Source organism: Alcaligenes phenolicus (assembly GCF_032063905.1).
Lineage (GTDB): Bacteria > Pseudomonadota > Gammaproteobacteria > Burkholderiales > Burkholderiaceae_B > Alcaligenes > Alcaligenes phenolicus.
The window spans coordinates 1-55674 of sequence record NZ_DAMBOE010000006.1 but is presented as its reverse complement, the minus strand read 5'-3'; the positions used below and the strand labels follow the sequence as shown (position 1 = coordinate 55674).

Annotated in this window: 60 protein-coding genes (1 of these 60 only partly in view); 33 read left to right on the top strand and 27 right to left on the bottom strand. The window is 56.9% G+C overall.

The features are described from left to right. From putA to clpS, 6 genes are all read right to left on the bottom strand, one after another. On the bottom strand, positions 1-669 hold the start of the coding sequence (putA, locus tag U2949_RS13085) for a trifunctional transcriptional regulator/proline dehydrogenase/L-glutamate gamma-semialdehyde dehydrogenase (protein ID WP_321288183.1). Its footprint begins 3105 nt before the window's first position; 669 of the gene's 3774 nt are visible here — the first part of the coding sequence; the start codon lies at positions 667-669; its stop codon lies off the left edge, out of view. Positions 670-780: 111 nt separating this feature from the next. Next, complete coding sequence (locus tag U2949_RS13080) at positions 781-1395, bottom strand: PqiC family protein (protein ID WP_009455706.1); 615 nt, start codon at positions 1393-1395, stop codon at positions 781-783. After that, entirely contained in the window at positions 1392-3044 is a 1653-nt protein-coding gene (locus U2949_RS13075; RefSeq protein WP_321288181.1) for a PqiB family protein, read from the bottom strand. The genes U2949_RS13080 and U2949_RS13075 overlap by 4 nt, the downstream gene beginning before the upstream one ends. Before the next feature lie 10 nt (positions 3045-3054). Next, entirely contained in the window at positions 3055-4254 is a 1200-nt protein-coding gene (locus tag U2949_RS13070) for a paraquat-inducible protein A (protein WP_051316212.1), read from the bottom strand. A gap of 93 nt (positions 4255-4347) precedes the next feature. Next, positions 4348-6669 (bottom strand): ATP-dependent Clp protease ATP-binding subunit ClpA, encoded by a 2322-nt coding sequence (gene clpA / locus U2949_RS13065; RefSeq protein ID WP_026482894.1) that lies wholly within the window; start codon positions 6667-6669, stop codon positions 4348-4350. Between the two features lie 93 nt (positions 6670-6762). Then, positions 6763-7086 (bottom strand): ATP-dependent Clp protease adapter ClpS, encoded by a 324-nt coding sequence (gene clpS / locus U2949_RS13060; protein WP_026482895.1) that lies wholly within the window; start codon positions 7084-7086, stop codon positions 6763-6765. 166 nt (positions 7087-7252) lie between these two features. Here clpS and U2949_RS13055 point away from each other — a divergent pair, with 166 nt between their 5' ends. Continuing rightward, positions 7253-7498, top strand: a complete 246-nt coding sequence (locus tag U2949_RS13055) for a cold-shock protein (RefSeq protein WP_003801483.1) — start codon at positions 7253-7255, stop codon at positions 7496-7498. A 46-nt stretch (positions 7499-7544) separates the two neighbouring features. After that, complete coding sequence (locus tag U2949_RS13050; protein WP_026482896.1) at positions 7545-8015, top strand: DUF192 domain-containing protein; 471 nt, start codon at positions 7545-7547, stop codon at positions 8013-8015. Here the strand turns inward: U2949_RS13050 and pcaF are convergent, their stop codons facing one another. Both pcaF and U2949_RS13040 read right to left on the bottom strand, forming a co-directional pair. Then, a complete protein-coding gene (pcaF, locus tag U2949_RS13045) occupies positions 8016-9221 on the bottom strand; it encodes a 3-oxoadipyl-CoA thiolase (protein ID WP_321288177.1) in 1206 nt (401 codons plus the stop codon). A 384-nt stretch (positions 9222-9605) separates the two neighbouring features. After that, positions 9606-10427: an acid phosphatase gene (locus tag U2949_RS13040; protein ID WP_321288175.1), complete on the bottom strand. Its 822-nt coding sequence runs from the start codon at positions 10425-10427 to the stop codon at positions 9606-9608. Positions 10428-10679: 252 nt separating this feature from the next. On the opposite strand from U2949_RS13040, the gene bfr reads away from it, so the two are divergent. After that, a complete protein-coding gene (gene bfr / locus U2949_RS13035; protein ID WP_026482898.1) occupies positions 10680-11144 on the top strand; it encodes a bacterioferritin in 465 nt (154 codons plus the stop codon). 139 nt (positions 11145-11283) lie between these two features. Here bfr and sodB read toward each other — a convergent pair whose 3' ends face one another. Beyond that, the gene (gene sodB / locus U2949_RS13030) at positions 11284-11862 is read right to left on the bottom strand and encodes a superoxide dismutase [Fe] (RefSeq protein WP_009455685.1); all 579 of its coding nucleotides are present in this window, start codon (positions 11860-11862) and stop codon (positions 11284-11286) included. 53 nt (positions 11863-11915) lie between these two features. Continuing rightward, positions 11916-13262, bottom strand: a complete 1347-nt coding sequence (gene xseA, locus U2949_RS13025) for an exodeoxyribonuclease VII large subunit (RefSeq protein ID WP_026482899.1) — start codon at positions 13260-13262, stop codon at positions 11916-11918. Positions 13263-13687: 425 nt separating this feature from the next. On the opposite strand from xseA, the gene U2949_RS13020 reads away from it, so the two are divergent. The 10 genes from U2949_RS13020 to U2949_RS12975 all read left to right on the top strand — a co-directional run bounded on the left by U2949_RS13020 (position 13688) and on the right by U2949_RS12975 (position 21302). After that, positions 13688-14293, top strand: coding sequence for a MotA/TolQ/ExbB proton channel family protein (locus U2949_RS13020; RefSeq protein WP_321288171.1), 606 nt, complete (start codon positions 13688-13690; stop codon positions 14291-14293). Next, complete coding sequence (locus U2949_RS13015; RefSeq protein WP_042487898.1) at positions 14293-14697, top strand: ExbD/TolR family protein; 405 nt, start codon at positions 14293-14295, stop codon at positions 14695-14697. The genes U2949_RS13020 and U2949_RS13015 overlap by 1 nt, the downstream gene beginning before the upstream one ends. Next, positions 14694-15773 carry a tetraacyldisaccharide 4'-kinase gene (lpxK, locus tag U2949_RS13010; protein WP_321288169.1) on the top strand — a complete coding sequence of 360 codons (1080 nt, stop codon included), beginning with the start codon at positions 14694-14696 and terminating at the stop codon, positions 15771-15773. The genes U2949_RS13015 and lpxK overlap by 4 nt, the downstream gene beginning before the upstream one ends. Continuing rightward, complete coding sequence (locus U2949_RS13005; RefSeq protein WP_026482903.1) at positions 15773-15958, top strand: Trm112 family protein; 186 nt, start codon at positions 15773-15775, stop codon at positions 15956-15958. The genes lpxK and U2949_RS13005 overlap by 1 nt, the downstream gene beginning before the upstream one ends. Before the next feature lies 1 nt (position 15959). Continuing rightward, positions 15960-16724, top strand: a complete 765-nt coding sequence (kdsB, locus tag U2949_RS13000; RefSeq protein ID WP_321288166.1) for a 3-deoxy-manno-octulosonate cytidylyltransferase — start codon at positions 15960-15962, stop codon at positions 16722-16724. A 102-nt stretch (positions 16725-16826) separates the two neighbouring features. Beyond that, complete coding sequence (gene adk / locus U2949_RS12995; protein ID WP_026482905.1) at positions 16827-17483, top strand: adenylate kinase; 657 nt, start codon at positions 16827-16829, stop codon at positions 17481-17483. Between the two features lie 63 nt (positions 17484-17546). After that, complete coding sequence (locus U2949_RS12990; protein ID WP_321288164.1) at positions 17547-18311, top strand: 3-hydroxyacyl-CoA dehydrogenase; 765 nt, start codon at positions 17547-17549, stop codon at positions 18309-18311. Between the two features lie 18 nt (positions 18312-18329). After that, positions 18330-19883, top strand: coding sequence for a murein biosynthesis integral membrane protein MurJ (gene murJ / locus U2949_RS12985; protein ID WP_060186009.1), 1554 nt, complete (start codon positions 18330-18332; stop codon positions 19881-19883). A 56-nt stretch (positions 19884-19939) separates the two neighbouring features. Beyond that, on the top strand, positions 19940-20203 hold the full coding sequence (gene rpsT / locus U2949_RS12980; RefSeq protein ID WP_009455654.1) for a 30S ribosomal protein S20: 264 nt from the start codon (positions 19940-19942) through the stop codon (positions 20201-20203). Positions 20204-20360: 157 nt separating this feature from the next. Continuing rightward, positions 20361-21302: a 2-hydroxyacid dehydrogenase gene (locus U2949_RS12975; RefSeq protein WP_321288162.1), complete on the top strand. Its 942-nt coding sequence runs from the start codon at positions 20361-20363 to the stop codon at positions 21300-21302. 55 nt (positions 21303-21357) lie between these two features. Here U2949_RS12975 and U2949_RS12970 read toward each other — a convergent pair whose 3' ends face one another. Then, positions 21358-21672: a DUF3579 domain-containing protein gene (locus tag U2949_RS12970; protein WP_009455652.1), complete on the bottom strand. Its 315-nt coding sequence runs from the start codon at positions 21670-21672 to the stop codon at positions 21358-21360. A 252-nt stretch (positions 21673-21924) separates the two neighbouring features. Here U2949_RS12970 and argF point away from each other — a divergent pair, with 252 nt between their 5' ends. Beyond that, positions 21925-22866: an ornithine carbamoyltransferase gene (gene argF / locus U2949_RS12965; RefSeq protein WP_021446751.1), complete on the top strand. Its 942-nt coding sequence runs from the start codon at positions 21925-21927 to the stop codon at positions 22864-22866. Positions 22867-23105: 239 nt separating this feature from the next. On the opposite strand, the gene U2949_RS12960 is transcribed toward argF, so the two are convergent. The 7 genes from U2949_RS12960 to U2949_RS12930 all read right to left on the bottom strand — a co-directional run bounded on the left by U2949_RS12960 (position 23106) and on the right by U2949_RS12930 (position 32075). After that, positions 23106-23813 (bottom strand): response regulator, encoded by a 708-nt coding sequence (locus U2949_RS12960; RefSeq protein ID WP_026482909.1) that lies wholly within the window; start codon positions 23811-23813, stop codon positions 23106-23108. Then, positions 23810-26479 (bottom strand): sensor histidine kinase, encoded by a 2670-nt coding sequence (locus U2949_RS12955; RefSeq protein WP_026482910.1) that lies wholly within the window; start codon positions 26477-26479, stop codon positions 23810-23812. The genes U2949_RS12960 and U2949_RS12955 overlap by 4 nt, the downstream gene beginning before the upstream one ends. Positions 26480-26524: 45 nt before the next feature. Next, entirely contained in the window at positions 26525-28609 is a 2085-nt protein-coding gene (gene kdpB / locus U2949_RS12950; protein ID WP_026482911.1) for a potassium-transporting ATPase subunit KdpB, read from the bottom strand. Between the two features lie 14 nt (positions 28610-28623). After that, positions 28624-29298: a potassium-transporting ATPase subunit KdpC gene (gene kdpC, locus U2949_RS12945; protein ID WP_321288157.1), complete on the bottom strand. Its 675-nt coding sequence runs from the start codon at positions 29296-29298 to the stop codon at positions 28624-28626. Positions 29299-29310: 12 nt separating this feature from the next. Then, entirely contained in the window at positions 29311-31014 is a 1704-nt protein-coding gene (gene kdpA, locus U2949_RS12940; RefSeq protein ID WP_321288155.1) for a potassium-transporting ATPase subunit KdpA, read from the bottom strand. 136 nt (positions 31015-31150) lie between these two features. Further along, positions 31151-31246 carry a K(+)-transporting ATPase subunit F gene (gene kdpF / locus U2949_RS12935; protein ID WP_022983188.1) on the bottom strand — a complete coding sequence of 32 codons (96 nt, stop codon included), beginning with the start codon at positions 31244-31246 and terminating at the stop codon, positions 31151-31153. Positions 31247-31322: 76 nt separating this feature from the next. Beyond that, entirely contained in the window at positions 31323-32075 is a 753-nt protein-coding gene (locus U2949_RS12930) for a type 1 glutamine amidotransferase (RefSeq protein ID WP_321288153.1), read from the bottom strand. Between the two features lie 206 nt (positions 32076-32281). Between U2949_RS12930 and U2949_RS12925 the strand changes: the two genes are divergently transcribed. The 6 genes from U2949_RS12925 to U2949_RS12900 all read left to right on the top strand — a co-directional run bounded on the left by U2949_RS12925 (position 32282) and on the right by U2949_RS12900 (position 38010). Continuing rightward, a complete protein-coding gene (locus U2949_RS12925) occupies positions 32282-33346 on the top strand; it encodes a LacI family DNA-binding transcriptional regulator (protein WP_257723186.1) in 1065 nt (354 codons plus the stop codon). 104 nt (positions 33347-33450) lie between these two features. Further along, entirely contained in the window at positions 33451-34458 is a 1008-nt protein-coding gene (locus U2949_RS12920; RefSeq protein WP_407654190.1) for an ABC transporter substrate-binding protein, read from the top strand. Positions 34459-34480: 22 nt separating this feature from the next. Next, entirely contained in the window at positions 34481-35287 is an 807-nt protein-coding gene (locus U2949_RS12915; protein WP_026482917.1) for an ABC transporter permease, read from the top strand. Positions 35288-35294: 7 nt separating this feature from the next. Then, complete coding sequence (locus U2949_RS12910) at positions 35295-36107, top strand: ABC transporter permease (protein WP_316990710.1); 813 nt, start codon at positions 35295-35297, stop codon at positions 36105-36107. Beyond that, positions 36097-37161 carry an ABC transporter ATP-binding protein gene (locus U2949_RS12905; RefSeq protein WP_115635076.1) on the top strand — a complete coding sequence of 355 codons (1065 nt, stop codon included), beginning with the start codon at positions 36097-36099 and terminating at the stop codon, positions 37159-37161. The genes U2949_RS12910 and U2949_RS12905 overlap by 11 nt, the downstream gene beginning before the upstream one ends. A gap of 15 nt (positions 37162-37176) precedes the next feature. After that, the gene (locus U2949_RS12900) at positions 37177-38010 is read left to right on the top strand and encodes a phosphodiesterase (RefSeq protein WP_257723190.1); all 834 of its coding nucleotides are present in this window, start codon (positions 37177-37179) and stop codon (positions 38008-38010) included. Between the two features lie 250 nt (positions 38011-38260). Here the strand turns inward: U2949_RS12900 and argG are convergent, their stop codons facing one another. Continuing rightward, positions 38261-39595 (bottom strand): argininosuccinate synthase, encoded by a 1335-nt coding sequence (argG, locus tag U2949_RS12895; protein ID WP_035268236.1) that lies wholly within the window; start codon positions 39593-39595, stop codon positions 38261-38263. A gap of 177 nt (positions 39596-39772) precedes the next feature. Here argG and U2949_RS12890 point away from each other — a divergent pair, with 177 nt between their 5' ends. The 4 genes from U2949_RS12890 (at position 39773) to U2949_RS12875 (ending at position 41846) form a co-directional block, all read left to right on the top strand. Beyond that, the gene (locus U2949_RS12890; protein WP_009455594.1) at positions 39773-40363 is read left to right on the top strand and encodes a peroxidase-related enzyme; all 591 of its coding nucleotides are present in this window, start codon (positions 39773-39775) and stop codon (positions 40361-40363) included. Positions 40364-40365: 2 nt separating this feature from the next. Then, on the top strand, positions 40366-40755 hold the full coding sequence (locus tag U2949_RS12885; protein WP_009455593.1) for a YbaN family protein: 390 nt from the start codon (positions 40366-40368) through the stop codon (positions 40753-40755). A gap of 45 nt (positions 40756-40800) precedes the next feature. After that, a complete protein-coding gene (locus U2949_RS12880) occupies positions 40801-41214 on the top strand; it encodes an NUDIX hydrolase (protein WP_026482923.1) in 414 nt (137 codons plus the stop codon). A gap of 158 nt (positions 41215-41372) precedes the next feature. Further along, positions 41373-41846: a hypothetical protein gene (locus U2949_RS12875; RefSeq protein WP_009455589.1), complete on the top strand. Its 474-nt coding sequence runs from the start codon at positions 41373-41375 to the stop codon at positions 41844-41846. Here U2949_RS12875 and metC read toward each other — a convergent pair. Beyond that, a complete protein-coding gene (gene metC / locus U2949_RS12870; protein ID WP_026482924.1) occupies positions 41826-43049 on the bottom strand; it encodes a cystathionine beta-lyase in 1224 nt (407 codons plus the stop codon). The two genes, U2949_RS12875 and metC, sit on opposite strands and share 21 nt — an antisense overlap. A gap of 146 nt (positions 43050-43195) precedes the next feature. On the opposite strand from metC, the gene U2949_RS12865 reads away from it, so the two are divergent. Then, the gene (locus tag U2949_RS12865) at positions 43196-43657 is read left to right on the top strand and encodes an Lrp/AsnC family transcriptional regulator (RefSeq protein ID WP_009455584.1); all 462 of its coding nucleotides are present in this window, start codon (positions 43196-43198) and stop codon (positions 43655-43657) included. Between the two features lie 18 nt (positions 43658-43675). Here U2949_RS12865 and U2949_RS12860 read toward each other — a convergent pair whose 3' ends face one another. Beyond that, positions 43676-44545, bottom strand: a complete 870-nt coding sequence (locus U2949_RS12860; RefSeq protein ID WP_321288140.1) for an MOSC domain-containing protein — start codon at positions 44543-44545, stop codon at positions 43676-43678. Between the two features lie 541 nt (positions 44546-45086). Between U2949_RS12860 and U2949_RS12855 the strand changes: the two genes are divergently transcribed. The 4 genes from U2949_RS12855 (at position 45087) to U2949_RS12840 (ending at position 48337) form a co-directional block, all read left to right on the top strand. Further along, the gene (locus U2949_RS12855; protein WP_009455580.1) at positions 45087-45353 is read left to right on the top strand and encodes a hypothetical protein; all 267 of its coding nucleotides are present in this window, start codon (positions 45087-45089) and stop codon (positions 45351-45353) included. 181 nt (positions 45354-45534) lie between these two features. Continuing rightward, on the top strand, positions 45535-46983 hold the full coding sequence (locus U2949_RS12850) for a GGDEF domain-containing protein (RefSeq protein ID WP_035274368.1): 1449 nt from the start codon (positions 45535-45537) through the stop codon (positions 46981-46983). Positions 46984-47296: 313 nt separating this feature from the next. Further along, on the top strand, positions 47297-47983 hold the full coding sequence (locus U2949_RS12845; RefSeq protein ID WP_009455576.1) for a 3'-5' exonuclease: 687 nt from the start codon (positions 47297-47299) through the stop codon (positions 47981-47983). Positions 47984-48070: 87 nt separating this feature from the next. After that, on the top strand, positions 48071-48337 hold the full coding sequence (locus U2949_RS12840; RefSeq protein ID WP_257723196.1) for a DUF3892 domain-containing protein: 267 nt from the start codon (positions 48071-48073) through the stop codon (positions 48335-48337). Positions 48338-48425: 88 nt separating this feature from the next. Here the strand turns inward: U2949_RS12840 and U2949_RS12835 are convergent, their stop codons facing one another. Further along, positions 48426-49577 carry an ABC transporter substrate-binding protein gene (locus U2949_RS12835; protein ID WP_026482930.1) on the bottom strand — a complete coding sequence of 384 codons (1152 nt, stop codon included), beginning with the start codon at positions 49575-49577 and terminating at the stop codon, positions 48426-48428. 209 nt (positions 49578-49786) lie between these two features. On the opposite strand from U2949_RS12835, the gene U2949_RS12830 reads away from it, so the two are divergent. Together U2949_RS12830 and U2949_RS12825 are read left to right on the top strand one after the other, a co-directional pair. Next, entirely contained in the window at positions 49787-50494 is a 708-nt protein-coding gene (locus U2949_RS12830; protein ID WP_026482931.1) for a tellurite resistance TerB family protein, read from the top strand. 108 nt (positions 50495-50602) lie between these two features. Further along, the gene (locus U2949_RS12825) at positions 50603-51418 is read left to right on the top strand and encodes an META and DUF4377 domain-containing protein (RefSeq protein ID WP_009459860.1); all 816 of its coding nucleotides are present in this window, start codon (positions 50603-50605) and stop codon (positions 51416-51418) included. Between the two features lie 344 nt (positions 51419-51762). Here U2949_RS12825 and U2949_RS12820 read toward each other — a convergent pair whose 3' ends face one another. Then, positions 51763-52107 carry a DMT family protein gene (locus U2949_RS12820; protein ID WP_021446759.1) on the bottom strand — a complete coding sequence of 115 codons (345 nt, stop codon included), beginning with the start codon at positions 52105-52107 and terminating at the stop codon, positions 51763-51765. Between the two features lie 118 nt (positions 52108-52225). Continuing rightward, the gene (locus U2949_RS12815; RefSeq protein ID WP_321288133.1) at positions 52226-52591 is read right to left on the bottom strand and encodes a YgiW/YdeI family stress tolerance OB fold protein; all 366 of its coding nucleotides are present in this window, start codon (positions 52589-52591) and stop codon (positions 52226-52228) included. A 280-nt stretch (positions 52592-52871) separates the two neighbouring features. On the opposite strand from U2949_RS12815, the gene U2949_RS12810 reads away from it, so the two are divergent. Next, positions 52872-53402 carry a P-loop NTPase family protein gene (locus U2949_RS12810; RefSeq protein WP_026482934.1) on the top strand — a complete coding sequence of 177 codons (531 nt, stop codon included), beginning with the start codon at positions 52872-52874 and terminating at the stop codon, positions 53400-53402. 45 nt (positions 53403-53447) lie between these two features. Here U2949_RS12810 and U2949_RS12805 read toward each other — a convergent pair whose 3' ends face one another. Genes U2949_RS12805 through U2949_RS12795 form a run of 3 tightly spaced genes read right to left on the bottom strand, consistent with a single transcriptional unit; the run spans position 53448 to position 54572 of the window. Next, the gene (locus tag U2949_RS12805; RefSeq protein ID WP_321288131.1) at positions 53448-53924 is read right to left on the bottom strand and encodes a DUF2514 family protein; all 477 of its coding nucleotides are present in this window, start codon (positions 53922-53924) and stop codon (positions 53448-53450) included. Then, positions 53903-54361 carry a lysozyme gene (locus tag U2949_RS12800; RefSeq protein ID WP_321288129.1) on the bottom strand — a complete coding sequence of 153 codons (459 nt, stop codon included), beginning with the start codon at positions 54359-54361 and terminating at the stop codon, positions 53903-53905. Before U2949_RS12800 ends, U2949_RS12805 begins: the two co-directional genes overlap by 22 nt. Next, positions 54345-54572 carry a hypothetical protein gene (locus U2949_RS12795; protein ID WP_321288127.1) on the bottom strand — a complete coding sequence of 76 codons (228 nt, stop codon included), beginning with the start codon at positions 54570-54572 and terminating at the stop codon, positions 54345-54347. The genes U2949_RS12800 and U2949_RS12795 overlap by 17 nt, the downstream gene beginning before the upstream one ends. 135 nt (positions 54573-54707) lie before the next feature. Here U2949_RS12795 and U2949_RS12790 point away from each other — a divergent pair. Then, the coding region (locus U2949_RS12790) for a tyrosine-type recombinase/integrase (protein ID WP_321288125.1) at positions 54708-55674 on the top strand (967 nt) is incomplete at its 3' end.

Genomic DNA, 55674 nt, shown 5'->3' with positions numbered 1-55674 from the left:
CAAGGCGGAGGACAAATTCTTTTCACTATTTACACTGACCAGGCGCCCCGTCAGCATCAAGCCCCAGGTGGCGGCATTCACAAACAGCGAGGGAGACTCGCCCATGTGTGCACGCCAGTCGCCGTGGCTGATCTTGTCGCGAATCAAGGCATCACGTGTTGCGCGGTCAGGGATACGCAGCAAGGCTTCGGCCAGACACATCAGGGCAACGCCTTCCTGGCTGGACAAGGAGAATTCCTGGATCAGGCCTTCTACGCCGCCGCCACGGCGCTTGGCGCGCAAGGCTTTAACCAGACGAGCGGCCAACTCCTGAGCACGCGCACTTTGAGAAGAGCGCGCTGCACTCAAGAGCAAAGGCAAACAGTCGGTTTCTGGACGGCGGTAGGCGGCGGTAATGGCAGCGCGCAACACACTTTGCGGTTGCACATCCTGCGCAAAGCCGTAAAACGGGATGGAAGGCATGAGTACACCTTCGTCAACGGCGTCGGAATCACTCCCGCTTAGCAGCGCCAATTCGCTAGGCAACACACCGCGCTCGATTCCTTCGATATAGGACAGCAAGGCCTGCTTATGCAGCCAATGCGGGGTGCACTGCAACTGATCCGCCGCACGCCGCAGGCGCTCGCGCAGTTCTATATCGACTTTAATCCCTAAGGTTGTGCTCGCCATGCTTCCTATCCCGGTTACGCTTTGTTGACTGCGATAAGCCGAAATAATACTGACGGTTAACCCAAATTCGTATTCAGGTTAACCCGCACAGGAAAAAGTTAACCCAAAGGGTTAACTGACGCAGAGCATGGCTTTGCTCAGGTTAACCGGGACAGGTTTACCTTGCATTTGTGCGGCCAGTGCGTCTGCCCAGCGCTGCTGCAATTGACGATGCGCCTGCACCAGCTCTGGCACGGAGGACGCTGGCTCGGAGTCCAGCCAGCGGCATTGCTGGACTTTCCCCTCAAAGCCAACTGGCGTCAGTGTCCAGCTCAACTCCAAGGTAGCGCGTTCACCATAGACAGATTCGAAGCGCTGTACCAGCACATCGATCTGCCACAGCGGTGTTTTCGGAGCAGCGCTGGCTAACTGGGGAACGCCCAGGCGATCCTGCAAACCAGACGCCAAAGCCAGGGACATTTCATCAGGTAAAGGTGAGGCCCACTGGCTATCGTTGAGCAGGTTGACTTGCCCGCCCGCGGTCTGCGTCAGCACAAAGGATCGACGATCCAATTGAGCAGGCACATCCATGCGTCGCAACTGAAAGCCCTTCCACACTTGCGTGGAAGGAGCCGCAGCCGCCGGAGCGGCATTGGACGCTTGCAAGGTGTAGTAAGTGGGCGTGGTCGAAGCGCAAGCGGTCAGCAAACCGGCGAACGCCACGGGAATCAGAAAACGAGACATCATGGCGCAGGCTCCGGCAGCACGTCAGGGGAACGACCTCGCAGGACCGCCGAGGGCTGGCTCTGCAAGGTATCGCTTAAATCACGCAGGGATCGCAGGGAGCGTTTCAGTTCGCTCAGGGTTTGATCCACAGAGGTATTGAAGGAAGAATCCGAATCCAGCATGGCGCCCAGTTTCTGAACAGCGGCATCCATGGACTTGAGAGCGCCATTGAGCTGCGGCACCGTCGTCTTGTCCAGTTGCTTGAGTACCTGACCCAGCTCCGTCAGCCCGCTTTGCAGATTCTTGCCGATCTGATCGAACGGGATAGCAGCAATCTTGGTAACGATATCGCTGACCTGCTCCTGCAAACGATCAAAATCCCCGGCGATCACAGGCACCACCAAAGGTTTGACGGTCTCGTCGAACTCGGCTTCAGGGGCCTTGTCGAAGAATTCCAAAGCAATGTACTGCTGGCCCGTAATCAGGCTGGCAGGACGCAATTGACCACGCAGACCACGCTCTACCATCGGTTTGAACAAGGCGCTCATTGGATCTTTCTCGTCCGGTCTAGCCTCCACCACCCGCTCGTACAGGCGACCAAAACGCTGCGGGTAGATACGTGCCTTCACCAAAGCAAAGAAGCGCTTGCGCTCAAAATCGAACTCCAGATCCACGTCGTAGACCTGCCCCAGCTCAAGGCCCCGGAACTCCACCTTGGAGCCTGGCACCAGGCCACGCACGGATTGATGGAAATGGAAGCGCAATTCAACCGCGGGACCATCCGGCTCTGCCATCGCGCGCTCTTGTGTGGGGAACAGCTCGTATTGCGCATCAGCCTCCGCAACATCCGTAGGCTCGCCTTCCATCTGATCAAAGGCTAGGCCGCCCGCCAAGGCGGATACCAAAGAATGCGTACGCACATTAAATCCGGTGGAATCCAGTGACATATTGACGCCGCTGACGTTCCAGAAGCGCGAGCCCTGCGTCACGAATTTGTCGTTAGGAGCATCTACAAACACCTGTACACGCACGCCATTGCCTTCTTCATTCAGCTCATAACTGCTGACTTGCCCAACCTGTATGCCCTTGTAGTACAAGGGCGAACCCAGATCCAGCGAGCCCAATTCGGGCGCAGTCAACACGTAACGCTTACCAGCACGGCCACTGGTTACTTCCGGCGGACTTTCCAGGCCCACAAAGTCCAGTTGCTCGCCTTTTTTATTCACTTCAAAAGGCGCGTCCACACCGATGTACACACCCGACAACAAGGTGCCCAGACCGGAAACCCCACTTAAACCCAAACGCGGGCGCACCACCCAGAACCGCGTGTCTTTTTGGGTAATGAACTCGGAGCCATCACGCTCCAGCTGCGCCGTGACCAAAACCCCTTTTCGATCCGGAGACACCTGAATGTCCGAAATCGTACCCACATCCACTTCGCGATAACGTAGCTTGGTTTGATCCACAGCCAAACCCTCGGCTGAATCAAAGCTGATCGTGATACGCGGTCCGGTCAACATCCAGTTTCGCAGCACCAAAGACGCCCCCACCAAGGCGGCGGCTATGGGCAAAATCCAGATCCAGGAGAATCGGGATCGCTTGGCAGGAATCAGTCTAGGCTGCGCGGGCTCGGTCTGACCGTCAGGCTGATTAGTTGTAGGATCGTGCACCTTGTTTCCTTCAGGAAGTCGCCTGTGAGGCAGGCGGAGACGGCGTAGTTTGCGGTTCTATTATGGGTTCTTCGTGGGTATCCTTGTCCCAGCCTTGGCGAGGGTCGTAGCTAAGCGCGGCCAGCATGGTCAAAACCACCACCATGCCAAAGCTCAAGGCCCCCGCCCCGGGAATAATCTGCGACAAGCCGGGGAAGTTGGCCAGGGCTGCCATCAGGACCACCACGAATACGTCCAGCATGGACCACTGCCCAATCAGCTCGACCATGTCGTAAATGCGATTGCGTTGACGCTGTACAGCATTGCCACGCCAACGACGCCCCAACAAAAGAATCATCAAAGCCAGCAGTTTGGTGATGGGGACCACAATACTGGCGATGAACACGATCAATGCCAAGTCCCAGGAACCCAGTTGCCAGAGTTCAATAACCCCACCCAGAATCGTATGCGCACTACTGCCTAAAATGCTTCGCAGCTCCATGACAGGTAGCACATTGGCGGGAATATAGAACACGCAGGCCGTCAACACCAGAGCGGCCACTCGTGTACGGCTATTGGGTTTGCGTTTATGAACAGTTGCACCACAACGGTCACAGTCCGGTTTCTGGCTGGACTGCACAAAGCCACAGTGGGTACAGGCACTCCAGGTTGGATGCTCTTTCAAGACCTGTCGGGTCGAAACCGGCACCAGATCGCGATCCTCTGCCCAGCGCCACAGACGCCCTGCCGTAATGCGGCTCAAGCCGGTCAGCAGGAAGGTCAAAGCAAAAAAGGCGTACAGACCTGGCGCAATCGTCAAATGCCCGATCCCGGCAAATTTCACCATGGCCACAATCAAGCCCAGGAACAGCACAGCCGTCATGGACCAATGCTCCAGATGGCTCAAAGCACGCAGGCCAATACCGAAATCGCCCGGCAAGGGCTTTTCTCGGGCAATCAGGCCCAAGGCCCAAAATTGGAAAATCAGTTGAAACAGCGGCAGCCAGAAACCCACCAGCCCCGCCATCACGGACAAGCCCCAATACCCTTGCTGCCAGATCAGCAACAGGGCTTTGGGAAACGTGGGCGACACTGTTTTACCCGCCATGCTCAGATAGACGACGGGAAACAGATTGGCAATCAGAAAAAGGATGAAAACCGCCAAGACCAGCGCTTGCCATTCACGTGGTGAAAAGCGGCTGTGGCGGTAAAGTTCAGTATCGCAACGCACACAACGAGCGAGCCCCGCTCCTTGAACGGGGACTCGCTCGTGTACGGTGTCACAGTGCGTACAGACGATTAAGGGGCGCGATGCCCTCACGGCTTAGTCGACTAATTCCGGCTCGGGACGCGAAGAGGCCTTGCTACCGGGCTCATCAGGTCCTGAAGAAGGATATTCCAGTACCACCTCGCCGTTCTCGTCCAGATCCACCTCGACCTGGCCACCATCGACCAGACGACCAAACAGCAGCTCGTCGGCCAGGGCACGGCGAATGGTGTCCTGAATAAGCCTGTGCATGGGGCGCGCACCCATGGCTGGGTCGAAGCCTTTGGCCGCCAGATGTTCGCGCAAGGCGTCCGAGAAGGACACTTCGACGCGCTTCTCGTGCAGCTGGTTTTCCAGCTGCATCAGGAACTTGTCCACCACGCGCAGGATAATGTCGCGCGACAAGGGCTTGAAACCAATGATCGCATCCAGACGGTTACGGAACTCTGGCGAGAAGTGACGCTTGATATCCTGCATTTCATCACCCGAGCGCTGGGGCTGGGTAAAGCCAATGCTGGTCTTGTTCAGCGCTTCGGCTCCGGCGTTCGTGGTCATGATCAGGATAACGTTGCGGAAATCGGCCTTGCGCCCGTTGTTATCCGTCAGCGTGCCGTGATCCATCACCTGCAGCAGGATGTTGTAGACGTCCGGGTGCGCTTTCTCGATTTCGTCCAGCAGCAGCACGCAGTGCGGCTGTTTGGTAACGGCTTCGGTCAGCAAACCACCCTGATCGAAACCGACGTAACCAGGAGGAGCACCGATCAGGCGCGACACGGTGTGACGCTCCATGTATTCGGACATGTCAAAGCGCAGCAGCTCTACGCCCAGCACAAAGGCCAACTGACGCGCCACTTCGGTTTTACCCACGCCGGTCGGGCCGGAGAACAGGAAGGAACCAATAGGCTTGTCAGGCAGACCCAGGCCAGAGCGCGCCATCTTGATGGCAGCCGCCAAGGCGTCAATGGCTACATCCTGACCAAACACCACCGATTTCAGATCGCGGGCCAGGGTTGCCAGCTTGTTGCGATCATCGCTGGAGACCGTCTGGGGCGGAATGCGTGCAATACGCGAAACCGTTGCCTGGATGTCGGCCTTGCCGATAACCTTTTTCTGCTTGGAACGCGGCAGCAAGCGCTGCGCTGCGCCGGCCTCGTCGATCACGTCGATGGCCTTGTCCGGCAAAAAGCGGTCGTTGATGTAACGGGCGGACAACTCCGCTGCCGCCGTCAGGGCCGCTGCCGAGTAACGTACACCGTGGTGCTCTTCGAAATTGGACTTCAAACCACGCAGAATCTGGATGGTCTGCTCCACTGTAGGCTCAGCCACATCGATTTTCTGAAAGCGACGCGACAAGGCGTGGTCTTTTTCGAAAATTCCGCGGTATTCCGAGTAGGTGGTTGCACCCAGACACTTGAGCTGACCGGAGGACAGCGCAGGCTTGAGCAGGTTGGACGCATCCAGCGTACCGCCCGAAGCCGAGCCGGCTCCGATCAGGGTATGGATTTCGTCGATAAACAAAATGGACTGTGCCGTTTCCTTGAGCTGCTTGAGCACCGCCTTCAGGCGTTGCTCGAAGTCGCCCCGATATTTGGTACCGGCCAGCAAGGCACCCATATCCAGCGCGTAAACACGCGCTTGACTAAGAATGTCCGGAACGTCACCACGCTGAATGCGCAGCGCCAAGCCTTCGGCAATCGCGGTTTTACCCACGCCCGCCTCTCCGACCAGCAAGGGGTTGTTCTTGCGGCGGCGGCACAGCACCTGGATCACACGCTCCACTTCCTTTTCACGGCCAATCAAGGGATCAATGCGACCCAGGCTGGCTTCGGTATTCAGGTCTGTAGCGTACAGATCCAGTGGGGACTTCTGGGCGTCCGATCGCGTGTCGGCCTCCGCAGCAGCGGCGGCCTTGGGTGGCTCGGGGGCAGCAGGTTCCGGATTGGCCTTGGTGATACCGTGCGAGAGGAAATTGACAACATCCAGGCGCGAGACACCTTGTTGCTGCAGGTAATACACCGCATGCGAGTCTTTTTCCCCGTACATCGCCACCAGCACATTGGCACCGGAAACTACATTTTTACCGGAGTTGCTGGACGATACGTGCATGATGGCACGCTGTATCACACGCTGAAAGCCCAGCGTGGGTTGGGTATCGACCTCGCCTTCACCAGGGAAAGTGGGCGTATTTTCGTTAATGAATTTACGCAGATTCTGGCGCAGTGCATCAATATCGGCAGCACATGCTTTCAACACTTCCAGCGTGGAGGCGTTATCGAGCAGGGACAACAGCAGATGCTCTACCGTGATGAATTCATGGCGCGCGGCACGAGCCTCGACAAAGGCCATGTGTAGACTGACTTCAAGTTCTTCGGAGATCATGCTTCCTCCTACACGGCAAGAGTAAAACTAGGGGTTAAAGCTATTCTATGACTAATTTGCCTGATCTGAACAATACGGTAAACCATTAAATGGTCAAGCATCAGGCACCGGCTCCATCACACACTGCAAAGGGTGCTGTCGCGACTGCGCCAGTTGTCGCACAATTTCCACCTTGGTGGCGGCAATGTCGCGTGGATACACACCACAGACCGCCCGACCCTCGTAATGTACTTTAAGCATAAGCTGTTCGGCCTGCTCCGGGGTCTTGGCAAATACCCGCTCCAGTATATTCACCACGAACTCCATGGGTGTGTAGTCATCGTTGAGCAAGATGACCTGATACATGGGTGGTGGGGCAAGCCGCGCGGATTGGCGCTCTACCGTTGTAGCGCCTTGCTTATCGATCTCAATGGCCATAATACAGAACTAGGTGCTTTCCATAGGTTGACTGGGGGGAACAAAATTCAGCATCATCCGACTGATCGTGTCAACTTCACAATAAAAAAGTGAGGTGCCGCGATCACAGGCCCAGGGAGGGGCCGAAAAAAGTATCAACCATACACTAAGTTGAGAGGCAGCAAGCATGTCGGAAACTACCACCACCGCAGGCACTGGAGACAATCAAAAACTATCCGGGACCGTTAAGTGGTTCAATGATGCCAAAGGCTTTGGGTTTATTACACCCGATAACGGCGGCGAAGATCTCTTCGCTCATTTTTCATCCATTCAGATGAACGGGTTCAAGACTTTGAAAGAAGGCCAGAAAGTTCTGTATGAAGTCGCCCAAGGCCCCAAAGGCAAGCAGGCACTTAATATTACTTCGCCTTAAGATCTCTTGCGCTCTCGATTCTAACAAAAGCAGGTTCGCAACACACATGCAGTATCGCACTACGACTACGGGGCCTGCGCGCCCTGTTTTTTTTGCCTGTCTTCTGGCAGCGCTTTGTATTAGCGCCCCGGTCCAGGCGGATGAGACTCTTCCCACCCTGACACTATCCCTGGGTTCAAAACAAATCCAGGCTGAAGTGGCCGATCGCGACGAGACTCGTGCACAAGGTTTGATGCATCGAGAAAGCCTGGCCCCCGATCACGGCATGTTATTCGTATTCGAGCAAAGCGGAATGCCTTGCTTCTGGATGAAGAATACGCCTCTGCCGCTGGATATCGCCTTCATTACTGAAGAAGGCACGATTACCAATATCGAGGCCATGCAACCCTTTGATCTTCAATCCCACTGCCCGGTGCGACCTGTGCGCTATGCCTTGGAGATGGAACAAGGCTGGTTCAAGCAAGCAGACAAAAAGGCCGGTGAGAAAATCACCGGCCTGCCTGCCCTGCAACCTTAGTTAGACGCGCTCAAGAATCAAAGCCACGCCCTGGCCGACACCAATACACATGGTGCACAGGGCGTAGCGTCCGCCTGTGCGATGCAATTGGTTGATAGCCGCAATCGCCAGACGCGCACCACTGGCACCCAGAGGGTGGCCCAGCGCAATCGCGCCCCCGTTCGGGTTCACGCGCGGATCATTGTCTGCCAGACCCAGCATGCGAGTCACCGCCAGACCTTGAGCGGCAAAGGCTTCGTTCAGCTCGATCACATCCATTTGATCCAGAGTCAGACCCGCCAAAGCCAGCACCTTCTGGCTGGCAGGTGCCGGGCCAATACCCATGATGCGTGGCTCCACACCGGCAAACGCCATGGCCACCACACGAGCACGCGGAGTCAGGCCTTGGGCTTCGACAGTTGCCTTGTTGGCAACCAGCAGCGCGCAAGCACCATCGTTCACACCCGAGGCATTGCCCGCGGTCACGGTGCCATCGGCTCGCACGACAGGCTTCAAGCGAGTCAGGGACTCCAGAGTCGTGGCACGTGGGTGCTCGTCCTTATCCACCACAATGGGATCGCCCTTGCGCTGGGGAATGATCACAGGGGTAATTTCTTCAGCCAGAATGCCGGCTTCCAGGGCAGCGGCAGCACGCAGCTGGCTATTCAGGGCAAACACGTCCTGGTCTTCGCGGGACACATTGAACTGCTGAGCCACGTTTTCAGCCGTTTCGGGCATGGAGTCCACGCCGTACTGCTCTTTCATGGCCTTGTTGATGAAACGCCAGCCAATGGTGGTGTCGTAAATATTGGCGCTGCGGGAGAACGCTGTTTCAGCCTTGCCCATGACGAAGGGGGCGCGGCTCATGCTTTCCACACCACCGGCCAGGATGAAAGAGGCATCGCCAGCGCGAATGGCACGAGCAGCCGAACCAATCGCGTCCAGGCCCGAACCGCACAGACGGTTCAAGGTCACGCCAGGCACATCCACGGGCAAACCGGCCAGCAGAGCGGACATCCGTGCCACGTTGCGGTTGTCTTCACCCGCCTGGTTGGCGCAGCCGTACATCACATCATCCAGCCTGCTCCAATCGACTTGGGGGTTGCGCTTCATCAGCGCGGCAATAGGCACCGCACCCAGGTCATCCGCCCTCACAGCGGACAGCGAACCGCCATAACGTCCGAAAGGCGTACGAATTGCGTCACAAATAAAGGCGTCCTGACTCATGAAATTCACCCTGATATCTTGAATAAAATCACGCGGGAGCACTATGAAGAGCGCTCGAAATCTACTGTTTTGATAGTAGCGCTTGAGTACAGCCGGGTTTTTTCTGGTGATTCAGCATGTCCGCACTGCGGTCAGTTTAGTGCGTCCAGCCCCGAACGATCCGGCGGTCTATGCGCCAAAGCTCCTGCTACAGTTACAAGCCGAATCCACAGCAGGAAAAAGCTTATTCAATTCTCATACCCGCAACGCCAGGTAATCAAGGCATTAAGAAAACAAGGCTCGCTCGGACAGGAAAGCAGACGGAAGCCCTCTTTCCTGCACTCAAACCAATATGAGGGCGCTCGTTTTTACAATCGCCAGCCGAACTGCCCACTCAAAGCAGCGCTAGAACTGTTCGGTGCAATTAAGGGCTTGATCACTTGGAGCAACTTTCGCTTGTGCCAACTCTAGTCGGGCGGCCAGGATGTCAGCCTGGAAGGCCTCCTCACTCTGCACACGAGCCACCGCGGCGGCGCCTATCACACGTCCCGCCTCCACATCACTCTGCCAATGTACATTGCAAATGACACGGCTTTGACCGAAAGACAGGCCACGCGCCAGCAACTCATTACTTCGTTCGGGGCTGATCTGCGCCAACACTAGTGCCCATGCCCAGCCAGCAGCCGCATGGCCCGAGGGATAGGAACCATCATTGCGCAAGAACTCCTCATCCGCTGGTGTGCATGTATCTTCATTATGAAGATCGAAAGGACGTACCCGCTGATACTTGTTTTTGGCTCCGTAAGTGGATAGACCCGCATCAGGCAACAAGCGACGCATCATCTGATAAATAACCGGCGTGCTCTCTTGATCGATTTGAACTCCCAGTGCGCACGAATAATTCTGAGCGGGCCGTGGAAATACCAAGTCTGCATCTTGTTTAGCCAGTGCCCAGCGAGCTGACCCTTTCAGCTCCCCGGCAGCCCGACGCGCTTCTTCATCCCGGGCAAAGGCCGCACTATCTGCAGCCGGCGGCGGATCGAGGAGCATCACACTATCCGGCAGTTCAGTTCGGTCCAAGTAACCAGCCACCCGCTGGACGGAAGAGTGACTTTCCTTGACTTCCAAATGTGTAGAAGACTGAGCGCTCAACTGACCCGCCGACAAAAGCAAGACACTGCCCACCAGGCCCAACAAGGCAGGACGAACACGCAAAGCAGCAGACATAGCAGACCTCGACTAAAGGAGCAAAAAGCCCCGGTTTCGGAAAACGCCAACGGCCGCGTGGAGCTCTTGACCCGGCTGAGACCGGTAAACACTGAAGCTGCACCCCGGCACGATTGGAAGACAATCCGCGATCTTGCCATTGCAGCCGCCAAACTGAATAGCGTGCTTGCCATTTGGTGCCACAGGTCAAGCACCCTCATGGCCTGCTCATGGCATACTTCCCCCGTTGACATCCTCTACAGGCTCATCACCATGCAAGGCAACCCCGAAGTCCTCGACTATCTGAATCAACTGTTGCGCGGCGAACTCGCAGCGCGCGACCAGTACTTTATCCATTCCCGCTTTTACGAGCATCTGGGTTTCACGCAGCTTTACGAGCGCATGAACCACGAGATGGAAGAAGAAACCCAGCACGCTGACGCCCTGATACGCCGCATCCTGATGCTCGACGGTATTCCCGACATGCGCCCCAATGCGTTTGAACCCGGCAAGGACGTGGTCGGCATGTTGCGCAAGGATCTGGAACTGGAATATGAAGTTCGCGCGGCTCTGCAAAAAGGCATGGCACTGGCAGAATCCGCCAGCGATTTCGTGACACGCGACATCATTCTGGCCCAGTTGCGCGACACGGAAGAAGACCATACCTACTGGCTGGAAAAGCAATTGGGCCTGATCGAAAAAGTGGGCCTGGAAAACTACCAGCAATCCCAGATGTAAGGTCTTCACCAGCAAGGCATGGCCGCACACGCCCTATGACTTGTTTTCATTGAAGCCATAAAAAAACCGCCAGCATGCGCATGGCGGTTTTTTTATTGCCGGGTAGCCCTCCAATGAGCGCTACCCTCAACGTGGACGATTAGCCCAGGTTCTTGGCGGCAAAGTCCCAGTTCACCAAGTTCCAGAAAATTTCCAGGTACTTGGGACGGGCATTGCGGTAGTCGATGTAGTAGGCGTGTTCCCACACATCACAGGTGATCAGGGCGACGTCGTCGGAAGTCAGCGTCGTGCCAGCGTTGCTGGTATTGACGATGTCCAGGGAACCGTCGGCCTTTTTGACCAACCAGGTCCAGCCCGAACCGAAGTTGCCAACGGCAGACTTGGTGAAGGCTTCTTTGAAGGCGTCAAAGCTGCCCCATTTGGCGTTGATGGCATCAGCCACTTTGCCGGTAGGAGCGCCGCCGCCGTTAGGGGACAGGCTGTTCCAGTAGAAAGTGTGGTTCCAAACCTGAGCAGCGTTGTTGAACACGCCACCGGAGGATTTCTTGACCACATCTTCCAGGGAAGCGTTTTCAAATTCGGTGCCAGCAACCAGATTGTTCAGGTTGGTGACGTAAGCCTGGTGATGCTTACCGTAGTGAAACTCCAAAGTTTCCTTGGAGATATGTGGCTCAAGGGCGTTGAGTTCGTATGGAAGAGCTGGAAGAGTGAATGCCATTTCAATTCCTTCTAAAAAAAACCGTGTTTGGTATCCAACAAGGACGACGCAGCCTAGAGCAGATCGTGCGTGCGCACCACATCCACCGACACATGACCGCGACTCAACTCGACATCGAGTCGTTCACCAATCTTTAAGTCTAACGCATTTTTTACAACTTTCCCCTCGCTATCCCTGACTATGGCATATCCACGATTGATGATAAGGCGCGGGGACAAGGCTTGCAGCGTTTGCTGGGCCGCAGCCAGGCGCTGGCGACGCAAAACCAGCGCATGATCCAGACCTTTTTCCAGCCGTTGGAAAAGCATATTCAGATTTTGCTGTCTTGACGTCAGCTGAGGAATGCTGCGCTCCAAACGCGCCCTCAAGGTAGTCAGGCGCAACGCAGCAGTATCGGGGACGCTGCGAGCCACACGTTGCAGTCTTTGGGTGAGATGATCCAGACGTTGTTGCTGCTGAGCCAGACGTTGATGTGGAGAGACCAGCTTGGCGACCGCCCGATCCAGACGCAGGGAGGCCCGATCCAGATGACGCTGCACACCGTGGCTCAGCGCGCCCATACGCGCAAACACCTGTTCCAGTAACTGATCGCGCCCCAGACAGGCCAGTTCGGCGGCGGCGGTTGGCGTGGGTGCGCGCAAGTCAGCTACAAAATCAGCAATGGTGAAGTCTGTCTCGTGCCCCACCCCACTAATAATAGGGATAGGACTGGACGCGATCAGACGCGCCAGACCTTCGTCGTTAAAAGCCCAGAGATCCTCCAGACTACCGCCCCCGCGTACCAGCAAGAGCGTATCGACCTCGGCCCGCTCAATCGCCGTTTCCAAAGCTTGCCGCAATCGCGGCGGTGCTTCTGCTCCTTGAACCGGAGCAGGATAAATAATGATGCGCACGTGCGGAGCACGACGCTCCATCGCTGTCAGGACATCCCGCAAGGCCGCGGCTGCCAGGGAAGTGATAATACCTATGCTGCGCGGCAAGGTGGCGATGGGGCGTTTGCGCTCAGGATCGAACAAACCTTCGCTTTGCAACTGCCCTTTCAGCCGCAAAAAGGCTTCGTGCAAATCCCCCAGCCCGGCGCGGCGCATGCCTTCCACCTGAACCTGGAAGTCCCCGCGTGCCTCGTACAAGGTAACCGAGCAACGAAACTCGAAGCGCTCGCCCGCACGCGGCACGAATCCCACGGCCTGGGCACGCCCCCGAAACATCACGGCACGAACGGCCGCCTTGTCATCCTTGATGGAAAAGTACCAATGCCCGGAAGCGGCCTGGGTAAAGTTGGACACTTCACCGCTAACCCAAACGACGGGCATGTGCTCGTCCAGCAACTGGCTGACACGGCGGTTCAACTGTGCCACGGTCCATACCGCAGGTGCTCTAGATTCTTGATAATGCATCATATTCTTTGTTTTTGACTCGCCCCGAACTAGTTTTCCACCGCTCCGTATCCACAACTGTCATGCTTTTGTCAAATAGACGCCAAGACAATGGCTTCCGTTGAACACCTGATACAGCACTTTACCGAAACCGGATAAGCCATTGAAATTAAAGACTATTTATAAAAACACCAAGATGGTCGAAAATTAGCCAGAGAACCTCTAAACCACCGCCCGAGCCACTATGGGATGTTTTATACACAGAATTATCCACAGTTTTTGTGGATAGTTTTAGCACTACACCTATTACTTCAAATACATCAGGGGTTTGGCCGTGCTTTGTGGGAAAAGACCGTAAAGTGTACCGCGCTCGCGCCGGAACATTCCCGCAATGCGGACAGGGGCTCTACAATAAGCGCTGATTTATTTCGTGACCGGATAATAGACTCGTGCTTACTTTGATCCATGCCGCTGGCTGGCCTGTCTGGTTCCTGCTGGCCTGCTCCATTCTTGCCCTGGGTTTAATCCTGGAGCGCCTTCTGGCCCTGCGCAGCAAACGAATTCTACCGACTGGACTGGCACGCCAGATCAGCGAGCTGACAGCCCAGAACCGCATCCAGGACGACTCCCTGCCCCGCCTGTACGACAACTCCCCCCTGGGTCGAGTATTAGCCACCGTACTGAAAAATCGTCATCTGGCTTCCGCCTTGCGTGAGTCCGCGGTCGAGGTGGAAGGCAAGGACATCAGCTACCAATTGAACAAGTACATTCCGGCACTGGGCACCATTGCCGTTATCGCCCCTTTGCTGGGCCTGTTTGGTACGGTTATTGGCATGATCGACATTTTTGCCGCCTACGACCCCGCCGGTGGTGACCCCAGCCTGATTGCCCGTGGCATTTCCGTGGCCCTGTACAACACCGCCCTGGGGATTCTGATTGCTGTCCCGGCCATGATCTTTCACCGCTACTTTCGCAGCCGTGCCGACTATCTGCTTCACCGTCTGGAAACGGAAGCGGGTGCGCTGGATCGTCTGCTGGCTCAGAGGGCTGTCTGATGCGCTTTCGCCGAGCCCAAGACCAGGACACGCTGGAACTGAATCTGGTGCCCTTGATTGATGTCTTGCTGGTGGTGCTGATTTTTCTGGCTGCCAGCAGCACCTTCGTGCGCTATCGCCAGCTGGATGTTTCCTTGCCCCAGGCTCAGGCCCAGGCCGCCCAGACCACTGAACTGCTACTGGCTATCAGCCAGGATGGGCGCTATGCCCTGAACGGCATGTGGCTGGACGCCAGCAGTGGTTCTCCCCTGAGCCAAGCCCTGTCGACCGAAAAAACCGACGAGAACAGCAGCCTGCTGATTCTGGCTGATGCCCAGGCGCCCCACTTTGCAGTGGTCCAGGCCATGGAAGCCGCCCGTCAGGTTGGCATCCATCGAATTCACTTTGCGACCCAGGCCCCATGAGTGTGCGCGTCCGCCTGACTGATTGGCTGCACCAGCAGTGGCAGAAAAAAGGCTGGTTCAGTCTTGTGATGCGCCCTCTTTCCGCGCTGGCGGCAATCTTCGTACAACGCAAGCAGCAACGCTACGAGCAAGATCCCGGTGCATCCTACCGCAGCCCGGTGCCGGTGATTGTGGTGGGCAATATCATCGTCGGTGGCGCAGGCAAGACTCCCGTCGTCCTGGCGCTGACCGAGCATTTGCGTGCTTTGGGTTGGACGCCCGGTATTGTCAGCCGTGGTTATGGTGTGGAGATCGGCCCCAACCCGCGTGTGGGCCAGGGACAATTGGCCGCCGAACAGTTTGGCGATGAACCCGCTCTGATTGCCGCCCAAACCCAGGCCCCCATCGCCGTCCACCCTCGTCGTGCCCTGGCTGCCCAGGCTTTGCTCAAGGATTTCCCGGCCGTCGACCTGATTATTTCAGATGATGGCCTTCAACACCTGGCCTTGCAGCGTGATATGGAAGTCGTGGTGCAGGATGCACGTGGCGTAGGAAACGGCCTGCTGCTACCGGCCGGCCCACTGCGTGAAGGCCCCGAACGCCTGCGTACGGTGGACTGGCTGATCAGCCAGGTGGTGGCCGACCAGGCACCTCCTTCCACCCCTCAACCCGCCGAGCCTGGCCGCGCCCTGAGCATGAGCCTGCGTCCTTATCAACTGGAACATCTGAGTTCAGGCCGCCGCCTGAGCTGGTCGGACTGGTATCAGGAATACGGCCAGCAAGAACTGCAGGCGCTGGCCGCCATTGGCCAGCCTGCCCGTTTTTTCACGATGCTGCGCGCTTGTGGTCTGCATCTGAGTCAGACTTTCCCCCTGCCCGACCATGCCGCCTTGCAAGCCCAGGACTTTCAGGCCCTGCATGACGGGCTGGTACTCATTACCCGTAAAGACGCCGTAAAATGCCAGCACCTGAACGACTCACGACTGTGGGTTGTCGATGTCCAACCCGAGTTCTCACGCCCGGACTGGATTGCTGAACTGGACAGCCTGTTGCGCAAGCGGCGCTTAACCCCACCCTCTTTATCCGGAGTTCAATAATGGAAACTCGCCTACTCGAAGTGCTGGTCTGCCCTTTGTGCAAAGGCCCACTGCGCCACGACCGCGAACAGCAAGAATTGGTCTGCAAGGCCGACAAACTGGCCTTCCCCATTGTGGACGGCATCCCCACCATGCTGATCAACGAAGCGCGTCAACTGGATGCGCAGGAACCCGCCAGCAACTGATATGACTTTTTCCGTCATCATCCCTGCGCGCCTGGGTTCCACCCGTCTGCCCAACAAACCGCTGGCTGACATTGCCGGCCAACCCATGATCGTGCGCTGTGCCCAGCAAGCGGCACGGAGTGGAGCGCGTCAGGTTTGGGTGGCGACGGACTCGCCTCAAGTGCTTGAAGCCGTCCAGGCAAACGGCTTCAACGCCCTGTTGACCGACGCCGAGCACCCGACCGGCACGGATCGCCTGGCCCAGGCTGCCCGCTTGCTGGAGCTGTCCGAGGACGAGATCGTCGTCAATGTGCAAGGGGACGAACCTCTGATCCAGCCCGAGCATATCAATGCCGCCGCCGAACTGCTGGCTCGTAGCGAACAGGCGGATATTGCCACGCTGGCCGCTCCCATCAAGAACGCAGAGACGCTGTTCAATCCCAATGCCGTGAAAGTGGTGTGCGACCTGCAAGGCCGCGCCCTGTACTTTTCCCGCGCCCCCATGCCCTGGGCCCGCGACGCGTTGGCTGGTGGCGAACGGGTACTGGCCGACGGGCTTCCCGCATTGCACCATATTGGCCTTTACGCCTACCGAAATCGCTTCCTGCAGCAGTACGCCCAGCTGCCGCGCGGGCCGCTGGAGCACTTCGAATCTCTGGAGCAGCTGCGAGCCATGGAAAACGGCTTCCAGATTATGGTTCACCGCCTTCAGGAGATTCCTGCAGCCGGGGTAGACACCGAACAAGACCTGGAAAGAGTACGCGCTCACTTCGCAAATCGGTTATAAAAGATCTTTTTTCTGCTCTATCCGAATAAAAAATGCGCTAAATATGCTGCAACGCATCATACTGAAGCGAGAATCGGATCGACGCATTTCCTGGAGGAATTCATGCGACTCATACTGCTCGGGCCCCCTGGTGCCGGCAAAGGCACTCAAGCTGCTTTCATTACCGAGAAATTTGGTATTCCACAAATTTCCACGGGCGATATGTTGCGTGCCGCTGTCAAAGCCCAATCCCCGCTGGGTGTAGAAGCCAAAAAAATCATGGACGCCGGTGGCCTGGTCTCCGATGACATCATCATCGGCCTGGTTCGCGACCGTCTGAAAGAAGCAGACTGTGAGCCCGGCTACCTGTTCGACGGTTTCCCACGCACGATTCCCCAGGCCGATGCCTTGAAGGATGCCCAGGTCAAACTGGACTTCGTGATCGAAATCGACGTACCGGAAGAGAGCATCATCGAACGCATGAGCGGCCGCCGTATCCACGCAGCCAGCGGTCGTAGCTACCACGTCACCTTCAATCCACCCAAAACCCCCGGTGTGGACGACGTAACAGGCGAACCCTTGCTCCAGCGCGACGATGACCGCGAGGAAACCGTCCGCCACCGCTTGTCTGTCTATCGCGAGCAGACCCGCCCTCTGGTCGATTACTACTCGCAATGGTCAGCCACCGGCGACCCGCAAGCTCCGGCCTATCGCAAGATTTCCGGCGTGGGCAGCGTCGATGAGATCCGCCAGCGCATTGTGGACGCCCTGGCAAGCTAAGTAAGTCAAGATTCAGCCGGCCCCAAAAGGGCCGGTTGTTTATTATTCAAGGGAGACAAGCTCATGCAAATCAATAACAAGACTTTTATTGTCACGGGCGGCGCATCGGGTCTGGGCGCAGGCACCGTACGTATGCTGGTTGAAAATGGCGCCCGCGTGGTGATCGCCGATATTCAGGACGAGGCCGGCGAGGCTCTGGCCAAGGAGCTGGGCCAACACTATCAGCGCTGTGATGTTACTTCCGAGCAAGATGCCCAGGCCATCGTGGATCTGGCTTGCCAGGACAGCGCCCGCCCCCTGTTCGGACTGATCAACTGTGCCGGCGTGGCTCCTGCCTCGCGCACGGTAGGACGCAATGGCCCGCACACGCTGGACCTGTTCCAGAAAACCGTCATGATCAACCTGGTCGGCACCTTCAACATGTGTCGTCTGGCCGCCGCTGCCATGAGCAGCAATACCCCCGAAGCTTCGGGCGAGCGTGGCGTGCTGATCAATACGGCTTCGGTCGCTGCCTACGACGGTCAGATTGGCCAAGCGGCATACGGTGCGTCCAAAGCCGGTGTGGTGGGTTTGACCCTGCCTCTGGCCCGCGATCTGGCGCAGACCGGCATCCGTGTCATGACGATTGCCCCCGGCATCTTCGGCACCCCCATGATGTTTGCCATGCCTCAGGAAGTGCAGGACTCCCTGGCGGCCAGCATCCCTTTCCCATCGCGCCTGGGTCGCCCTGAAGATTTCTCCCAACTGGTGCAGAGCATCATCAATAATGAAATGCTCAATGGCGAAACCATCCGTCTGGATGGCGCTATCCGTATGGCACCAAAATAACTTTCTGTATCGGCTCCAATGGGTTTGTTTCGCTCGGCGGCCACGATTAGTGGCCTGACGCTGCTGTCTCGTATCACCGGACTGGCACGCGATATTCTGATTGCCCGCGCCTTTGGGGCGGGCCCGCTCACCGACGCTTTCTGGGTGGCCTTTCGCATTCCCAACCTGCTGCGACGGCTGTTTGCAGAAGGAGCGTTTTCGCAAGCATTTGTGCCCATCCTGGGGCAGGTGCGCAAGGAACACGAGCAGGACAAGGTTCAGCAATTGCTGGACCGCGTCGCCCTGCTGCTGACCTTTGCTGTCATGCTGGTCACTGCCATTGGCATTGTTGCGGCCCCCTGGGTCGTCAGTGCCATGGCCAGCGGCCTGACTGCACCGGAGCGACAAACCGAATTTGGTGCCGCCATCACCATGACGCGCATGATGTTCCCCTACATCATCTGCATGTCGCTGGTGGCTTTTGCCTCTGCGGTACTCAACACCTGGAGCCGCTTTGCGGTTCCGGCCTTCACGCCCATCCTGCTGAATCTGTCCATGATCGGCGCCAGCCTGTTCCTGGCCCAGCACATGGAAACCCCCATTTACGCCCTGGCTGTTGGGGTGATGGTCGGTGGTCTTGCCCAATTGCTGGTGCAATGGGGCGCATTGGCCCGTTTGGGCCTATTGCCACGATTCTCGCTACGACTGGGGGAAGCGCGCCGCGACCCCATCGTGCAACGCATTCTCAAACAGATGCTGCCCGCCATTCTGGGCGTTTCTGTTGCGCAGATTTCCCTGCTGATCAATACCAATATCGCCACCTGGCTGCAGTCCGGCAGCGTGACCTGGCTGTCCTTTGCCGACCGTCTGATGGAATTTCCCACTGCCCTGCTGGGTGTGGCACTGGGCACGGTCTTGCTGCCCAAGCTGTCGGCTGCCCATGCAGGCAAGGACGACAAGAACTACAGCGGCTTGCTGGACTGGGGCCTGCGCCTGGTCCTGCTGCTGGGCCTGCCTGCTGCCCTGGGCATGGCCTTGCTGTCCGACGGCCTGGTCGCCACCCTGTTTCACTACGGTGCGTTTGCAGCCGCTGATGTTGCCCAGACCAAATTGGCAGTCGGTGCCTATTCGGTTGGCCTGGTGGGCCTGCTGGCCATCAAGATTCTGGCCCCCGGCTTTTACGCCCGCCAGGATATCCGCACCCCCGTACGCATCGCCATTGCCGTCCTGATCATTACCCAGCTCTTTAACCTGGTACTGGTGCCGACCTTTGCCCATGCCGGGCTGGCCTTGTCGATTGGCCTGGGTGCCACCGTCAATGCGCTGACCTTGCTGGTCATGCTGCGAAAGCGCGGGATTTACCAGCCTAATCATGACTGGTTACGTTTTTTCCTGAAGATTATTCCCGCCCTGGCTGCTCTGGCCGCCGTCCTCTTGCTCGCTGACCGTTATATCGACTGGATCAGCCTGGGAGCCACGCCCCTGCTGCGTGTGCTGTATCTGGGCGGCGTGTTGCTTGCCAGCGGCATTTCCTATTTCGGCATGTTGTTTATCGTAGGCATTCGCCCCTCTTACTTTACAAAGCGGGCTTAGTATCCTAGAATAATTGTCTTTGCCGATTAAACTTTAAAACTTAGGCTTTATTAAAAATGGCTAATTCCGCACAAGCACGCAAGCGCGCCCGCCAAGCAGTGGCTCGCAACAAACACAACGCCAGCATCCGTTCCATGCTGCGTACCGCTATCAAGCGCGTTCGCCAGGCTATCGAAGCCGGTGACAAAACCGCTGCTAACGAAGTATTCCGCAAAGCGACCAGCATCATTGATCGCGTTGCCGACAAGAACATCATTCACAAGAACAAGGCTGCCCGCCACAAGAGCCGCCTGTCTGCTGCTATCAAGGCCCTGGCCTGATTGCTGAAGATTTTTAATGGTTTAATCGGCTCTGGCCTAAAAACCAGTTAGAAAGGGGGTGCTTAGCACCCCTTTTTTATTAGCCACAAAACCATTGCCTGAACATGCAGGCCAATCATGCTAAGTTATGGATTTGCTTTTTCATTAGCGAGTCCCCATGACACGTCCCATCGTGCTGCAACTGGCATCTTTGGCCCAGCACCCTTCTTTTGACGAAATCGACCGTCATTTCGAGCGCATTGTCCTCCAGGACCTGAACCAGCTCTCTGCCCAGCAGATCGAACGCGTACAGGTACTCCTGACCAGCGCTGTCACTGCTACCCCCGCATCCTTGATGGACCGCCTGCCCGCTTTGAAAGCGATTTGCAGCGTAGGGGTAGGCTACGACTCCATCGACGTACAGGCCGCCAAACAGCGCGGCATACAGGTCAGCACCACTCCGGATGTTCTGAACGATTGCGTGGCTGATATGGCCTGGGCCTTGATGCTGGATGCGGCTCGCCGTGTGACGGAATCGGATCGCTACGTGCGTGCAGGCCTGTGGGACAGACCCAATGGTTTCGGGCTGGGGGCACGGGTCAGCGGCAAGAAGCTGGGCATTGTGGGCCTGGGACGCATTGGCCAGACCATTGCCCGCCGCGCCAGTGGCTTTGATATGGAACTGCGCTATCACAACCGCCGTCCACGTCACGATGTGCCCTGGCACTACGAGCCTTCCCTGATCGAACTGGCCCATTGGGCAGACATCATGGTAATCGCGGCCGTCGGTGGCGACGAAACACGAGGGCTGATCAATATAGACGTGCTGAACGCCTTGGGTCCCAAAGGGATTCTGGTCAATATCGCCCGTGGCAGCGTAGTGGATGAAAGCGCACTGATTGCCGCTCTGCAGGAAGGACGGCTGGGCTCTGCCGGGCTGGATGTATTCGAAAATGAACCCCAGGTGCCCCAGGCCTTGCGCGATCTGAATCAGGTCGTTCTGGCACCGCACACGGCCAGTGCCACGCACGAGACACGCGAAGCCATGCTCTCGCTGACGCTGGAAAATGTATTGCAGTATCACAAGACCGGCAAAGTGCTCACGCCGCTTACCGTATAAAAAACAAGTCGCCTACCGTTTTAGCGGTGGCGACTTATTGAATGCGCTGTCTGAATCAGGAATCGACAGGGTCCATATTGTCGGGATCAATGCCGCTGGTTTTTAAATTATTATCATCGGCAAAGCCACAGACGAATTTCCAGGCCAAAGGTTCAAGCTCTCGCAGGCGCGCATCCACCACCACACATCGCACGCCGTCAATCAATCGCGGCACCACATAGGGCGAATAAGTCAGATGACCACCCATCGCCCCAGCGGGACGAAACTGGGACATTACACCGGCCAAGCGTTCTGCCCAATCACTGGGACGAAAGCGCTGATCCTGCCGGGTCACACCATGGATTACAAGTTGCTTCACTGGCTCTGTCATAACAATTAATCGCTAATCGTGCAGTTCAGGTATGCTGCACCTTTTCCTTTCTCGCCACGCATTGTATCCGATCGCGGCCACGCAAAGCCCGGGATTCAATAAATTAGCCGCTTGACAATTTATTGCTAATCATTACTTTGCCCTCTCGCTTTATTCCAAAACCAAACGGTTTCCCCTTCCCCGCCACAGGCCGGCTTTGCTCTTAATAGCCGGACAGGTTAAGATGGCTTTCTTTATCCGCAGGATTTTTTTATGGATGCCATCGTGCAAGCAGGACCGCTTCGGCACTTTCTGCAATTTCGCGACTTTTCTCACGACGAAATTTTATATGTGCTGGAACGCGCACGCCTGATCAAAGACAAGTTCAAACGCTATCAGCCGCACCACACATTGCACGACCGCACCCTGGCGATGGTTTTTGAAAAAGCCAGCACCCGTACCCGTGTTTCGTTTGAAGCCGGTATGTATCAGCTGGGCGGCTCGGTCATTCACCTGACCACCACCGACTCGCAGCTGGGCCGCTCCGAACCTATCGAAGATACCGCCCGCGTGGTTTCGCGCATGGTCGATATCGTCATGATTCGTACCTTCGAGCAAACCCGTCTGGAGCGCTTTGCCTCCCACTCGCGGGTGCCGGTCATCAATGGCCTGACCAACGAATTCCACCCTTGCCAGATTCTGGCCGACATCTTCACCTTTATCGAACACCGTGGCGATATCAAGGGCAAGACCGTGGCCTGGATTGGTGACGCCAACAATATGGCCTACACCTGGCTGCAAGCGGCGGAAATCCTGGGCTTCACCCTGCATGTGTCGGCCCCTAACGGCTACCACCTGGAGTCGGATCGCACCGGCAACCCGGATTCCAGCATTCTGCGCGAATTCGACGACCCACTGGAAGCCTGCAAGGGCGCGCACCTGGTCACCACCGACGTGTGGACCAGCATGGGTTACGAAGACGAAAACGAAGAGCGTCGCAAAGCCTTTGCTGACTGGTGTGTGGATCAGGAAATGATGGATGTGGCCGACCCAGAAGCCATCTTCATGCACTGCCTGCCCGCTCACCGTGGCGAGGAAGTAACCGGCGAAGTCATTGACGGCCCACAAAGCGTGGTCTGGGACGAAGCCGAGAACCGCTTGCACGTACAGAAAGCATTGATGGAGTTCCTGATTCTGGGGCGTCTGGAAGCCTGAGTGCTTCTACCCGGAGCAGATTTTGCTCAATGACATAAAAAGGGGATACGTCGTATCCCCTTTTTAATACCGGATCGCTTCACATGCCTATCCAAATGTGATTCACATAATCCCTTTGAATATACGTTCCAAACTGGCGTACTGCTGATCCTTTAACCGCCAAACTCAAGTCCTCAAAGCGTCAGGCAATGCGATAAGCAATCTCAAGCAACACCGCCCACATCAACACCAGATTCGCTTTACTCCTGGATTTCCAAACCCGCCAAACGATAGCCAACCTGCAACTCAGTCAGCAGATACTTGGGTTGTGCCGCATCCTCTTCCAGCTTTTGGCGCAGCTGCATCATGTACACCCGCAGATAATGAGGCCGATCGGAATACGCCGCTCCCCAGGTTTCATGCAGCAAATGTTGGTGCGTCAGCACCTTGCCATGCCCCCGAATCAAGGCCGTCAGCAAACGAAACTCGATCGGTGTCAAATGCACCGCCTCCCCGTCCCGCGTGACCTCATGGGAGGCCAGATCCACCTGCACGTTCCCGAAGCGAACCCGCGAAGAAGCCGCCTGAACATTCGGAACCAGCTGAGAGCGCCGTAACAAGGCCCGGATCCGGGCCAGCAGCTCCGGTACGCCAAAGGGCTTGACCAGATAATCGTCCGCCCCGGCATTCAAGGCTGCTACTTTTTCTTCCTCTCGCTCACGCGCCGACAGCACCAGAATGGGCGAATACACCCAGCTGCGCAGATCACGAATCAAGTCCTTGCCATCCCCGTCGGGCAGGCCCAAATCCACAATCATCAAATCAGGGCGACGGGTTGCCGCATCCATGCGCGCCTGCGCCAGCGTGCTGGCCTCGATCACGGACATGCCTTCCTGCTCCAAGGCAATTCGCACAAAACGACGAATATTGGATTCGTCCTCCACGATCAGTATCTGGGCTTTGTTCATGTCAGTAGCTCGTCACCATCCATACGGGGAGCCGCTTTCCAGGGCAGGCGAATCTCGAAGATCACGCCATGGGGCATACGCGGCTTGGCGCTGATCGTACCACCATGTGCGGCAATAATCGTGCGGCACAGGCCCAGCCCCAAGCCCACACCTGCCACAGAGGACTCTTTCTGCCCCCGGGTAAACGTATCGAACAAGCGCTCGGGATCACCGGGCGGCAAGCCTGGCCCGTCATCGCTGATCATTAAATACATGGACTGACCAGAACACAGGCCGCGCAGGGAAATCGTACTGGTGACGGGCGTATATTTGGCGGCGTTATCCAGCAGATTCGTCACCACTCGCTCCAGCAAGACACCATCCACCTCGACCAAAGGCAGGTCGGCCGCAAACTCGGTCACGACCTTGCGAGGCTGCAAAGCCGCTGAGCAACGGGCAACGGCAATCCCCACAATCTCGCCCAGGGCATGCCATTCCTTATGCAACTTCACCCCTTCGCTTTGCATACGCGCCAGATCCAGCAGGTTGGATACCTGGCGCCGTAATTCGTCCGATTCAATACGGATCGATCGGGCAATATCCGTGCGCTCGGTTTCGCTCAAGCCTTTGGGCTGCTCCAGCGTTTCTGCCAGGCCTCGAATCACGGTCAAGGGAGTGCGTAAATCGTGCGAGACAGCGGACAACAAGGTATTGCGCATTTTCTCCCCCTCCATGCGCAACACCGTATCCTGGGCGATTTCCACATAATGAATCCGCTCCAGAGCTTGGGCCAAGATAAAGCAACAAGCATCCAGCAAGCGCCGTCCATCCGGTGTCCTCAAGGAAGCGGCTCCGCCGGACTGCACCACCAAGACCCCACGCGGGGCCATGGGGCCTTTCAAGGGCAGATACAGGGCACTGGCACCGCTCAGGGTTTCAGTGCCATTACCGGCGGCTTCCATATGGTCAAACACCCACTGCGCCACCGATAGCTCCACAAAGCCTGTATGACGAGTCGTCACCAACTGGTTTTGCTGATCCGGCACCACCAGCACCACCTGCATCTCGAACAAAGGTTCCAGCGTATCGCGGCAGACCGCCAGGACTTGTTCCAGGGCCAAGGCTCCGGCCAAGTCCCGGCTGACACGAGTCAATGCCGCAGCACGGCGTTCACCATCACGGGCAGCCCTGGCTTCGGCCTGCAGCTTGGCAGCCAGTTGGCCAATAATCAGCGCCACTCCCAGCATGACGCCGAAGGTAAAGACATATTGGGTATCCGTTACCGAGAAGGAATAGCGCGGCTCGACAAAAAAGAAGTCGAAAAACGCCACTGATAGCAAAGAAGCCCATACCCCCGCCAGTCGTCCCAAACGCAGGGCAATAAAGACCACAGTGATCAGGAACAGCATGATCACGTTGGAGAGCTCGAAAAAGGGCAAGAGCTTCTCGGCCAGCAAGGTGGTCACAACACAAATAATGGACGCAAGCGACAAGGCCTTGCCCTGCGCCATGGGCTGTTCCAGTTCCAACGGTCGTATAGGCCGCTGTACCGTATCCATACGCAGCAGCAACAAACCGATTTCGGGATTGCTGCGTGCCAGGCGCTCGGACAGGCTGCTGCGCCAGGGCCCGATAGACCGCGCTGAGGAGTTTCCTAAAATCAGCTTGGTCGCATTGCGCTGACGGGCATAAGCCAGAATCGTATGCGCCACATCCTGCCCGGCAATATTGGCAAACTCGGCTCCGGCATGCTGAGCACTGGCCGCCAAGCGCACCAGTGCTTCCTGCGCCTTGATCTGCCCGCTTTCCTGCGGCGTATCCACATGCAGCACAATCCAGGGCGTCTGCAATTGCTGGGCCAAACGCGCCCCCTCCCGAATCAGAGCTTCCTGGGCGCTATCGGCACTGACGCATACCATCAGTAACTCACGTGTCGGCCAAACTGTCCGTATCGCATGGGAGATCCGATACACATGCACGTCCGCATTGACCCGATCCGCCACCCGGCGCAAAGCCAACTCACGCAGAGCAATCAGATTGCCGCGACGAAAGAAGTTCTGACGCGCATGGGCCACCGAGTCGGCCAGATACACCTTGCCCGCACTCAGACGAGACAAGAGATCATCCGGCGGCAGATCCACCAGCAAGACATCGGCCGCCCGATCAAAAATCCGGTCTGGCACCGTCTCCCGGACCCGTACCCCAATAATGCCGCCCACCACCTCATTCAGGCTGTCCAGATGCTGCACATTGAGCGCGGTATACACGTCAATGCCCGCATCCAGCAATTCCTCCACATCCTGCCAGCGCTTGGCGTGTCGACTGCCTTCAATATTGGAGTGCGCCAGCTCGTCCACCAGCAGCAGCTGATAACCCGAGGCCAAGGCGGCATCCAGATCAAACTCCGTCACCACCCGCCCCTGACGTTGATACTCCTTGCGGGGCAGCACGGGCAAACCGTCAATCAGAGCCTGGGTTTCCTGGCGACCATGGGTTTCCACAATCCCGATAGCCACGGACACGCCCTCGGACTGGCGTTGATGCGCCTCCTTGAGCATGGCGTAGGTTTTCCCTACGCCCGCACAAGCGCCGAAGAAAATCTTGAGCTGCCCGCGACGAGGCTGGTGCGGATCCTCGCCAATCACCTGCAGCAGCTCATCCGGGTCCGGCCTATCCTCAAGTGACATGAATCTGCGCACTCCATCCAGAAAATTGCTATTGATCTTACGCTCTTATCCAAAAAACGGCGTCAGCAGCAGATCAATCAGCTTGATGCCTATGAAAGGTGCGATCACCCCCCCCAAGCCGTAAATCAGCAAGTTGCGTTTCAGCAAACGGCTGGCCGGTTCGGCCCGATACTTCACGCCCCGCAAGGCCAAGGGAATCAGGGCAATGATGATCAAGGCATTGAAAATGACTGCCGACAGGATGGCGCTAGCCGGACTATGCAGCTGCATCACATTCAAGGCACCCAAAGCAGGATACGTGACCACAAAAGCCGCAGGAATAATCGCAAAGTACTTGGCCAGATCATTGGCGATACTGAAGGTGGTCAGGGCACCGCGTGTCATGATCATCTGCTTGCCCACTTCCACCACACGCAGGAGCTTGGTGGGGTTACTGTCCAGATCCACCATATTGCCGGCTTCTTTGGCCGCCTGGGTGCCGCTGTTCATGGCCACGGCCACATCGGCCTGCGCCAGAGCAGGCGCATCATTCGTGCCGTCGCCAGTCATGGCAACCAGGCGTCCTTCATCCTGATAGCGCCGAATCAATTGCAGCTTGTCCTCGGGCGTGGCTTCGGCCAGATAATCATCCACCCCGGCTTCGGCCGCAATGGCAGCGGCGGTCAGCTTGTTGTCCCCGGTAATCATGACAGTCTTGATGCCCATGGCGCGCAACTCGGCAAAGCGCTCCTTGATACCGCCTTTGACGATATCCTTGAGCTCCACCACGCCCAGCACCTTATTACCTTCAGTGACGACCAGCGGTGTGCTGCCCCGGCGGGCGACCTCATTGACCAAGGTGTCCAGTTCGCGAGGAAATACGCCACCCAGGGACTCGATATGGGAGCGCATGGTATTTGCCGCCCCTTTTCGAATCTGACGACCATCGATATCAATGCCGCTCATGCGTGTATGGGCGCTAAAGGCAATGGTCTGCGCACCTTGCAATTCACGACCACGCAAATTGAAAAGCTGCTTGGCCAGCACCACAATGGAGCGTCCTTCGGGGGTCTCGTCCGCCAACGATGCCAATTGGGCCGCGTCTGCCAAGGCTTGCTCCGATACCTGCGGCGCGGGCAAAAAGGCCGAGGCCTCCCGATTACCCAGCGTAATGGTGCCTGTCTTGTCCAGCAGCAGAACATCCACGTCTCCCGCCGCCTCGATAGCGCGGCCCGAGCTGGCCAGCACATTGGCTTTCATCATGCGGCTCATCCCGGCGACACCTACCGCCGACAGCAAGGCACCGATGGTAGTCGGAATCAGACACACCAACAGAGCAATCAAGGCGGTAATCGTAACGGGCGAACCTTGGCCGGTCAGCACCGTCGCAAAGCTGGAGAAAGGCAGCAAGGTCACGCACACCAGCAGAAAGATCAGCGTCAGGGCAACCAGCAAGATATTCAAGGCAATCTCGTTTGGCGTCTTGCCACGCTTGGCGCCCTCCACCATCGCAATCATGCGATCCAGAAAAGCCTCACCCGGTTTGGCGGTGACCCGCATCACGATCCAGTCGGACAGAACACGGGTTCCCCCCGTAACGGAACAAAAGTCGCCCCCCGATTCCCGGATAACCGGCGCCGATTCACCCGTAATGGCGGACTCGTCTACCGACGCTGCCCCCTGCAGAACTTCGCCATCAGCCGGAATAATCTGGCCCGCCTCAACCAGCACATAGGCACCGGGCAGCAGTTCGTCGCTGGGGACAGGCCAGGCGCGGCTATCACGGGCGGGGTCTTTCAGAACCTTGGCCATGACCCGCTTGCGCGTAGAACGCAGCGCATCAGCCTGAGCTTTACCACGGCCTTCTGCCACGGCTTCGGCCGCATTGGCAAACAGGACTGTAAACCACAACCAGGCTGCAATAGACCAGATAAATCCAGCGGGGGCCTCACCCTGCCCCATCAAGGCCTGAACGCCCAGCAAGCTGGTGACGATACTGCCCAGATACACCACACACATCACCGGGTTCTTGAACTGCACCCGAGGCGACAATTTCTTGAAGGCTTCCTTGCACACCGTGCCCCAGGGTACGGCCTGAAATGCCGTCGAACGCTCGGCCTCTTGCGGGGCTTTCAGATCAGTAATAGACATAATGACACCTGCTCCTAACGCACTGCGGGCTGGGCACGCTTGGCCATGTCCAGCGCCAGATTAAGCTCCAAGACCTGCACGCGTGGCTCGCCCAGCACACCTAATTGACGAGCACTGGTATAGCGATCAATCAGGGCCTGGACCTGAGCCAGCGGCATACCGCGCACTTTGGCGATACGGGCGGCCTGCAAACGGGCGTTGGCCACCGAAATATGCGGGTCCAAACCCGATGCCGACGCTGTGACAGCATCTACAGGCACAGGAGCATCCTCTGCCAAACCGTTCATCAGGCGATATGCCTTGCTGCGTTCTGCCACAGCCTCCAGCAAACTTTTGCTTAGTACCCCCTGATTGCTGGCCCCACTGGCCGCCGCGTTATAGGGCTGCGCAATGCTCTTGGAAGGGTCAGCCGGATCGGCTCCCAACGTCGCGCTGGGACGCCCATGGAAATACTCGGGCTGACTGAAGTACTGACCAATCTGGCGCGAACCCACGAGTTGCCCGTCCCGCTGAATCAGGCTGCCCTTTGCCTGCTGCGGGAACAAGGCGGTGCCAATAAAGGTCGTGGCCAACGGGTAGGCAATGCCCGTCAACAGCATAAAAAACACGGCAGACAGCAGCACGGGACGCAACAAGCTTTTCATCGTCGGTGCCGCCGGTGTCGAAACTATAAATTGATGGGTAGACATGACAGTCAATCCTCAAAAAGTAATGCCATCGAGCATCAACAGGTGCTCCACAATCGGGCCCAGCGCCAGTGCAGGCAGGAAAGTCAGCCCGCCCACCACCAGGACCACGAAAATCAACAGGCCGGTGAACAAGGGGGTGGCCGTCGACAAGGTGCCTGGACCCGCAGGAACTGCTTTCTTGGCAGCCAGCGCACCGGCCAAAGCCAGCAAGGGCAACAAGGTCAGATAACGCCCAACCAGCATCGCCAGCCCTATCGTTATATTGAAGAAAGGTGTGTTCGCGTTGAAACCTGCAAAGGCGGAGCCGTTATTGGCCGTACCCGAGGTATAGGCGTACAGCACTTCGCTGAAACCATGCGGCCCCATATTGGACAGACTGTCCATGGTGGATGGCAGCACGCTGGCCAAGGCCGTAAAGCCCAGAATGCTGAAAGCATGCGCCAGCATGGCCAGCATCACGTACTTCATCTCCCGCGCCTCGATCTTCTTGCCCAGAAACTCCGGGCTGCGCCCTATCATCATGCCCACCAGAAACACCGTCAGAATGGCGTAGCTGACCAGGCTGATAAAGCCCACGCCTATCCCGCCAAACACGTTGTTCAGCATCATTTGGGCAATCGGCACCAGGCCACCCAAAGGCGTCAGCGAGGAGTGCATGGCATCGACCGAGCCGGTAGTCGCAGCCGTAGTCACGGTGGCAAACAAGCTGCTTTGCGCCACACCGAAGCGCAGTTCCTTGCCTTCCAGATTGCCACCGCCCATCGTGCTGCTTTGGGTCTGGTCCACACCCAGGGAAGTCAGCAAAGGATTGCCTGCCTGTTCAGCGCTATAAATCAGGGACAGAAAACCGATGAACATCACCAGGAAGGCCGCAAAGAAAGCCCAACCCTGGCGACGACGAGCCAGCATGGAGCCAAAGGCGTAAGTCAGGGCCGAGGGCACCAGCAACATGCTGAGCATATGCACGGTATTAGTCAGCGGCGTAGGGTTTTCAAATGGATGAGCCGCGTTCATACCAAAGAAGCCGCCCCCATTAGTCCCCACATGCTTGATGCTTTCAAGGCTGGCTACTGGCCCCAGAATTATCTGCTGCTTGAGCCCTTCCAGCGTATTGACCACGACATCCGAGCTCAGTGTCTGTGGCATACCCTGCCAGATATACAGCAAGGCCAGCAGGAAGCTGCACGGCAAGAGCAAGCGATACAAGGAGCGGGTGAAATCCACCCAGTAGTTGCCAATATCCGCCGAGCTTTTACGGCTTAAGCCACGGATGAAACCTCCTGCCGCTGCCAGACCCGTTGTGGCACTGATCATCATCAGAAAGGTGATGGCCGCCATTTGGGAAAAATTGGACAGACTGGATTCACCCGAGTACGCCTGCCAATTGGTATTGGTCGTAAAAGACACAGCGGTATTGAAGGCCAGGTCAGGCGTTTGCGCGGCGCGCTGCAGGCTGTCGCCGGGAATCCAGCCCTGCACCCGCAAAAGAATATATCCCAGAAGCAACATGGCGGCATTGCTCAACAAGAGCGCCAGACCATATCGCTTCCAGGACATTTTCTCTTCAGGATTCACGCCCAGCAGCCGATACGTGCCACGTTCGATCAGGCTGTGATTGGGGCTACTGAAAAAATGGGCAATCCATTTACCCACCACCACTAACAAGACCGTAGAGACGGCCAGAATAACTAGAAACTGCATCAGATCGTCCAGCATGACAGCTCCTCTTACAGCTTCTCAAGACCAAGAACCAATCCGGTCGCCATCGCAAAGAACGCGAACAGCACCGCTAAAAATAGAAAATCACTCATATGCACACCTGTTCCCACAATGAACACTTGCTGGCCTGAACTTAGAATTTTTCGGCCTTGAGCAAGGCATAGAACAAATAGATAAACAGCCCCAGAGAAATCCCTCCTGCCAGAACCGTAAAAAAGGACGCACTCATCCCGAACTCCTGATCAATGCTGACTTGCAGCAGACAGAGAAAGTCTAGGAGTGGCGGCATAAATTCAGAACAGTGTTTACTGGCCCGCGTATAAAGACGGCATATGGATTTGGGCCAGGGCGACACCGGCACGCTCCAGCAACTGATCTGTCCAGCGTTGATAAGTCTGTCTGGCAATAAGGTGCAAAGTGCTCAGGTGCTGATCCAGGCCCAACAAGATATGTTCTGCATCCTGGGCTGCCGGACCGTATACCTGCTCCAACTCGCAGCGGCCGTAATCACACCACTGACGGATGCTGTCGGCAGTCACTTCCAGGTGGCCTTGAAAGGCCCAATGCGGGCCCAGGCAGAAACCTTTATTCAGACAATGAGGGCCGTATAAAGTCCGGCTTGCCCCCGAGGGAATCTGGAAGGTGTCGTAATGCCAGTTGAACAGCATGGCACGCCTGGGCAGGCCCATGACACGCCGGGCGTAGGGACTGCTCCAGACCTGGCCCCAGCCTATGTTCGGATACGGATTGCGCTGCACGCGGGCTCCCAGGGAGCGCGCCAGCAGTTGCGCCCCGAAACAATGGCCCAGAACCGGGACATGACGCTGAACCGCATCCTGCAACAATGCATGCTCCTGCTCTATCCAGGGCAAAAGATCATTGACACTGCGATCACTGCCCAGCACCACCACCCCGCTGTAATCACGAGCCGACACGGGCGCCCGGCCATCCAGCGGCGACATGCACAAGTGATAGGGCAGACCGTGGCTCTCCAGATGATCCAGCAGCACCCCCGGCCCTTGCGTGACCTCGTGCTGCAAAACAAGAATGGGTTTCATGAGATGAAAGCCTGACCGCGCAGGCCTGTTGTTCAGGAGAACTCACTGTAGAACTGGTCGTATCAAGACCAGGATCTGTTTGCGATCAGGCTCGTATAAGTGGCATCAAGGTGGTTCCTGCAGCACACAAAAAAACCAAGACCGTCATTTGCCTGACATATGCCTTTGCTCAAATGTAATCGTTTTCATTTTGACGGCTGGGTATCATGGCCAACGTAGGAATACTGGATGTCGCCAGAGCAGCACAGGTGTCGGTTGCGACGGTATCGCGCGTGCTCAATGAGCCGGAAAAGGTGGGTGAAAAAACCCGCCTGCGCGTGCAAGCCGCGATCGACGCACTGGCCTATGAGCCCAATGCCTCGGCACGCAGTCTGCGCAGCCAGCGCAGCCGAGTCATCGGCGTGGTCTTGCCGACCTTGCTCAACCCCGTCTTTGCCGAGTGCCTGAAGGGCATCGCCGATACCGCAGCCCGCGGCGGCTATGCCATCCTGCCCTTCTTTACCGACTACCACCTGGAACGTGAATCCCAGGCAGTGGCCTTGCTCCTGGCCAGCAATGTGGAAGGCATTGTGCTGGTGGTCTCCAACCCGGCTCACTCTCCTGCTTTAGTTCGGCTGAGCAAGACACGCTGTCCCTACGTACTGGCGTACAACCTGCATCCCGAGCATCCTTGCGTCACCGTCAACGGCGAGCAGGCCATGATTGAATTGATCGGCCACTTGGCAAGGCAAGGCCATCGCCGCATTGCCATGGTAAGCGGTCATCTGCACGTTTCTGATCGCGCCCAGCAACGCAGCCGTGGCTATCTGAAAGGAATGGACAAGGCTGGCCTGGTGCCCATGCCACTGCTGGAAGTGCCTTTCATGGATCAAGGAGAGCAAGGGCAAGCACCGTCTTCTGAAGACGTGCATCTTGCCAGCGTCGCCCGACTCTTGCGCCAACCAGAACGCCCCACAGCCATGATTGGTTCCAACGATCTGATTGCCATTCGCTGTCTGCGCACGGCGCAGCAGATTGGCCTGCAGGTTCCCAACGATATAAGCGTGATCGGCTTTGACGGCATCGCCCTGGGCGCTGAACTGTTTCCACGCCCGGCCACCATCGCACAGCCCAATGAAGAAATTGGTCGCCAGTGCATCAACCTGCTGCTGGAGGCGGTAGCCCAGCAGAAAACAGTTCCCGCGCAGGCCTCGGTTCTGCTGCCCTACACCTTCAACCCGGGCGAGTCCTGCGCCCCTGCCCCTTGTTCACCACGGGCGCATCCAGGATGAAGCCCCTTTCCTCTGCGGGACCCGCTCCCGCCCCCCTGCGTTCAAGCCAATCCCGGCTTTTGCCTGACACCACTTATTGACTGGAGTGATCGACCATGAAACATATGCTGAGCACATTGGCTTGCCGCCTGGCACTGCCCCTGGCCCTGATGACAGTGGGAAGCGCGGCTGCCGCGCAAACCGCCATTTGCTACAACTGTCCACCTGAATGGGCCGACTGGGCGAGCCAGATCGAGGCCATCAAGGCGCACACCGGCATTACCGTCCCACCCGATAACAAGAACTCCGGCCAGTCCCTGGCCCAGCTGGTTGCCGAGTCCGCCAATCCGGTCGCCGATGTGACCTATCTGGGCATCACCTTTGCCATTCAGGCCCAGAAAGAAGGCGTGACCCAGGCCTACAAACCCCAGGGCTGGGAGCAGATTCCCGAAGGCTTGAAAGACCCGCAAGGCCATTGGTTTGCAATCCACTCCGGCACCATGGGCATCATGGTAAACAAGTCGGCCCTGGGCAATGTGCCTGTGCCTGCCTCCTGGAACGACCTGCTCAAGCCCGAATACAAAGGCCTGGTCGGGTATCTGGACCCCTCTTCCGCCTTTGTGGGTTATGTGGGTGCCGTTGCCATCAACGAAGCCCTGGGCGGCAATATGGACAACTTTGATCCCGCCATCAACTGGTTCAAGGCCCTGCAAAAGAACAATCCCATCGTTCCCAAGCAAACCGCCTACGCCCGCCTGATTTCCGGCGAAATTCCTATCTTGCTGGACTATGACTTCAGCGCCTACCGCGCTCAGTACAAGGATGGCGAGGACGTCGCTTTCGTGATCCCCCAGGAAGGCACGATTGTGGTGCCGTATGTGATGTCCCTGGTCAACAAGGCTCCACACACCGAACAGGGACGCAAGGTGCTGGATTTTGTGCTGTCCGAGCAAGGGCAGTCCATCTGGGCCAATGCTTTCCTGCGCCCGGTTCGCAGCAGCGCCGTCAGCAAGGAAGCCCAGTCGCGCTTCCTGCCGGACAGCGAATACGCGCGTGCCAAGGCCATTGACTATGACCGCATGGCACAGGGTCAGAAACCCTTTGCCGAGCGTTATCTGGCAGAGGTCCGCTAAGCGGTCCATGTGGAGTTAGCCTATGCAACGTAAATACCTGCTGCCCTTGTGCTCGGCCCCTGCCGTCGCTTTCTTTGCCGCATTCTGGCTCTTGCCCGCGGTACAGCTTCTGGCCCTGCCCGCACAAGAAGGCATGCACACCTACTGGGTCGTGCTGACATCAGGGCGGTACTTGCAGGCCTTGCTGCAAACGCTGCTCCTGTCCGCCATCGTGACCTTGGCCACCTTGGTGCTGGGTGCCATGGTCGGCATCGTGATGGCTCGCTATCGCGTGCCGGCCAAGCGCCTGCTGCTCTCCCTGATGACGCTGCCCCTGTCCTTTCCTGGCGTCATCGTGGGCTTTTTCATTATCTTGCTGGGCGGTCGGCAAGGGCTGCTGGCCCAGATCGGCCAGGATCTGGGACTGGGGCGAGTGACCTTTGCCTACGGCCTGCTGGGTTTGTTTCTGGCCTATCTGTACTTTTCCCTGCCCCGCGCCATTGCTACTTACACCGCAGCCGCCGAATCCATAGACCGCAATCTGGAGGAAGCCGCGCGCTCCTGTGGAGCCACACGCTGGGACATTGCCAGAGATGTCTGGATACCGGAACTGGCCCCCACGTCCCTGTCTTGTGGTGCCATTGTTTTTGCCACCTCCATGGGCGCTTTCGGTACGGCGTTCACCCTGTCCAGCCGCTACGAAGTGCTGCCTATCACGATTTATAACGAATTTACCAACTATGCGAATTTCACCCTGGCGGCCAGCTTGTCCATTTCCCTGGGGCTGCTGACATGGTTTACCTTGTGGCTGGCCCGGCGTCTGGTCCGCGATCCCTCGGTCGTTATTTGAGGGCACCATGAAACTGAAAACGGCTTCAAATCCCCATCGCCCTGCCCCCTTGCTTCTGGCTGTCACCGGACTGACCGTCCTATTCCTGCTCGGCCCCATTCTGGTTTCCGTGCTGGCCGGGCTGGTCAACAATTATCGTATCGGACTGAAAAGTGGTCTGACCCTGAAATGGGTGGAGCAAGTCTGGGCCAACTATGGCGGCACAGTCTGGCTATCCCTGCAGCTGGCGCTGCTTTGTGTTCTGGCTGTCATTGTGCTGGGCGTCCCCTGTGCCTATGCCCTGGCACGCAGCCGCTCCCGTCTGGCGCGCAGCTTTGAAGAACTGTTGACCTTGCCAGTGGCGGTACCCGGCATGGCCTCGGCCCTGGCCCTGCTGCTGGCCTATGGCTCCTTGCAAGGCTTTCGTCAAAGCTTCTGGTTCATTCTGGTGGGCCACATTGTGTTCACCCTGCCCTTTATGGTGCGTACGACCACAGCAGCTCTGCAAAAACGCAGCCTGATCGACCTTGAAGAAGCGGCCCGCTCGCTGGGAGCCAGCTTTACGCAAATCTTTTTCGGCATCCTGCTGCCGGCCATCCTGCCTGCGATTGTGGCTGGCAGCCTGATGGTCTTCACCTTGTCGCTGGGCGAGTTCAACCTGACCTGGATGCTGCATACGCCACTGACCCGCACCTTGCCCGTGGGGCTGGCCGATAGCTATGCGTCCATGCGTATCGAGGTGGGCTCGGCCTATACGCTGATTTTCATGCTCGTCATCTTGCCCGTGCTGTGGGGGCTGCAGACCTTGGCGCGCTTGCTGGAGAAACACTATGGAAAATAAACACGTACCGGTGCGTATCGAACACTGCGCCAAAACCTATGCCGATGGCACACGGGGTTTACATCCCAGCACCCTGGACATCGCCCCCGGTGAAGTCATGGCTTTGCTGGGGCCCTCGGGCTGCGGCAAGACCACCTTGCTGCGACTGATCGCCGGCCTGGAAATGCCCGATGCCGGCAGCCGCATTCTGTTCGACGGCCAGGACGTCACTCATCTGCCGATTGAAAAGCGTGAGGTCGGCATGGTGTTTCAACATTACGCCCTGTTCCCGAACATGACAGTGGAAGCCAATATCGGCTATGGCCCGAAGATCAAGGGAATGGATCTGGCCGCACGCCAAAAACTGGTGGGTGAGCTGGTCGATCTGATGCGCTTGAATGGTCTGGAAAAACGCCAGCCCTCCGCCTTGTCGGGTGGGCAACGACAACGAGTTGCCATCGCACGTGCCATTGCCAATCAACCCCGCGTTCTGCTGCTGGACGAGCCGCTGGCCGCCCTGGATGCCAAGCTGAAAGTCTCCTTGCGCGACGAGCTGGCCGAGCTACTGCGACGCCTGCGTATCACGGCCATTCATGTGACCCACGATCAGCAGGAAGCGTTTGCCATTGCCGACCGTCTGGCCGTCATGCACGAAGGCCGCATCATTCAGATTGGCGATGGCGAAAGCCTGTACCGCCATCCGGCCCACCCTTTTGTCGCTACCTTCCTCGGGCGGGTCAACGTCCTGCAACGCAGCGAACAAAGCCTGCTCAATAACGAAATCCGTCTGGCAGACCTGAGCCTGACTTGCCCCGAGACCTTGCGCGGGGCGCAGGAGTTGCTGGTTCGCCCGGAAGACATCAGCGTTTGCATGGATACACCCAGCGGCTGGGCACGTGCCAAAGTGCGACAACGCAGTTTTATGGGAGGACGAGTGCAACTGACCCTGGACGTGGACGGACAAGCCCCTCTGACTGCCGAGGTAGACCGTGATCACGGAGCCGTCCTTGGCAGTACAGTGGGAATTCACATCAACCCCGGCAAGCTGATGCCCGGTACCGTGCCACTCTCTTAACGCAAGCGTATAACGATGCTGAAAACATTACTGATTCAAATGACGGACCCGCATATTCGGGAAGAAGGTCGGCTGGCTTATGGCCGTCTGAATACCGCACCCTATCTGCAGGACGCCATCGACCACGCTCTAGCCCTGCCACAGAAACCGGATGCCCTGGTGTTGACGGGCGATCTGACCGACTTTGGTCGACCACAGGAATATGCGCACTTGCGCCGCTTGCTGGCACCGCTGGGCCCCATCCCGGTGTATTTGTTGCCGGGCAACCATGATGACCGCCAGCAACTGCGCGAGAGCTTTCCCGAACATACCTATCTGGGTAAGGCCGGGCCCGTTTGCTACAGCGTGGATATTGGAGAGCTAAGACTGCTGGCCCTGGACAGTGCGGTATCGGGAGCCAGCGCGGGCAGTCTGGATCAGGAGCAGTTGGACTGGTTAAGTACCGAGTTGGCCCAACAGCCTGAGCGCCCCACCGTCATTGCCCTGCACCACCCTCCTTTCAACACCTTGATCGGTCACATGGACAAGATAGGCCTGCTGCAAGGAGCGGAACAACTGGAAGCGATTGTGCGCCGGCACAGCAATATCGAACGTGTGATCAGCGGGCATTTGCATCGCAATATCCAGATCCGTTTTGGCGGCACCATTGCCAGCACCGCCCCATCGGTGGCGCATCAAGTCTGTCTGGATCTGGCTGAAAATGCGGCATCGGCCTGGACACTGGAACCACCCGGCTATGCCGTTCATGCGCTGGACGGCCTTGGCCAGATCGTGACCCATACTGCCACCGTCGGCCAATTTGACGGCCCCTTCGCCTTCCATGAGCCAAGCGGGAAACTGATCGACTGATTGGATGCACGGCGTACACCAACTGCTGCTTGGCCTTGATGGTCTCGTCAAGCCAAGTTGCCAACAGGTTCCTCGTTGCTAGCTCAGGGCAGTAGCAAACACTGACAGCATTAAGCAAAGCCGTTCAAGAACGCTAGGCCCACCCAAAAAAACACCCCGATATCGGATTCAACCGATATCGGGGTGTTTTGATGCTGCTGCTTCAGATCAAGAGGGCTGCCCAGAGCCACCCCGATCTGCAAGCCATGTCTTACTTCTTGCTGTCTTTCAGCTGAGGCACAGCCGAACCAGCGGCAGGAGCCAACAAGCCAGCCTGGGTGTAGGTGAACAGCTTGTCGCGGGTGTCCACGATGTCCAGGTTACGCATGGTCAGCTGACCGATACGGTCGCGTGGCGAGAACATGCTGTCCACTTTTTCCATGCTCAGACGCTCGGCCTTGTAGGTCAGATTAGGCGAGACCGTGTCCAGGATGGAGTAGTCGTTACCGCGGCGCAGTTCCAGTGTCACTTCGCCAGTTACAGCACGAGCCACCCAGCGCTGGGCGGTTTCACGCAGCATGATGGCTTGTGGGTCAAACCAGCGGCCTTGGTACAGCAGACGGCCCAAACGCAGACCGTTGATGCGGTACTGTTCGATGGTGTCTTCGTTGTGGATGCCGGTAACCAGACGCTCGTAAGCGATGTGCAGCAAGGCCATGCCGGGGGCTTCGTAAATGCCACGGCTCTTGGCTTCGATGATACGGTTTTCGATCTGATCGCTCATGCCCAGACCATGACGGCCACCAATGCGGTTGGCTTCCAGCATCAGTTCCACGGGGTCTGAGAATTCCACGCCGTTCAGGGCAACAGGCTGACCTTCTTCAAAGCGCACACGCACTTCTTCAGCAGCCACGGCCACATCGTCACGCCAGAAAGCCACGCCCATGATGGGCTTGACGATATTGATGCCGGCGTTCAGATACTCCAGATCCTTGGCTTCGTGCGTGGCACCCAGCATGTTGGAGTCGGTAGAGTAGGCTTTTTCGGCCGACATCTTGTAGTCGAAACCGTTTTCCTGCATGTACTCGGACATCTCGGCACGGCCGCCCAGCTCGTCAATGAAGGTCTGGTCCAGCCAAGGCTTGTAAATCTTCAGTTCAGGGTTGGTCAACAGACCGTAGCGGTAGAAACGCTCGATGTCGTTGCCCTTGTAGGTGCTGCCGTCGCCCCAGATATGGACGTCGTCTTCTTTCATGGCGGCAACCAGCATGGTGCCGGTAACAGCACGGCCAATAGGCGTGGTGTTGAAGTAGGTTACGCCACCGGTGGTGATGTGAAAGGCGTTGCACTGCAAGGCGGCAATCCCTTCAGCCACCAGTTGCTGACGGCAATCCACCAGACGGGCCAGCGTGGCACCGTATTCCTTGGCCTTGCGAGGAATCGCATCGTAATCGGGTTCGTCAGGCTGACCCAGGTTCGCGGTGTATGCGTAAGGGATTGCGCCCTTGTTGCGCATCCACAAAAGTGCAGCGCTGGTGTCCAGGCCACCGGAAAAGGCAATGCCGACCTTCTGGCCGACTGGAAGAGATTCAAGGATGGTTGTCATTATCGCGTCAGTAGTGGTGTGCAAGTACAGTTCCGCCCGTAAGACTCTATAACAGAGCCGTGCCCGCGGCAGGATCAATATGTCATTATATCGTCTTGACCGACCCTGGACACCTTTGCGTAGCTGGATTTAATTACCCGATGAACTAGAACATCCATTTTTACCTGGAGACAAGCCATGCCCGAGACACACGCTCAACCCGCTATCAGCCGTTATCCCGTCCCTACCCTGGCCGAAATGCCCGAGGATATTCGCAGCCGTATTGAAGCCGTGCAGGAAAAATCCGGTTTTATTCCGAATGTGTTTCTGGCCCTGGCACACCGCCCTGACGAATTTCGCGCCTTTTTTGCCTATCACGACGCGCTGATGGAAAAGCCCAGTGGTTTGAGCCATGCAGACCGGGAAATGATTGTGGTGGCCACCTCTGCCGCCAACCAATGTCATTACTGCGTGATCGCCCACGGTGCCATCTTGCGCATCCGCGCCAAGAATCCGCTGGTGGCGGACCAGGTGGCCGTGAACTGGCGCAAGGCCGATATTCCGGCACGCCAAAAAGCCATGCTGAGCTTTGCCATGAAAGTCTCGCAAAACGCTCAGGAGATTGAAGACGCCGATTTCCAGGCTCTGCACGAGCACGGTTTCAGCGACGAGGACGCCTGGGATATTGCCGGTATCAGTGCCTTTTTTGGTCTGAGCAATCGCATGGCCAACTTCATGTCCATGCGCTGCAATGACGAGTTCTACATGCTGGGACGCGTTCCCCGCTAAGCATGATGCGTTACGCCCTGTTGTTTGCCGGGTGGATTTGTGTGGCGCTGGCGATTGCCGGCGCTGTTTTACCCTTGCTGCCTACCACGCCGTTTGTACTGCTGGCCGCGTGGTGCTTTTCCCGTAGCTCCCCCCGCTTCCATCAATGGCTGCTGGATCAGCGCCATCTGGGCCCATACCTGCGGAATTGGGAGAACGGCCAGGGCTTGACCCGTCAGGCCAAACGCCGGGCGCTAATCATGTTGTGGCTGTCGCTGGCCGTCTCGGCCTGGCTGACCAGTCACCTGGGCTGGTATCGACTGGGGCTCTTGATCCCAGGCATTTTCGCCACCCGCTATTTGCTGCGTGCCAAAACCCTGGATGACACTCCTTCCGAGCCTGTGCAAAAATAGCCTGCTTGAACCGATCCTGGCTTGACCCTTTTTGTTTGAAACACCATGTCCAATCCTGTCATCTTGCTGGCTGCCGCCTACATCACCAACTCTGAAGGCCAGATTCTCCTGGTCCGCAAGCGTGGCAGCGCCTATTACATGCAGGCAGGCGGCAAGCTGGAGGCAGGTGAAACGCCCTTGCAAGCCCTGCAACGCGAACTGGATGAAGAGCTGGGCCTGACAGCGGAAGAAACCGCCTCTGCCCGCTACGAAGCGTACTTTGAAAGCCCCGCCGCCAATGAACCTGGCCACATGGTTCATGCCCACGTTTTCACTTTGACGGTAAACCGGGAAATCCGGGCAGCCGCCGAGCTGGAAGAAGCGCGCTGGGTCAGCCCGCAGGAAATCCGTTCGCTGACGCTAGCCCCCTTGCTGGCTAATCACATTCTGCCGCGCCTGTGCGCCCAAGCCGCCGCCTGAGTGCCAGCCCGCACAAGACTTCCTTCCGCCTTGTGCCGTCCAAGCCACGAACCGCCTATTTTTTGGCATAATGTCGCCCTTGAGTCCCCTCTTGTGGGGACGCAGCTATTTGCCCGACCAGCCCGCAACGGCGGGCTTTCTTTATTGAGCGCTAATTTATGTCCTCTTTGCCCTGTCAAGGCGCAATCGTCACCTTTACCCTGCAGCAGCTGCGTGCCGCCACGCAAGCCGGGGGGATTTTAGGTGTGTCCATCAAAGGACAAGGCAATCATTTTTTTGTACAAGTGGCCACGCGTGCCGGTCAGGCCGTGCTGGTTACCGCCCGCAGTAAAGATCCGCGCAGTTTCAAAAGCCCCTTGCAGGCCATGGTTCTGCTCAAGCAAGTGGGTATCGTCACAGGCCAGTTTGATCTGACTCAGTACTCGCCCGACCAGCATGAAACCGCCCCGCGCAGCCGTCGTCGCCCGGCCAAACCCAGCAAACTGGGACTGCGCTGGAACCGGATTGCAGAAAGCATCTCCAGCCCCGCTCAACCTTCTTTGGATGATCCCAGCCTGGACATCAGTGAAGAACAGACGCGTCGCCTGATCGCCCGTCAGGAAAACCAGCAGTTAAGCCTGCTGGGCAACTAAACGCAGCCCACTTGTGCTTCTGGACGTGTTGAGCACATAAGCCGCGTCCAAAGCCTGCACCAGATCTTGCTGCAAGTGCTGGGGCTCTTCCAGCCCCACGTGCAAACGCAATAACTGCCCTTCCCCGAACAAGGCCTTCCCATTGCGTTTGGGCATATCCATGGGTAGAGCCAGACTCTCGAAGCCCCCCCAGGACAGACCGATGCCAAACAGGCGCAAGGTCTTGAAAAAGCAGGAGAGCTGCGCTTCGCCCAAGGGTTCCAGCACAAGGCCAAACAAGCCGGTAGAGCCGGTGAAATCCCGCTTCCAGATGGCATGACCGGGATGCGATTCCAATGCCGGATGCAACACCTGCTGAACCTGCGGGTGATTCTCCAGAAAACGGGCAATCTGCAAAGCACTGGCCTGATGCTGACGCAAACGCACACCTAAAGTACGCATGCCACGCAACACCAAAAAGGCATCGTCAGGACCGGCTGTCTGACCAAAATCATGTGCAGCACGACGCAGCAACGGCCAGGCGCGCTCGTTCGCGGTGGCAATCCCCAGCAAGGCATCGGAATGTCCGGTCAGATACTTGGTGGCCGCCTGAATGGATACATCCACGCCATGCTCGAAGGGCTGGAAGAACAAGGGAGTAGCCCAGGTATTGTCCAAGAGCACATACGCCCCCACCGCATGTGCGCAGCGAGCAATCGCAGGAATATCCTGAATCTCGAAGGTGGCCGAACCGGGCGACTCTACGTACACCACCTTGGTATTGGGACGAATCAGGCTGGCCATGCCCTCGCCCACAGACGGCTCGTAAAACTGCACCTGAATACCCATGCGGCTGGCCAGCACCTGCTGGGCAAACGCGCGTACCGGTCCATAGACTGAATCCGGTATCAGCAAATGATCTCCAACTTCCAGCATGCCCAACAAGGCATGGGTACAGGCCGCCAATCCAGAGGGAAACAAGCTGGCCTGAAAACCGCCTTCCAGCTCGGCCACGGCTTGCGTCAAGGCTTGCAAGGTGGGATTGGTGAAACGGCCATAAGAGGCGTAGGGATTGTCAGGCTCCTTGCGCTGCGCCCATTGCTCCAGATTGTCGGCCAGGATCGTGGAGCCGCGACAAACGGGTACATTCACAAAACCAGCCGACACGCTGGTGTCCCGTCCTACATGGGTCAAACGGGTATTTTGATAATCGCAGTCCTGCATGCTGTTTTCCTGATCCTGATCGCTAGAGATGAATGAAAACAGTCTACGCAAGAGTCCATGGGCAATTATTGCGTTTTCACGCTACTGCGGGCAGAATTCTGAGAATAAAAACCTACAACTAGCAAGATTATTGGGAAATTATTTTTATGCTGGATAAATTCGACAAGCACATTCTGGAGATCCTCCAAAACGATGCCACCTTGGCCATCCAGGAAATTGCCGATCGGGTGGGTTTGTCCAGTACACCCTGCTGGCGACGCATACAGCGTCTGGAGCAGGAAGGCTATATCGAAAAACGGGTGGCTTTGCTCAGCTCTGAAAAGCTGAATGTCGGGGTGACGGTGTTTGTGGCCATCAAGACCAATCAGCACAACAAACAGTGGTACAGCCAATTTTCGGCTGTGGTGGAGGCGATCCCGCAAATTGTGGAGTTCTATCGCATGAGCGGCGATACCGACTATTTGCTGCGCGTGGTTGTGCCCGACATCAAAAGCTTTGACCGTGTTTACCAGCGCCTGATCTCGGAAATAGAGCTGACCGACGTCAGCTCCAGTTTCGCCATGGAGCAGATCAAGTTCACGACCCGTCTGCCCCTGGACTACGCCTGATCCAGTGTGGTTCAAGGCTTAAAAGCTGTATTCCACATCCAGCGTCTGGCCGATACTCAGTCTCTGAGGTTTGGATTCAACCAGCATGGCCTGCATGCCAAACAAGGTCCCTTGCGGGAACTGACGGCTTTGCGCCAGGGCCAGGCCAGGTTGGGTACCCACATCCCCAGTCAGCTGATTCACATTGGGCATAGGGCAACGAGTACAGGGACGGATAAAAGCAAAGCTCAAGCCTTCACTGCTGACGCCCAGCACATAGTCCTCTTCATACGCGGGCAAGCCCTTAAAAACCACATTCGCGCGGAAACGATCCATGGGCACGGCCTGCTCCCCCGACTGTTGCACCAGGCGGTTCAGCTCCTCCAGGGACGCCTCATTGGTAAACAGAAAAGGCAGCGCATCTGCAAAACCAAATCCATTGAGCTGATCGCCAATCTGACGCCAGCCCTGGGACTTTTCTTCCCAGGGACGCACACGTTCGGTCAGTACATAACGCCTTGCGCGGCTATGGTTACGCAATACCCGGCAAGGAGTCTGCAAAAAGTCGCTAAACCATTGCGCGACCTGATCGCCCTCGTCCCTGCCCAGGGTATCTGAACTCCAGATACGCACGGACACAGCGACGTTATCCCCTGCCGGGGCATCCAGAGACCAGGACAAAGGATCCATACCAGGCGCTTGCACAGTAATCTGCCCGTCCTGCACCACTGGCTGAATCAAGGCCATGCGCGGCCAGCGACGCTGCGTCATGAATACGCCCTGTTGGTCAACAACAACCCACTCTCGGTCAAAGGCCAGGCCAGCAACGCTGACCTCCACGCCCTGCGGATGAGCCTGGGCGGCGCAGGATTTGATGGGATGGGTAAAAAGGCCAGTGATGGTAATCATGAGTCGCAACAGAGAAAGCAAGTTAAGGGATTTATTCTAAAACAGCCTGAGCGCTTGTCCCTGCTTTGCAGACTGATTGCAAAGAAGTGGATCAGAAACATCGACTCTGAAAATCTATTTCGCACTAACTCTTGACAACGGCGCAAAGCTATGAGTTAATAATTGATTGATTGCACCAACATATCTATTACATCAAGAAAGTGCGATCAACATTTTTTTGAATGTACCCACGCAAAACAGGTCCCTTTGACCTTCTGGCATGTCCCCAAACATGCGGGTATTCATTCACCACGGCGACGACAGCCACATCCAGACTTATTTTTTGCATCGTAGCGGACTCGCTCCGTCCATTTGCTTGGCAAACGAATAAGGCGCTGTCCATGCTGCCACAGAGCACGTCTGCCTGACATTTGTTCGACCAGCGCGGCTCTACATTGAAATAGCAATGGCTTGGCCTCCGTGTGGAGTCCGATCCATCATGGTGTCATCAAATCTCAATAAAAAAACGATGTAATGACGCCACACGATAAGGAAAAAAATTATGAAAAATATCTATCCAACCGGTTTGGTATCGCGCCCTGAGCATATTGCCTTGAACAAGACCGATATTCGCATTGGCGATACCGTTTACTTGCAACCCAAGAACGGCCCTCGCATGGCGGGTACCGTGATTTTCAGCTCGCCTGTACATGGCTGCACCACCTATACGGCAGACGCGCAGAACCAGGACGCCAACGTGCGTTTCCGTTTCCGCCTGCAGGACGTGCATCACGTGGCTCCGCGCCACCCTTTGCCAGCCTTGAACTAAGGCTTTGCCTGCTAATGAATACGGGGAGCTGAACCCAACTCCCCGTATTTATTTCATTTACAAACAGATAATTACAATTTGCAAGAAACATTCCTGCTTTCATCCTAAAATAGTGGCGGCTTGAAACTTATCCGACGCTGTAAAGCGTCCACGACGAGCGTGCGCTCCTATGGCAACGGATATGAAATCAAAGCAGGCTTCCTGCTTGCGCCCGCCGCGGCGCTATTCCTATCTCTCCCGTTTTTTCCTGTTCAGCCTGGTCTTGATCCTGACCCTGCTGGGCACCAAGCTGCGCCATTACGACGCCCTGACCATCTTCTGGCCTGCCGAGGCTGTGCTGCTGGGCCTGTTCATTCGTCGCCCGGATTGGGCCAGCCAGCTCCTTAACTGGGTCATTGTCATTCTGGCCTATCTGTGTGCCGAACTGATCGCCCGCAACCCCCTGCCTATTGCCCTTTTGCTGACCCTGGCCAATGTCAGTGGCGTCGGGCTGGCATACTGGCTGATCACCCGCAATCCGCTGCTGGACCTGTCCTTGCGCCGCCCTCAGGCCATGCTGACCCTGGCCGCCTACTACGGACTGGCCTGTATCCTTTCCGCCCTGCTAGGCGGCATTGCCCTGTCTTTGCATACCTCTCAAGCCTTGTCGCTGGCCATCCTGTCCTGGATGCTGACCGGCATGATCTCCTACACCGCTATTTTGCCCGTCATCCTGACTGCCCCGGCCCGCCCCATACGCCGTTTCATGGAGTACTGGAACGAGCCCCATTTGATGAGTCTGGCCCAGTTGGCACCCGCCCTGTCCTTATTACTGACCAGCTTGTTGAGTTTGCTGATTGACGGACCTGGCTCCCTGGCCTTTCCCGTCCTGCCTTTATTGTGGTGCGCCCTGAGCTACTCGCTCTTTTCCACCACCTTGTTGACCTTGTTCTATGTGCTCTGGACACTGTTTGCCCTGAGCCAGCCGGTCTACTTCCTGCCCAGCCAGCTATATACCTCACTGGATCTGCTGTCGCTGCGCATCGGCATTGCCTCCATTGCACTCGCCTCCATTACCAGTGCCAGCTTGATCTCAGCCCGTAATCTGGCAGTGGAAAAGCTCCAGCGGCTGGCTCACCACGATGCCTTGACCGGTTTGCTCAACAAGCAGGCCTTTTATCAGCAAAGCCAGACCATGCTGACTCAATGTCGCCTACGGCACGTTCCTGTCAGCGTCATTGTTCTGGACATCGACCACTTCAAACCCATTAACGACACCCACGGCCACCATGTCGGTGACCTGGCCCTGAGCGCCATCACCCAGCGTATTTCCCTGGCTTTGCGCGATACAGACTTGTGTGGTCGATTGGGTGGTGAGGAGTTTGGCATCTTGCTGCCCGACTGCAGCGCCACCCAAGCCCATGCCGTGGCCGAGCGTGTCCGCAAAAGTATTGCCCTGCGGCCCCTGGCCCTGGATAACGAGCAGCAACTGACCATGACGGCCAGCCTGGGTATCGCAACTCTGGAAGCCTCCACGCTGGATCTGCATGCTCTGCTTCGTCAGGCCGACACGGCCTTGTACGAGGCAAAACGTGCCGGCCGGGATCAGAGTTTTTCCTATCATTTCCCCGAACCACAAACGAAGACTTGACGCTATCCGTAAGCAAACCGATACTGATGTGTCAATACGAAACAAAACATCAGGGAGCGGTGATATGGCGTCAGTTTACGGCTCGCCCTTGTGCCAAGCGTGTTTGACCTTGCCACAGGGATTAAGTACTAGCCAAGCGCATGCTGACTTGCGTTTACTGGGACAGCATCCTCCCTCTCCTGACGGGGCTCATGAGACCCAGTACCGCTGCCTGAGCTGCCAGACTCACTGGCTGTTACGCACCAATCGCTGGGGCGTTCCCGAAGGCTTTCGCCTGAAACCCGTATAGGCAAAGCGGGGCACATGCACTACCATGACGGCTTTGTCTGTTAGCGATTCCCGTATGTCTGCCCTGCTGTTTGATACTGAAACCACCGGCACTGCCAAACCTCAAGTCATCGAGGCAGCCTGGCTGCGTTTAAGCGACCCTGTCTTCTTGCTGGTCAATGAAGAATTCGAGCAACGCTACCGGCCTGATGAAGCCAATTCTCTGGGTGCGCTGGCCACCCACCACATTTACGACGAAGAGCTGCAAGACTGCCCGTCGCATACCGAGTTCAAGCTGCCTGCCGACACCCAATACATCATTGGCCATAACGTGGACTACGACTGGGGCGTGGCCGGTTCGCCCAATATCAAGCGGATTTGCACTCTGGCCTTGGCCCGGCACTTGATTCCAGGCCTGGACAGCTACAGCCAGTCCGCCCTGATCTATCACATTGATCGCGCCAACGCCCGCGAGCGCCTGCGCAATGCGCACAGCGCCTTGGCCGATGTACGCAATTGCCTGGCACTCCTGCAATACTTGCTGGGCCTGACGCAAAACATCAATACCTGGGAACAGTTGTGGCAGCTCTCCGAGCACGCCCGGATTCCCACTATTTTGCATTTTGGCAAACACAAGGGCATGGCCATTGCCGATGTACCACAGGACTACAAGAACTGGTTGCTGCGTCAACCAGACCTGGACCCCTATCTGGTCAAGGCCTTGAAGGTCTAAACCTCAAGGTTCGTAAAATCCCTAATGGCTGTCAGCCATCATATGCCCAATGATGAAGGTCCCAACAAGAACTTCATGAGGTGGCAAATGATCGAGGTTGCATACGTCACGAAAGATATGCGTCGGGACCCTTACGAACGAATCACCCATCTTGGAGGCGCAGGCTGGCAACGCTCTCAACCAGATGTGGTCCAGCAAATTGAGCAGGGCCAGGAGGACTATTACATTCTTCTGGATGGCATTCCCGCCAAACTGATCGTGGCGCTCAGCCGTTTTGGTGCCAAGTACCTGAAAACTGAGCTTGAAGTTGAAGAGCCTCATATTTTGCTCAGCCTTCCCAATCAGGCCGGATAAGCAAGCCGGTCCTCCTTCCACTTTCCTTCAAGGAAAACAGAAAACGCGGCTTTAAGCCGCGTTTTTCTATGCCTGCCTTAAAACCTGTTCAAGGCTTGAGCAAATGCCATTGGCCGTTACGCACCGTAATCAGCTCGCGACCACGCTCGTCAAAGCCGCTATGGTCTTCGGGCGACATGGTGTACACACCTTGGGTAGCCACCAGATCACGGGTTTGCTCCAGCGCATCACGCAAAGCCGAACGGAATTCCGGCGTACCGGGTTTGGCCTTGGTAGCCGCCTCAGGAATTGCCTTTTCCAGCAAAAGACCAGCGTCGTACACGTTGGCACCAAATGTGGCGGGAGCCTGACCATAACGCTCGGTATAGCGCTGGATGTAGTCCTGCGCGATAGGCTTGGACGGATTGCTATCGGCAATTTCAGGCAAGACCAACATCAGGCTGGCCGCCAGAATAGTGCCTTCAACCTGCTCGCCACCCAGGCTCAAGAACGCAGGAAGCGCAGCACCGTGCGTTTGATAAATCTGCCCTTTGTAACCTTGCTTAACCAGCGTCACTTGCGGCAGAACAGCCGCAGCGCCAGTGCCGGCTACCAGGACTACGTCCGGTTTGGCAGCATAAATCTTCAAGGCCTGACCTGTTACCGAGGTATCGGAACGCACATAACGCTCGGTGGCCACAATCTTGATATTGTTCGCCTCGGCCAGTTCCTTGAACACGGTCAACCAGCTCTCGCCGTAGGCATCGTTAAAGCCCAGGAAACCGGCTGTTTTCACGCCGGTATCGACCATATGCTTGACCAGGGCCTGAGCAATAATGTCGTCGTTCTGGGTCGTTTTAAAGACCCATTTCTTTTGCTCGGTCATGGGCAGCACGACGGACGCCGCGCCCACCGGTGCCAGCACAGGCGTGCCCGAATCGGCCGCAAACTGAATCAGACTCATGGCATTGGGCGAGCCGGTAGGCCCGATCAAGGCATCGATCTTGTCCTCGGAAATCATTTTCTTGAACAGCGTCACCGTTTGGTTCGGGTCGCTGGCATCATCCAGGGAGACGTACTCAACCGTCAGATCGCCAACTTTGGTAGGCAGCAGCGGCACGGTATTGCGCTGCGGCAAACCGACCACGGCGGTCGGTCCAGTGGCCGAGGCGATCACGCCAATCTTGACCTGTGATTGAGCCGGTGTGGCCAGAGCGGCCAGAACAACGGACAAAGCGAAAGCAGTTCGAGTCAATTTCATAATGTGCAGAGCCAGTTAAGCCCTTCCCCCCTTGATATCAGCGCAGCCGCGCTTATATGGATTGATCTGGCATAAGATACCAAATTCCCCGTGCCGCACACGTCTTATTGAACGATTTGCGCTGGCAGGTCTGCTTACAATTGTACGCGGGCACACACAATAAAGTAGTTTATAACGAAGCTACTGTTTACCTTTCATAGAGCGATCCCATGTCACTTCAGCAAATGCTGCAACAAATTCTGCAAAGCGGCCAAAGCGCACTAAAACAAGGTCAAGGCCAATTGAACTCCTCCGGCCTGGGTAAGAAAATCAGTGAACAAGCCGGTGGTTTTGGTGGCGGCGCTGTTGTAGGCGGCGTTCTGGGCGTCCTGCTGGGCAACAAGAAGTTCCGCAAAATGGGCGGTTCCATGGCCGCGTACGGCGGAGCCGCTGCCTTGGGTGCCCTGGCCGTCAAGGTCTATCAGAACTGGCAGGAACAAAATGCGGGCCAGCAAGCGGCTCCAACACCCGTGCAAGCGATCCCAGCCGCCCCGCTGCCGCTGGCTTCCAACGGTCCGGCCGATACCCATGCCATGGTCATCCTGGCCGCTCTGGTCTCCGCTGCCAAGGCAGACGGCCATATCGGTGATGCCGAGCGCGAATTGATCGACGCAGAAATCAGTAAAATGGCCGCCCCCGAACAAGCCCGTCTCTGGCTGTCGCAAGAACTGCTCAAACCGGTTGACCCGCAAGCCATCGCCCAATTGGCGCAAACGCCCGAGATGTCCGCTGAAATCTACTTGACCAGTGCCATCGTCATTGACGAGCAAAGCTATATGGAACGCGCGTATCTGGACGAGCTGGCACGTTTACTATCCTTGCCAAACTCCTTGCGCGAAAGTCTGGATAATCAGGTACAAGCTTTACCCCAAGCTTGATCGGGAGCTGGAACGTTCTACCAGAACGCCGTGCACTCTGATTGTTTTATTTTTCAACCCCGGGCTGACACTCCCAATGCAGCCCACGACTCATCAAGGAAACCACTCATGAAAAACACCCTCAAGTTGACGATTGGTACATTGGCCTTAATGGGTCTGGCCGCTTGCGCGGCTCCAAACAACAGCAACACCGCGACTTCCGAGCGCCAAATGGATAAAGAAACCTCTCTGCAGGCTTATCACTGGCGTCTGTTTGCTACTACCGGCAAAGACGGCCAGCCAGCCCCTGCCATACCTGGCGCAGGCGGCGAGCAAGTCACCTTGAATTTCACTGACACCATGATGTCGGTAGACAATCTGTGTAATGTCCTGGGCAGCGGCTACACCATCAGCGGTTCCAAAATCACCTTTACCTCGCCGGTCAGCACCATGAAAATGTGCTCGGACCCCGAGCTGATGCGCAACGAACAAGCCGTTGGCAAATTGTTGCCTACAGCGACAGACTGGAGCATGGCCAAGGCCGATTCCGCACCGGATAATCCAGCACCGGTCCTGACCCTGAACTTTAAAGACGGCACCAAGTGGCGCCTGAAAGGTGAACCTACTGCAACGACCCGTTACGGCAGCGAGCCAACCCGTGTGTTCCTGGAAGTGGCTGCACAAAAAGAGAAGTGCTCCCATCCGCTGATTCCAAACTACCAATGCCTGAAGGTACGCGAGATCCAGTACAGCGATTCGGGCGTCAAGACCTACACGGGTGACTGGATGTACTACTACGGCGACATCGAGGGCTACACCCATACTCCTGGCGTTCGTAACGTGCTGCGTATCAACCGCTACGAACTGAAGAACGTGCCTGCAGACGCCTCGTCCAAGGCCGATGTTCTGGACATGGTTGTAGAGTCCGAACAAGTCAGCAAGTAACTCACGCAGCAAGGTCGTCCAAGCGCTTTTTGCACTGACGACGACCTGATCACATAGCCCCAAGCTTGGAGTTGATTCCGGCCTTGGGGCTATTTATTTCAGGGACATTTTTTTCGAGCCTGGGAGCAAACTGTCCTGCTTCAGATCCTCCAAGCCCCATAAGACACAGCACGTTCGGAGCCACAAATAGTTACTCACTGCTATGCTTTGAACCTAGTCAGGGGGCCTGCCCATCCGTAGTATGGAAATACCGGATAACATTTTTCACCTCCCTATTTATCCGGCTTCAGGCCTTGCGACATGCGAGGCTTTTTTTTATGCCTGAACGGTGATGAGGCTTGCTCTTATTTCAGCGGCCCATAAAAAATAAAAAACGCACCGGCACCAATCAGTGTGAAGCCAAGCAGGTGATTCAGCGTAAAGCTCTCTTTCAGATACAGCACCGAGAACACCACGAACACCAGCAAGGTAATGACTTCCTGCATGGTCTTTAGCTGCGCGGCACTGTAGACGGTGTGCCCCAAACGATTAGCCGGCACCGCCAGGCAGTACTCCACCAAAGCAATGCCCCAGCTGATCAGCACGACTTTCAGCAAGGGGCTATTGGGATATTTCAGATGCCCATACCAGGCAATGGTCATGAACACATTGGAGACGACCAACATCAAGATGGGAAGGATCTTAGCCATTCTGGACACGGAAATAAAAAGCGGCCTGCACCGCGACCCGGCCAGTGTAGCGTCACATTTAAGCAGCGCCTATGGGGATAATCAGACAGCAGAAAGACGGGGTATCAAGCAAGGGCTATCAGTCCACGACTTTCAAAAAGTCCACCTCAATCTCGGGCGGGCGCTTGGAACTGGTATCGACCTCGCCAATCAGCTCCACCCTGGTTTTCTCATCCAGAGTCTGACCCGCAAAATGCTTGACCTTGATCTCCGCCACAATCTCCCCACTACCATCAGAAAACAGAAACTTGTCGTGGGCCGTTTGACGTAGCAGATGACCTTGCACCCGCACGCCCTGATCATCGACGGGATTTTTCAGGATCTCCGCAACCGTCGTTTGACCAATCTCCGACGGGCCCGTGTACTGCGCATGGGCAGGGAACGACAGCGCACCTGATAACAAAGCCAGCGCCACAGCCGAGCGCAATTTAACGTAAGTAGACATAATGACTCCTAATGTTCATGGCTTGAAACTTAACCATAACAGCAGATATCATCAGCGTCCTTATCAAAATGGCGGTTTGGGGCTTGCCTGCTTACCAAGCGCGACACGATGCACTTGTTCTTTCACCAGCCCTGCCGCTGCAGCGAACTAAGCCTAGCCCCCCACAACCCTACATCACCTGCCGTGTCAGACCTGCCAGAGTACGATGGGGCTGTGATGATAGACTCACTTCACCCAGCCCCTTCACCGCAGCTGACCTTCCTCACACCAGCACTGCACCATGTCCCTTCTTGAGAGCCTAGGCCCCCGCATCTGCATTCTTGGCCCATCCAATAGCGGCAAATCCACCCTGGCTGACGCGATCGCACGCAAGCTGGCCATCCCGGCCGTGCATCTGGATCAGCTCTACCACCTGCCCCATAGCAACTGGGTGCCCCGCCCTGAAGCGGACTTTATCGCGCTGCATCAGGCGGCTATTGCGCAAGAACAATGGGTGATGGAAGGCAACTACACGCGCCACCTGGCTCCACGTCTGGCTCGCGCTACAGGTTTCATCGTGCTAGAGGTCTCCACCGCTACCAGCCTGCTGCGCTACTTCCGGCGCACCCTGTTTGAGCGCAACCGTCGTGGAGCCCTGGAAGGCGGTAAAGATAGCGTGAAATGGCAAATGATCCGCCATATCGCCATCGTGACCCCGCCCAATCGCCACAAGTACTTGAGTATTTTTGAGGCAAGCACCTTGCCTAAAGTCAGACTAAGCAGCCCTCGCGACCTGAAACTGTTTTATCAAACCGAAGGCCTGAAACGCTAAACGCACACAGCGCTAACTCGCTGGGCTGTTTCCATCCGTGGTGCCCTATTTCCTCAAGGCCAACACATACCTCTGCAAACCGCTTAAAGCGCCCCGGTATCCATCAGCAACTCCTGCCATCTCTGTATATCGCTCTGCGCACAGGCCGACCACGTTGCGCAGCTGGCTGGTAATTCGGGCGTTTGCATCCAGCGCATGTCCGGCTCGGGCAGCCTGAGCGGCGACACGATCATTGGCGGCGGCGAGCTTGCTGCGCAAGCCGTCAAGATCGGCGCGAGCAGCCACAGCAACACGCTGGGCCGCATCCAGCTGCATTTGATAAGTGACTCGAACATCCTCCACCTCCTTTTGTAATCGTTGCTCCATCAAGCGTGCACGAACCTCGGCCTGCAACTGCGCCGCCCTGGTCTGCGCCTGGGCCAGCTCATAGCCTTTGCGATACTGCTCCTGACCATAAAGCGCCCCCCATAAAAAAAGGGCTGCCAGAACAGCAGCCCCTGCTAATGCAGACTTGATAGACATAACTGCCTCTCGGCCTGACGCCGCCGCTCCAGCCCCCGCAGTTTGCGGCCACCGGCATAGACCCAACGATCCAGCTCCCGGCATGCACCTGCTATATCCTGAGCCCGTAGCTTGCGCAGCAAAGTCGAATTGGCATAGGCACCGACGCCCACGTTGTAAACAAAGCTGCTCAGCGCCACACGCACTTCATCCGGCAAGGGATAGCTGACGGAACCATCCACTACAGCCAAAGCACGACGCACCTCCTGCTCCGTCAAGGCGTCACAACGCTCCGGACTTGCCAGATCACCCAGCTTGACCCCTTGCGTGTAACCATCACAGATAGTCGGGATGCCTACGGGATCCACATAGGCGATCAAAGAGCGCCCTTCCCAGGCGGCAACCAAAGCAATCGCCGCCGAGACTACCCCCACACCCAGCTTAGTCTTCAGATCCATGCTTCCACTCCTTGAGCTGGCGCCAGGCACGCTGCACTCCGCTCACAATCCGGGCCGCCGCCCGAATGAACTCGGGCAGCTTGGTCACGATCAAAATCACCACATAAGCCGCCCAGAGTGTCAGCACAAAATCCTGCATCGTCCAACCATAAATAAGCAGAGCCGAACCGGTGCTTATGGGTAAATGAGCGGCGTCGTTATCGAACATCATTTTTTTCCTTGAATAAGCGTGATCACCAAACTGGGGAACCCGCAAAAACGCCGAATAAACGCTCCACAGGAACATGGGCTGTTAAAAATCACAGTTGAAGCGGCCTGCTATATGGCCTACAAGACAGATTTACTTATGAATGCCACCCGTCAGCGCCGCCTTTCCCGAACCTGCCCTTCATTGGCAGAGGCCTTGGAGCGATACCTGAGTGAGGTGTCTACACTGAAGAAATCGGCCTACCAGGAGCGTTCACTAACCCGGGCCTGGAACAGCACCTTGCTGGCAAACCGGAATCTGGCCCGGATTACCCCGCAAGACTTGCAACGAGTCCGTGACGAATGGATGCAAGACCGCGCTCCCGCGACCGTCAATCGACGGATGGCCCTGCTATCGCATCTGTACACCGTCGCCCGCAAAGACTGGGGCTATAGCTGGCTGGCCAATCCAGTTCAACTAATCCGACGACCTGCCGTCAACGATGCGCGCGACCGTCGACTGTTTAATCAGATTCGTCTATATGGCGTCAGTGTGGAAGAATGCCCACGTTCTGAATTTGAGTGGATCCTGAAACATACCCGCTCCAGTTGCCTGCCCACTGTAGTTGCCTTGGCCGTCGAAACAGGTATGCGCCGCTCTGAAATTGTGAATCTGACGCGTGAACAAATAGATCTGACCCACGGGGTCATCACCTTGCAAGACACCAAGAACGGGGATACTCGTTATGTACCTTTGACACCGTTCGCACGCGACGCCCTGCGCAAGTGGCTAGTGGGAAAACCTTTGCGCGGTCGTATTTTTGATATCACTCCCGGCTCGATCAGTCGCGCCTTTGCTCGTGCTCGTCTACGCGCCCGTAATGCCTACGAAAGCTTGTGTCGCAAATACGGCCGACGCCCAGTGCGAGCCTACTTCCTGGACCTGCGGTTTCACGATCTGCGCCATGAGGCTACCTCTCGCTTGGCTGAAGTTTTCCCCGCCCACGAGCTCGCCAAAGTCACCGGGCATAGAGATACCCGAATGTTGCAACGCTACTTTCACCCTCGCGGGCGCGGCGTCTGTCAAGGCAGTTGGAACCTGATTCATGCGGCCTCTAATACTGGAT

Excerpts from the sequence above, each read along its gene's own strand:
- kdpB (WP_026482911.1), bottom strand. The coding sequence starts at position 28,609 with ATGTCTATTACTGATCTGAAAGCCCCGCAAGAGGCCGAGCGTTCGACG.
- U2949_RS13055 (WP_003801483.1), top strand. The coding sequence starts at position 7,253 with ATGTCGGAAACTACCACCACCGCAGGCACTGGAGACAATCAAAAACTA.
- U2949_RS12905 (WP_115635076.1), top strand. The coding sequence starts at position 36,097 with ATGGAAAATAAACACGTACCGGTGCGTATCGAACACTGCGCCAAAACC.
- U2949_RS13015 (WP_042487898.1), top strand. The coding sequence starts at position 14,293 with ATGCGCTTTCGCCGAGCCCAAGACCAGGACACGCTGGAACTGAATCTG.
- metC (WP_026482924.1), bottom strand. The coding sequence starts at position 43,049 with ATGCAGGACTGCGATTATCAAAATACCCGTTTGACCCATGTAGGACGG.
- U2949_RS12930 (WP_321288153.1), bottom strand. The coding sequence starts at position 32,075 with ATGAAACCCATTCTTGTTTTGCAGCACGAGGTCACGCAAGGGCCGGGG.
- U2949_RS13005 (WP_026482903.1), top strand. The coding sequence starts at position 15,773 with ATGGAAACTCGCCTACTCGAAGTGCTGGTCTGCCCTTTGTGCAAAGGC.
- U2949_RS12855 (WP_009455580.1), top strand. The coding sequence starts at position 45,087 with ATGAAAAATATCTATCCAACCGGTTTGGTATCGCGCCCTGAGCATATT.
- U2949_RS12860 (WP_321288140.1), bottom strand. The coding sequence starts at position 44,545 with ATGATTACCATCACTGGCCTTTTTACCCATCCCATCAAATCCTGCGCC.
- U2949_RS12900 (WP_257723190.1), top strand. The coding sequence starts at position 37,177 with ATGCTGAAAACATTACTGATTCAAATGACGGACCCGCATATTCGGGAA.
- U2949_RS13050 (WP_026482896.1), top strand. The coding sequence starts at position 7,545 with ATGCAGTATCGCACTACGACTACGGGGCCTGCGCGCCCTGTTTTTTTT.
- U2949_RS12960 (WP_026482909.1), bottom strand. The coding sequence starts at position 23,813 with ATGAACAAAGCCCAGATACTGATCGTGGAGGACGAATCCAATATTCGT.
- adk (WP_026482905.1), top strand. The coding sequence starts at position 16,827 with ATGCGACTCATACTGCTCGGGCCCCCTGGTGCCGGCAAAGGCACTCAA.
- U2949_RS12810 (WP_026482934.1), top strand. The coding sequence starts at position 52,872 with ATGTCCCTTCTTGAGAGCCTAGGCCCCCGCATCTGCATTCTTGGCCCA.
- rpsT (WP_009455654.1), top strand. The coding sequence starts at position 19,940 with ATGGCTAATTCCGCACAAGCACGCAAGCGCGCCCGCCAAGCAGTGGCT.
- U2949_RS12830 (WP_026482931.1), top strand. The coding sequence starts at position 49,787 with ATGTCACTTCAGCAAATGCTGCAACAAATTCTGCAAAGCGGCCAAAGC.
- xseA (WP_026482899.1), bottom strand. The coding sequence starts at position 13,262 with ATGATGCATTATCAAGAATCTAGAGCACCTGCGGTATGGACCGTGGCA.
- kdpF (WP_022983188.1), bottom strand. The coding sequence starts at position 31,246 with ATGAGTGCGTCCTTTTTTACGGTTCTGGCAGGAGGGATTTCTCTGGGG.
- U2949_RS12835 (WP_026482930.1), bottom strand. The coding sequence starts at position 49,577 with ATGAAATTGACTCGAACTGCTTTCGCTTTGTCCGTTGTTCTGGCCGCT.
- U2949_RS12955 (WP_026482910.1), bottom strand. The coding sequence starts at position 26,479 with ATGTCACTTGAGGATAGGCCGGACCCGGATGAGCTGCTGCAGGTGATT.
- clpS (WP_026482895.1), bottom strand. The coding sequence starts at position 7,086 with ATGGCCATTGAGATCGATAAGCAAGGCGCTACAACGGTAGAGCGCCAA.
- U2949_RS12885 (WP_009455593.1), top strand. The coding sequence starts at position 40,366 with ATGATGCGTTACGCCCTGTTGTTTGCCGGGTGGATTTGTGTGGCGCTG.
- U2949_RS12925 (WP_257723186.1), top strand. The coding sequence starts at position 32,282 with ATGGCCAACGTAGGAATACTGGATGTCGCCAGAGCAGCACAGGTGTCG.
- kdpC (WP_321288157.1), bottom strand. The coding sequence starts at position 29,298 with ATGTCTACCCATCAATTTATAGTTTCGACACCGGCGGCACCGACGATG.
- U2949_RS12800 (WP_321288129.1), bottom strand. The coding sequence starts at position 54,361 with ATGGATCTGAAGACTAAGCTGGGTGTGGGGGTAGTCTCGGCGGCGATT.
- sodB (WP_009455685.1), bottom strand. The coding sequence starts at position 11,862 with ATGGCATTCACTCTTCCAGCTCTTCCATACGAACTCAACGCCCTTGAG.
- U2949_RS12795 (WP_321288127.1), bottom strand. The coding sequence starts at position 54,572 with ATGATGTTCGATAACGACGCCGCTCATTTACCCATAAGCACCGGTTCG.
- clpA (WP_026482894.1), bottom strand. The coding sequence starts at position 6,669 with ATGATCTCCGAAGAACTTGAAGTCAGTCTACACATGGCCTTTGTCGAG.
- U2949_RS13080 (WP_009455706.1), bottom strand. The coding sequence starts at position 1,395 with ATGATGTCTCGTTTTCTGATTCCCGTGGCGTTCGCCGGTTTGCTGACC.
- U2949_RS12865 (WP_009455584.1), top strand. The coding sequence starts at position 43,196 with ATGCTGGATAAATTCGACAAGCACATTCTGGAGATCCTCCAAAACGAT.
- U2949_RS12875 (WP_009455589.1), top strand. The coding sequence starts at position 41,373 with ATGTCCTCTTTGCCCTGTCAAGGCGCAATCGTCACCTTTACCCTGCAG.
- U2949_RS12975 (WP_321288162.1), top strand. The coding sequence starts at position 20,361 with ATGACACGTCCCATCGTGCTGCAACTGGCATCTTTGGCCCAGCACCCT.
- murJ (WP_060186009.1), top strand. The coding sequence starts at position 18,330 with ATGGGTTTGTTTCGCTCGGCGGCCACGATTAGTGGCCTGACGCTGCTG.
- U2949_RS12845 (WP_009455576.1), top strand. The coding sequence starts at position 47,297 with ATGACGGCTTTGTCTGTTAGCGATTCCCGTATGTCTGCCCTGCTGTTT.
- lpxK (WP_321288169.1), top strand. The coding sequence starts at position 14,694 with ATGAGTGTGCGCGTCCGCCTGACTGATTGGCTGCACCAGCAGTGGCAG.
- U2949_RS12890 (WP_009455594.1), top strand. The coding sequence starts at position 39,773 with ATGCCCGAGACACACGCTCAACCCGCTATCAGCCGTTATCCCGTCCCT.
- U2949_RS12990 (WP_321288164.1), top strand. The coding sequence starts at position 17,547 with ATGCAAATCAATAACAAGACTTTTATTGTCACGGGCGGCGCATCGGGT.
- U2949_RS12915 (WP_026482917.1), top strand. The coding sequence starts at position 34,481 with ATGCAACGTAAATACCTGCTGCCCTTGTGCTCGGCCCCTGCCGTCGCT.
- U2949_RS12920 (WP_407654190.1), top strand. The coding sequence starts at position 33,451 with ATGCTGAGCACATTGGCTTGCCGCCTGGCACTGCCCCTGGCCCTGATG.
- U2949_RS12850 (WP_035274368.1), top strand. The coding sequence starts at position 45,535 with ATGAAATCAAAGCAGGCTTCCTGCTTGCGCCCGCCGCGGCGCTATTCC.
- pcaF (WP_321288177.1), bottom strand. The coding sequence starts at position 9,221 with ATGAGTCAGGACGCCTTTATTTGTGACGCAATTCGTACGCCTTTCGGA.
- U2949_RS12805 (WP_321288131.1), bottom strand. The coding sequence starts at position 53,924 with ATGTCTATCAAGTCTGCATTAGCAGGGGCTGCTGTTCTGGCAGCCCTT.
- U2949_RS13040 (WP_321288175.1), bottom strand. The coding sequence starts at position 10,427 with ATGTCTGCTGCTTTGCGTGTTCGTCCTGCCTTGTTGGGCCTGGTGGGC.
- kdpA (WP_321288155.1), bottom strand. The coding sequence starts at position 31,014 with ATGCTGGACGATCTGATGCAGTTTCTAGTTATTCTGGCCGTCTCTACG.
- bfr (WP_026482898.1), top strand. The coding sequence starts at position 10,680 with ATGCAAGGCAACCCCGAAGTCCTCGACTATCTGAATCAACTGTTGCGC.
- U2949_RS12970 (WP_009455652.1), bottom strand. The coding sequence starts at position 21,672 with ATGACAGAGCCAGTGAAGCAACTTGTAATCCATGGTGTGACCCGGCAG.
- U2949_RS12880 (WP_026482923.1), top strand. The coding sequence starts at position 40,801 with ATGTCCAATCCTGTCATCTTGCTGGCTGCCGCCTACATCACCAACTCT.
- U2949_RS12910 (WP_316990710.1), top strand. The coding sequence starts at position 35,295 with ATGAAACTGAAAACGGCTTCAAATCCCCATCGCCCTGCCCCCTTGCTT.
- U2949_RS12820 (WP_021446759.1), bottom strand. The coding sequence starts at position 52,107 with ATGGCTAAGATCCTTCCCATCTTGATGTTGGTCGTCTCCAATGTGTTC.
- U2949_RS12815 (WP_321288133.1), bottom strand. The coding sequence starts at position 52,591 with ATGTCTACTTACGTTAAATTGCGCTCGGCTGTGGCGCTGGCTTTGTTA.
- U2949_RS12840 (WP_257723196.1), top strand. The coding sequence starts at position 48,071 with ATGATCGAGGTTGCATACGTCACGAAAGATATGCGTCGGGACCCTTAC.
- U2949_RS12825 (WP_009459860.1), top strand. The coding sequence starts at position 50,603 with ATGAAAAACACCCTCAAGTTGACGATTGGTACATTGGCCTTAATGGGT.
- argG (WP_035268236.1), bottom strand. The coding sequence starts at position 39,595 with ATGACAACCATCCTTGAATCTCTTCCAGTCGGCCAGAAGGTCGGCATT.
- kdsB (WP_321288166.1), top strand. The coding sequence starts at position 15,960 with ATGACTTTTTCCGTCATCATCCCTGCGCGCCTGGGTTCCACCCGTCTG.
- argF (WP_021446751.1), top strand. The coding sequence starts at position 21,925 with ATGGATGCCATCGTGCAAGCAGGACCGCTTCGGCACTTTCTGCAATTT.